General features: G+C 36.7%; 59 protein-coding genes and 1 pseudogene (1 of these 60 running past the window's edge). 50 read left to right on the top strand and 10 right to left on the bottom strand.

The features are described 5' to 3' along the window. The 9 genes from EDD66_RS13960 to EDD66_RS13920 all read left to right on the top strand — a co-directional run. Window positions 1–278, top strand: partial view of an ArsR/SmtB family transcription factor gene (locus EDD66_RS13960; RefSeq protein WP_207667795.1) — the 3' portion only. The gene continues 61 nt to the left of window position 1, outside the view; 278 of the gene's 339 nt are visible here — the last part of the coding sequence; its start codon lies beyond the left edge, outside the window; the stop codon is at window positions 276–278. Between the two features lie 108 nt (window positions 279–386). Further along, window positions 387–743 carry a 4Fe-4S dicluster domain-containing protein gene (locus EDD66_RS13955; RefSeq protein ID WP_123610212.1) on the top strand — a complete coding sequence of 119 codons (357 nt, stop codon included), beginning with the start codon at window positions 387–389 and terminating at the stop codon, window positions 741–743. Between the two features lie 46 nt (window positions 744–789). Further along, window positions 790–1497, top strand: a complete 708-nt coding sequence (locus EDD66_RS13950) for a nitroreductase family protein (RefSeq protein WP_123610259.1) — start codon at window positions 790–792, stop codon at window positions 1495–1497. A gap of 409 nt (window positions 1498–1906) precedes the next feature. Next, window positions 1907–2065 carry a hypothetical protein gene (locus EDD66_RS13945; protein ID WP_207667794.1) on the top strand — a complete coding sequence of 53 codons (159 nt, stop codon included), beginning with the start codon at window positions 1907–1909 and terminating at the stop codon, window positions 2063–2065. 111 nt (window positions 2066–2176) lie between these two features. Beyond that, the gene (locus EDD66_RS13940) at window positions 2177–2734 is read left to right on the top strand and encodes a DUF3795 domain-containing protein (protein ID WP_123610211.1); all 558 of its coding nucleotides are present in this window, start codon (window positions 2177–2179) and stop codon (window positions 2732–2734) included. A 44-nt stretch (window positions 2735–2778) separates the two neighbouring features. Continuing rightward, the gene (locus EDD66_RS13935; protein WP_123610210.1) at window positions 2779–3450 is read left to right on the top strand and encodes a response regulator transcription factor; all 672 of its coding nucleotides are present in this window, start codon (window positions 2779–2781) and stop codon (window positions 3448–3450) included. Next, window positions 3447–4628, top strand: coding sequence for a sensor histidine kinase (locus EDD66_RS13930; protein WP_123610209.1), 1182 nt, complete (start codon window positions 3447–3449; stop codon window positions 4626–4628). Before EDD66_RS13935 ends, EDD66_RS13930 begins: the two co-directional genes overlap by 4 nt. A 69-nt stretch (window positions 4629–4697) precedes the next feature. Continuing rightward, complete coding sequence (locus EDD66_RS13925; protein ID WP_123610208.1) at window positions 4698–5378, top strand: ABC transporter ATP-binding protein; 681 nt, start codon at window positions 4698–4700, stop codon at window positions 5376–5378. 7 nt (window positions 5379–5385) lie between these two features. Continuing rightward, the gene (locus tag EDD66_RS13920) at window positions 5386–7590 is read left to right on the top strand and encodes an ABC transporter permease (protein WP_123610207.1); all 2205 of its coding nucleotides are present in this window, start codon (window positions 5386–5388) and stop codon (window positions 7588–7590) included. A gap of 337 nt (window positions 7591–7927) precedes the next feature. On the opposite strand, the gene EDD66_RS13910 is transcribed toward EDD66_RS13920, so the two are convergent. Beyond that, window positions 7928–8428, bottom strand: coding sequence for a hypothetical protein (locus tag EDD66_RS13910; protein WP_123610206.1), 501 nt, complete (start codon window positions 8426–8428; stop codon window positions 7928–7930). A 421-nt stretch (window positions 8429–8849) separates the two neighbouring features. Between EDD66_RS13910 and nagZ the strand changes: the two genes are divergently transcribed. From nagZ to EDD66_RS13875, 7 genes are all read left to right on the top strand, one after another. Further along, a complete protein-coding gene (gene nagZ / locus EDD66_RS13905) occupies window positions 8850–10592 on the top strand; it encodes a beta-N-acetylhexosaminidase (protein WP_123610205.1) in 1743 nt (580 codons plus the stop codon). Window positions 10593–10898: 306 nt separating this feature from the next. Continuing rightward, window positions 10899–11222: a PadR family transcriptional regulator gene (locus EDD66_RS13900; RefSeq protein ID WP_123610204.1), complete on the top strand. Its 324-nt coding sequence runs from the start codon at window positions 10899–10901 to the stop codon at window positions 11220–11222. Further along, entirely contained in the window at window positions 11222–11569 is a 348-nt protein-coding gene (locus tag EDD66_RS13895; RefSeq protein ID WP_123610203.1) for a DUF1048 domain-containing protein, read from the top strand. The genes EDD66_RS13900 and EDD66_RS13895 overlap by 1 nt, the downstream gene beginning before the upstream one ends. Window positions 11570–11578: 9 nt before the next feature. Then, entirely contained in the window at window positions 11579–11929 is a 351-nt protein-coding gene (locus tag EDD66_RS13890) for a DUF1048 domain-containing protein (protein ID WP_123610202.1), read from the top strand. A gap of 12 nt (window positions 11930–11941) precedes the next feature. Beyond that, window positions 11942–12130, top strand: coding sequence for a cysteine-rich KTR domain-containing protein (locus tag EDD66_RS13885; protein WP_123610201.1), 189 nt, complete (start codon window positions 11942–11944; stop codon window positions 12128–12130). A gap of 122 nt (window positions 12131–12252) precedes the next feature. Next, the gene (locus EDD66_RS13880; protein ID WP_123610200.1) at window positions 12253–13014 is read left to right on the top strand and encodes an ABC transporter ATP-binding protein; all 762 of its coding nucleotides are present in this window, start codon (window positions 12253–12255) and stop codon (window positions 13012–13014) included. Next, complete coding sequence (locus tag EDD66_RS13875; RefSeq protein WP_123610199.1) at window positions 13015–13779, top strand: ABC transporter permease; 765 nt, start codon at window positions 13015–13017, stop codon at window positions 13777–13779. Between the two features lie 694 nt (window positions 13780–14473). On the opposite strand, the gene EDD66_RS18495 is transcribed toward EDD66_RS13875, so the two are convergent. The 3 genes from EDD66_RS18495 to EDD66_RS13865 all read right to left on the bottom strand — a co-directional run bounded on the left by EDD66_RS18495 (window position 14474) and on the right by EDD66_RS13865 (window position 17089). Then, window positions 14474–14647, bottom strand: a complete 174-nt coding sequence (locus EDD66_RS18495) for a hypothetical protein (RefSeq protein ID WP_170164364.1) — start codon at window positions 14645–14647, stop codon at window positions 14474–14476. A 46-nt stretch (window positions 14648–14693) separates the two neighbouring features. After that, window positions 14694–16376, bottom strand: coding sequence for an ABC transporter ATP-binding protein (locus EDD66_RS13870; protein ID WP_170164363.1), 1683 nt, complete (start codon window positions 16374–16376; stop codon window positions 14694–14696). Between the two features lie 68 nt (window positions 16377–16444). Beyond that, window positions 16445–17089: a TetR/AcrR family transcriptional regulator gene (locus EDD66_RS13865; protein ID WP_123610197.1), complete on the bottom strand. Its 645-nt coding sequence runs from the start codon at window positions 17087–17089 to the stop codon at window positions 16445–16447. 559 nt (window positions 17090–17648) lie between these two features. Between EDD66_RS13865 and EDD66_RS13860 the strand changes: the two genes are divergently transcribed. From EDD66_RS13860 to EDD66_RS13825, 8 genes are all read left to right on the top strand, one after another. Next, window positions 17649–17834 carry a hypothetical protein gene (locus EDD66_RS13860; protein WP_123610196.1) on the top strand — a complete coding sequence of 62 codons (186 nt, stop codon included), beginning with the start codon at window positions 17649–17651 and terminating at the stop codon, window positions 17832–17834. A gap of 43 nt (window positions 17835–17877) precedes the next feature. Further along, window positions 17878–20451, top strand: coding sequence for a PEP/pyruvate-binding domain-containing protein (locus tag EDD66_RS13855; RefSeq protein WP_123610195.1), 2574 nt, complete (start codon window positions 17878–17880; stop codon window positions 20449–20451). Between the two features lie 229 nt (window positions 20452–20680). Beyond that, window positions 20681–21313 (top strand): manganese efflux pump MntP, encoded by a 633-nt coding sequence (locus tag EDD66_RS13850; protein ID WP_123610194.1) that lies wholly within the window; start codon window positions 20681–20683, stop codon window positions 21311–21313. Window positions 21314–21469: 156 nt separating this feature from the next. Continuing rightward, window positions 21470–21745, top strand: a complete 276-nt coding sequence (locus tag EDD66_RS13845) for a metal-sensing transcriptional repressor (RefSeq protein ID WP_123610193.1) — start codon at window positions 21470–21472, stop codon at window positions 21743–21745. 118 nt (window positions 21746–21863) lie between these two features. Then, window positions 21864–23723: a heavy metal translocating P-type ATPase gene (locus EDD66_RS13840; RefSeq protein ID WP_123610192.1), complete on the top strand. Its 1860-nt coding sequence runs from the start codon at window positions 21864–21866 to the stop codon at window positions 23721–23723. Continuing rightward, on the top strand, window positions 23720–23899 hold the full coding sequence (locus tag EDD66_RS13835; protein ID WP_123610191.1) for a hypothetical protein: 180 nt from the start codon (window positions 23720–23722) through the stop codon (window positions 23897–23899). The genes EDD66_RS13840 and EDD66_RS13835 overlap by 4 nt, the downstream gene beginning before the upstream one ends. 231 nt (window positions 23900–24130) lie before the next feature. Next, complete coding sequence (locus EDD66_RS18310) at window positions 24131–24505, top strand: hypothetical protein (protein WP_148053949.1); 375 nt, start codon at window positions 24131–24133, stop codon at window positions 24503–24505. 108 nt (window positions 24506–24613) lie between these two features. Beyond that, window positions 24614–25084, top strand: coding sequence for a sensor histidine kinase (locus tag EDD66_RS13825; protein WP_170164362.1), 471 nt, complete (start codon window positions 24614–24616; stop codon window positions 25082–25084). A 120-nt stretch (window positions 25085–25204) separates the two neighbouring features. On the opposite strand, the gene EDD66_RS13820 is transcribed toward EDD66_RS13825, so the two are convergent. Then, window positions 25205–25696 carry a GNAT family N-acetyltransferase gene (locus EDD66_RS13820; protein ID WP_123610189.1) on the bottom strand — a complete coding sequence of 164 codons (492 nt, stop codon included), beginning with the start codon at window positions 25694–25696 and terminating at the stop codon, window positions 25205–25207. Window positions 25697–25968: 272 nt separating this feature from the next. On the opposite strand from EDD66_RS13820, the gene EDD66_RS13815 reads away from it, so the two are divergent. Next, window positions 25969–26583, top strand: coding sequence for a DUF6518 family protein (locus tag EDD66_RS13815; protein ID WP_123610188.1), 615 nt, complete (start codon window positions 25969–25971; stop codon window positions 26581–26583). 63 nt (window positions 26584–26646) lie between these two features. Continuing rightward, the gene (locus EDD66_RS13810; protein ID WP_123610187.1) at window positions 26647–27999 is read left to right on the top strand and encodes an MATE family efflux transporter; all 1353 of its coding nucleotides are present in this window, start codon (window positions 26647–26649) and stop codon (window positions 27997–27999) included. A gap of 34 nt (window positions 28000–28033) precedes the next feature. On the opposite strand, the pseudogene EDD66_RS18965 reads toward EDD66_RS13810, so the two are convergent. Further along, window positions 28034–28977 (bottom strand): annotated as a pseudogene (locus EDD66_RS18965) (MFS transporter). 183 nt (window positions 28978–29160) lie between these two features. On the opposite strand from EDD66_RS18965, the gene EDD66_RS13800 reads away from it, so the two are divergent. The 13 genes from EDD66_RS13800 to ligD all read left to right on the top strand — a co-directional run bounded on the left by EDD66_RS13800 (window position 29161) and on the right by ligD (window position 42232). Then, window positions 29161–29697, top strand: a complete 537-nt coding sequence (locus EDD66_RS13800) for a VanZ family protein (RefSeq protein WP_123610186.1) — start codon at window positions 29161–29163, stop codon at window positions 29695–29697. Window positions 29698–29942: 245 nt separating this feature from the next. Next, window positions 29943–31004: an NERD domain-containing protein gene (locus EDD66_RS13795; RefSeq protein ID WP_123610185.1), complete on the top strand. Its 1062-nt coding sequence runs from the start codon at window positions 29943–29945 to the stop codon at window positions 31002–31004. Window positions 31005–31052: 48 nt separating this feature from the next. Continuing rightward, window positions 31053–31898 carry a nicotinamide riboside transporter PnuC gene (gene pnuC / locus EDD66_RS13790; protein ID WP_123610184.1) on the top strand — a complete coding sequence of 282 codons (846 nt, stop codon included), beginning with the start codon at window positions 31053–31055 and terminating at the stop codon, window positions 31896–31898. After that, the gene (locus EDD66_RS13785; RefSeq protein WP_123610183.1) at window positions 31888–32922 is read left to right on the top strand and encodes an AAA family ATPase; all 1035 of its coding nucleotides are present in this window, start codon (window positions 31888–31890) and stop codon (window positions 32920–32922) included. The genes pnuC and EDD66_RS13785 overlap by 11 nt, the downstream gene beginning before the upstream one ends. A 287-nt stretch (window positions 32923–33209) precedes the next feature. After that, window positions 33210–34130, top strand: a complete 921-nt coding sequence (locus EDD66_RS13780) for an ABC transporter ATP-binding protein (RefSeq protein ID WP_123610182.1) — start codon at window positions 33210–33212, stop codon at window positions 34128–34130. 1 nt (window position 34131) lies between these two features. Next, window positions 34132–34968 (top strand): ABC transporter permease, encoded by an 837-nt coding sequence (locus tag EDD66_RS13775; protein ID WP_123610181.1) that lies wholly within the window; start codon window positions 34132–34134, stop codon window positions 34966–34968. Window positions 34969–35063: 95 nt separating this feature from the next. Then, on the top strand, window positions 35064–35225 hold the full coding sequence (locus tag EDD66_RS18490) for a hypothetical protein (RefSeq protein ID WP_170164361.1): 162 nt from the start codon (window positions 35064–35066) through the stop codon (window positions 35223–35225). 18 nt (window positions 35226–35243) lie between these two features. Continuing rightward, window positions 35244–35426 (top strand): DUF4491 family protein, encoded by a 183-nt coding sequence (locus EDD66_RS18960; RefSeq protein ID WP_123610258.1) that lies wholly within the window; start codon window positions 35244–35246, stop codon window positions 35424–35426. Next, on the top strand, window positions 35419–35580 hold the full coding sequence (locus tag EDD66_RS13765; RefSeq protein ID WP_243115368.1) for a hypothetical protein: 162 nt from the start codon (window positions 35419–35421) through the stop codon (window positions 35578–35580). The genes EDD66_RS18960 and EDD66_RS13765 overlap by 8 nt, the downstream gene beginning before the upstream one ends. Window positions 35581–35876: 296 nt before the next feature. Beyond that, window positions 35877–38027: a HelD family protein gene (locus EDD66_RS13760; RefSeq protein ID WP_123610180.1), complete on the top strand. Its 2151-nt coding sequence runs from the start codon at window positions 35877–35879 to the stop codon at window positions 38025–38027. A 127-nt stretch (window positions 38028–38154) separates the two neighbouring features. Beyond that, a complete protein-coding gene (locus EDD66_RS13755; protein WP_123610179.1) occupies window positions 38155–38721 on the top strand; it encodes a DUF4256 domain-containing protein in 567 nt (188 codons plus the stop codon). A gap of 291 nt (window positions 38722–39012) precedes the next feature. Then, window positions 39013–39786, top strand: a complete 774-nt coding sequence (gene ku / locus EDD66_RS13750) for a non-homologous end joining protein Ku (RefSeq protein ID WP_123610178.1) — start codon at window positions 39013–39015, stop codon at window positions 39784–39786. A gap of 4 nt (window positions 39787–39790) precedes the next feature. Beyond that, on the top strand, window positions 39791–42232 hold the full coding sequence (ligD, locus tag EDD66_RS13745) for a DNA ligase D (RefSeq protein ID WP_123610177.1): 2442 nt from the start codon (window positions 39791–39793) through the stop codon (window positions 42230–42232). 115 nt (window positions 42233–42347) lie between these two features. Here ligD and EDD66_RS13740 read toward each other — a convergent pair whose 3' ends face one another. Beyond that, window positions 42348–43271 carry an AEC family transporter gene (locus EDD66_RS13740; RefSeq protein ID WP_123610176.1) on the bottom strand — a complete coding sequence of 308 codons (924 nt, stop codon included), beginning with the start codon at window positions 43269–43271 and terminating at the stop codon, window positions 42348–42350. Window positions 43272–43373: 102 nt separating this feature from the next. Then, the gene (locus tag EDD66_RS13735; protein WP_123610175.1) at window positions 43374–44279 is read right to left on the bottom strand and encodes a DMT family transporter; all 906 of its coding nucleotides are present in this window, start codon (window positions 44277–44279) and stop codon (window positions 43374–43376) included. Window positions 44280–44381: 102 nt separating this feature from the next. Between EDD66_RS13735 and EDD66_RS13730 the strand changes: the two genes are divergently transcribed. Further along, window positions 44382–45041, top strand: a complete 660-nt coding sequence (locus tag EDD66_RS13730) for a cyclic nucleotide-binding domain-containing protein (protein WP_123610174.1) — start codon at window positions 44382–44384, stop codon at window positions 45039–45041. Window positions 45042–45203: 162 nt separating this feature from the next. Here EDD66_RS13730 and EDD66_RS18720 read toward each other — a convergent pair whose 3' ends face one another. Both EDD66_RS18720 and EDD66_RS13720 read right to left on the bottom strand, forming a co-directional pair. Next, complete coding sequence (locus EDD66_RS18720) at window positions 45204–45683, bottom strand: peptidoglycan-binding domain-containing protein (RefSeq protein ID WP_243115367.1); 480 nt, start codon at window positions 45681–45683, stop codon at window positions 45204–45206. Window positions 45684–45793: 110 nt separating this feature from the next. Further along, window positions 45794–46681, bottom strand: a complete 888-nt coding sequence (locus EDD66_RS13720) for a helix-turn-helix domain-containing protein (RefSeq protein ID WP_123610173.1) — start codon at window positions 46679–46681, stop codon at window positions 45794–45796. 167 nt (window positions 46682–46848) lie between these two features. Here EDD66_RS13720 and EDD66_RS13715 point away from each other — a divergent pair, with 167 nt between their 5' ends. The 10 genes from EDD66_RS13715 (at window position 46849) to EDD66_RS13670 (ending at window position 57296) form a co-directional block, all read left to right on the top strand. Next, window positions 46849–48402 carry an FAD-dependent oxidoreductase gene (locus EDD66_RS13715; protein ID WP_123610172.1) on the top strand — a complete coding sequence of 518 codons (1554 nt, stop codon included), beginning with the start codon at window positions 46849–46851 and terminating at the stop codon, window positions 48400–48402. Window positions 48403–48747: 345 nt separating this feature from the next. Continuing rightward, a complete protein-coding gene (locus EDD66_RS13710) occupies window positions 48748–48984 on the top strand; it encodes an AbrB/MazE/SpoVT family DNA-binding domain-containing protein (RefSeq protein WP_123610171.1) in 237 nt (78 codons plus the stop codon). A 47-nt stretch (window positions 48985–49031) separates the two neighbouring features. Beyond that, window positions 49032–50207 carry a macrolide family glycosyltransferase gene (locus EDD66_RS13705; RefSeq protein WP_123610170.1) on the top strand — a complete coding sequence of 392 codons (1176 nt, stop codon included), beginning with the start codon at window positions 49032–49034 and terminating at the stop codon, window positions 50205–50207. Window positions 50208–50321: 114 nt separating this feature from the next. Beyond that, window positions 50322–51017, top strand: a complete 696-nt coding sequence (locus EDD66_RS13700) for a response regulator transcription factor (protein ID WP_123610169.1) — start codon at window positions 50322–50324, stop codon at window positions 51015–51017. Next, window positions 51007–52464: a sensor histidine kinase gene (locus EDD66_RS13695; RefSeq protein ID WP_123610168.1), complete on the top strand. Its 1458-nt coding sequence runs from the start codon at window positions 51007–51009 to the stop codon at window positions 52462–52464. Before EDD66_RS13700 ends, EDD66_RS13695 begins: the two co-directional genes overlap by 11 nt. Window positions 52465–52637: 173 nt before the next feature. Then, window positions 52638–53753: a TolB family protein gene (locus EDD66_RS13690; protein WP_123610167.1), complete on the top strand. Its 1116-nt coding sequence runs from the start codon at window positions 52638–52640 to the stop codon at window positions 53751–53753. Window positions 53754–53846: 93 nt separating this feature from the next. Further along, the gene (locus EDD66_RS13685) at window positions 53847–54425 is read left to right on the top strand and encodes a GNAT family N-acetyltransferase (protein WP_330511266.1); all 579 of its coding nucleotides are present in this window, start codon (window positions 53847–53849) and stop codon (window positions 54423–54425) included. A gap of 160 nt (window positions 54426–54585) precedes the next feature. Beyond that, complete coding sequence (locus EDD66_RS13680; protein WP_123610165.1) at window positions 54586–55650, top strand: Gfo/Idh/MocA family oxidoreductase; 1065 nt, start codon at window positions 54586–54588, stop codon at window positions 55648–55650. After that, window positions 55647–56021 carry a heme-degrading domain-containing protein gene (locus EDD66_RS13675; RefSeq protein WP_123610164.1) on the top strand — a complete coding sequence of 125 codons (375 nt, stop codon included), beginning with the start codon at window positions 55647–55649 and terminating at the stop codon, window positions 56019–56021. The genes EDD66_RS13680 and EDD66_RS13675 overlap by 4 nt, the downstream gene beginning before the upstream one ends. Before the next feature lie 201 nt (window positions 56022–56222). Further along, window positions 56223–57296 (top strand): hypothetical protein, encoded by a 1074-nt coding sequence (locus tag EDD66_RS13670; RefSeq protein WP_123610163.1) that lies wholly within the window; start codon window positions 56223–56225, stop codon window positions 57294–57296. Window positions 57297–57671 lie beyond the last annotated feature (375 nt).

The raw sequence follows: 57671 nt of genomic DNA, 5'->3' as shown, positions 1-57671 counted from the left end.
TGACAGCAATTGGAGATGAAACGCGCCAGATCATACTTCTAGTTTTAATGGAGTCCGATTGCAAAAGCGGAATGCGTGTTGGAGAAATCACGGCAAAAACACACCTTTCGCGACCTGCTGTATCACATCAATTGAAAATATTGAAGGACATAGGAATTGTAAGAATGAGAAAAGAAGGAGCTAAAAACTACTATTATATTAATGTTTCTACAAAATTAAATATATTAAAAAAACTGGTTTTAGATATTGAACATTTGATTAAAGAATTTTATGTGTGAAACTAAAAATGATTTTTCAGGAGTGGACGCAAAGATTGGTGCAAAAGTTACCATTTTAAAGAAGGTGATGAAATGAACCATGTGAATGAGAATGTTGAGGTGTGAGTAATGAATAGTACTGTAAAAATTGATATAGAAAAATGTATTGGATGTGGGCTATGTTGTAAAGACTGTCCTCACCATGTGCTTGTACTGCAAAACGGGAAAGTCACAATGCTGGCTGAAAAATGCCTTGAATGCGGTCATTGCGTTGCTATATGTCCAAAAGATGCTTTTACTATGAGCGGGTATGATATGGATGAAGTCAAAACATATGATAAAAATATCTTCGGTATTAAAAGGATCAGAAAAAAGCTTGGTCTTGCCAAAAAAGAAAATGTGGTAACCTGCCTTGCAATAGGATATCCCGATGTTAAATATATGCGGACGGTTCCCAGAAGGAAAGCTGAGATTGAATGGAGATAAAAGCAAATATAAAGGCAAATATATACGAATAATTGGAGGTAATTTTATGGGCAGTGCAATAGAAAATAGAGTTTCACGGAGAAAGTTTGAAAAGGAACCGATTACAGATTGGGAAAAAGAAAATATTATTTCTCTCATTAATCAATTAAATGAAGCATCCGGTTTAGCAATGGAATTTCTGGAGGATGGAAGCGGTGCTTTTGGGAAGTTAAGAAAAAGTTATGGGTTATTTACCAATGTACGTTCTCTTATATTGATGAAAGGCAAGAAAGATGATAAAGATTTGAAGGAAAAGATCGGATATTACGGAGAAGATTTGGTTCTTGCCATAACTGATTTAGGCCTGGGAACATGTTGGGTTGGAGGCACCTTCGATAAGGATGAAATATCTATTGATAGTGGCGAGGAACTGGCTTGTGTTGTAGTAGCAGGTAAAGTGGCGGCCCCCTCACTAACAGAAAAAATGGTGCGGTCGGCTACACATAGAAAAGTAAAGAGTATGGAAGAACGAATCATAAGCGATCAGCCTTTGCCTCAATGGGTGCAAAACGGAATGAAAGCTGTACTACTTGCTCCAAGTGCTAAAAACACACAAAAAGTAATGTTTAAGTATGAGAACAATATCTTAAGCGCTCAAATTGCGGATGACTATTCAATGGATCTGATTGATTTAGGTATTGCAAAGAAACATTTCGAGATAGGAACAATAGGAAAGTTTGAATTTGGGAATGGAGGTATCTTTCATTTAAAATAGATAATAACAGATGTTAAGCACTCAGAAAACGATAGCAACAGGAAGGTGTAAGATTAAAAAATCAATATTGCTACCTTAAACGAATAGGCTCAATTGACATCAATTCAATCAACTCGAGCCATGTGGAATCATAGTCCTATTGCAACGGAAAAACAGTTGAATTATAGAGAAAAATGAAACTCTGGAAACCCCTCGGTATGTGTTTGTGGGAACATATCGAGGGGTAAATTTTTTGAGGTGGGCTGGCGTTGACGGGATTATATTATATAATGGCTATTTTGGAAAAGTTGAATGAGACAGGATGGATGATATAAAAGAATGTAGATTAAAAGGCTGGTAAATTAAGATTAATTCGTAAAGAATTAGCATTTCTGTTATACTGGGATTAACAGGAACAGGAGGGAGTCATATGGCAAATCAGAAGTGTCAGAATGAGTACATACGAAGAATTCATAAAGTTCAGGAACATAGCAGATGCAACCAGTATAAGCTGTCGTATGGTTACCCGTGGTGGATCATTAATGATAAAGAATATATATACCATATGCGAAGGATAGAATCAAATTGATTAAAGAGTATATTGAACCAGTATTTGAAAATCGTGTATAATGAATCCCATTTTTTCTATATCAGTATATTTATCAACATAATTTCTATATCCCATATAAGGAGGATAAGTATGAAAAACTTTCAAAGAAAAGACCTAATGTTTTCGTTATGTGGTTTAAATTGCGAACTTTGTACTATGAAATTGGATAATTACTGCCCCGGTTGTGGTGGAGGTGGAGGTAATCAAGGCTGTTCTATTGCCAAGTGCAGTTTACAGCACGGAGACATTGAATACTGTTATCTATGCAATGAATATCCTTGTGCAAAATACAAAGATATAGATGAATTTGACTCTTTTATTACCCACCGCAATCAGATTAAAGATATGAAAAAAGCCCAGAAAATAGGTACAGAACAATACAATTCTGAATTAATAGAAAAAGCCGAGATACTAAAACATCTGCTCGCAAACTATAATGATGGACGCCGAAAAAGCTTTTTTAGTCTGGCTGTAAACCTTTTAGATTTGAATGACTTGAAAAATATTATAGAACAAATCAATTCTAAGACTGCATATGTGAACTTAACACTAAAAGAAAAAGCAAGTGTTGCAGTAACAGTTTTTCAAACTGCTGCAGAACCGAAAAATATTGTTTTAAAGCTTAATAAAAAGCATGCAAAGAAGTAATATATTTCGGTGAAAATATAATGTTTTTAACGGAGGTGGTCAAAGTGATTGAGATTTACTATATTGAGGATGATGAGAATATAGCGCAAGTTGTCAAAGAGTATTTGGAAGGCAAGAATTGTAGTGTTTCTATATTGCCAACGATTGCAGATGCCAAGGACGCTTTACAGAAACACGTACCAGGGATAGTTTTGGTGGATTGGAATATGCCCGATGGACAGGGAAATATGCTTTGCAAATGGATACGTTCCAAGTGGAGAGAGTTACCAATCGTTTTTCTGACAGTTCGGGATGATACCCGTGATATTGTTTTAGGCTTCCAGAATGGTGCGGATGATTATATAGTAAAACCATTTGAACTTGAAGTTTTATACTCGCGTATTCAGGCATTGCTCCGCAGGGCAGGAAATGTGTCAGAAAAATACCTTTCTTGTGGTAGTATCTCTCTTGATCAGAGTCGCATGATGGTTTTTTGCGGTGGGAAAGAAATCAATTTAAGTCAGGCGGAATATCAGCTTCTTTTGCTTTTGATGATAAACAAAGGGAAAACAGTCACAAGAGAGAGACTTCTAGAACAGATATGGGATAATAATGGAAATTATGTGAATAACAATACGCTGACTGTTACGATGAAGCGTATACGGGAAAAATTAAATCAACCCTCCTGTTTGAAAACGATACGAAGTTTTGGTTATCGTATGGAGGATTCAGTATGAACGGGAAAAAGAATATAAGAATGACAATGCTGTTTGTGCTGGCTGCCAGTTTGCTTTCAGCTTCTCTTACAGCAGTACTCCTGACAAACTATTATGGTCATGCACAATTTCAGATATTGGGAAGTGCCTGCCAGGAAATTGTGCAGAAACAGCCAGAGGCAACGGAGACCGTATTGAACACTATAAAAGAATACAAAAATTCATCAGCAGTACAATCGGGGGAAAATATCCTATTGTCTTATGGGTATCAGCAATCGGATTTTTTAGAGCCGTTACAAAGAAATATCATTTACTTCATCGGAATTGGTTTCGTTATAGGTGCCTTTCTCGTTATGGGTGCCTTTTGGTATTGGCACAGAAAAGAAATTTCTCGTATAGAGGCTTTGACCAATTATCTGGAAAAAGTAAATACCGGAGGTCCTGGTTTGCTTCTGGAGGTCTCCGAAGACGATTTTTCCAGACTAGAGGATGAGATGTACAAAACAGTAACCACCCTATACCAGACAAGAGATGCTGCGTTGGAAGCAAAAAACAATTTTGCGGATAATCTCTCTAATATTGCTCATCAACTCAAAACACCGATTACTGCAATTTCTCTTTCTACCCAAATGATGAAAGAACGTCCTTCCCAGGAATACCTGGTGCAAATACAAAAACAGTTAAATAGGCTTACACATCTTGAAGAAGCATTGCTGTTATTATCACGTATTGATGCAGGGACACTTACGTTAGAATGGGAGAAAGTCGATGTGTTCACTGTTCTTACGCTGGCTGCCGATAATTTGCAGGAACTGTTTACACAGGCAGGGGTTTCAGTTGACATTCCAGAAATGGGTGAAGCTGAGATTATTGCAGATTTGGATTGGACAATGGAAGCAATTATGAACCTTTTGAAAAACTGTATGGAGCATACTCCAACGGGAACTACGGTCCACTGTGCCTATGAGAAAAATCCTCTGTATTTACAAATACGAATATGGGATGAAGGACAGGGATTTACAAGAGAGGATATCCCTCATATTTTTGAACGTTTCTATCGTGGGAAGAATACAAAAGATGGTATTGGAATAGGGCTTCCTCTTGCAAAGGCAATTATTGAAATGCAGAATGGCATGATTAGTGCCATAAACTTGCCCAATGGAGGTGCTTGCTTTGAAATTCGTATTTATAGTCACTAAGATGTCACTTTATTATGCTATGATGAAATCGTTCAAATATGAATAGAAAAATATCATAGGAGGTTTGGAATGGAAATACTGAAATGTAGTGATATAGAAAAAGTATTTGGAAAAGGCAGCAATCAGGTTGCCGCACTGAATGGTATTGACCTTTCTGTTGAGAAGGGGGAATTTGTGGCTGTCATTGGAGCATCGGGTTCCGGCAAATCAACCCTTCTGCATATTTTGGGCAGTGTTGATAAGGCGACAAAAGGGAAGGTAATTGTAGATGGCGTTGATATTGGAAAGCTGAATGCTACCGATTCTGCTATTTTTAGAAGAAGAAAGGTTGGATTAGTTTATCAATTTTATAATTTAATTCCTACTTTGACGGTAAGAAAGAATATTCTTATACCCATGCTTCTGGATAAAAGAAAGCCGGACAAAGAGTATTTTGAGAATATTATAGGCATTTTAGGGATTGGTGATAAACTGGAGGCTTTGCCACACCAGCTTTCTGGAGGACAGCAGCAGCGTGTTGCGATTGCCCGTTCTTTGATTTATCGTCCTGCACTTTTACTTGCTGACGAGCCGACTGGAAACCTTGATCAGAAAAATTCCAAGGAGATTATTGACCTTTTAAAACTGTCCAACCGTAACCTGAAACAGACAATCTTACTAATCACCCATGATGAAAAGATTGCATTGGAGGCAGATCGTATTGTAACCATCGAGGATGGGCAGATTATCAGCGACCAGAAGCGGAGGTGAGAGCGATATGTGGAAGGATTATTCAGCAAATTATATTAAGAACAATCGTGCATCCAGCGTATCAATTATGGTAGCCGCTCTTATCTCTACTCTGTTTCTGTCTTTTCTGTGTAGTGTGTTTTACAATTCCTGGACATATGAAGTCGAACAGATTATTTTAGAGGAAGGGGATTGGCAGGGACGAATTATGGGAGACATAGGCGAGGAAGAGTTAGACGTAATTCGGAATTTTGCTAATGTGGAAAAGATTGTTGCCAATGAAAAATTGTCCCGAGAGCAGAAAATAGCAGTTGATGTTTACTTTCATGATATGAGGACAATTTTTCGGGATATGCCTCTGATTGTAGACAAACTGGGATTAGAGGAAGATGCAGTCTCATACCATTTGCTTCTTTTGTCCAGATACTTAATTCATGATCCTCAGGATAAGGAACCGCCATTGTTGATGACATTTTATCTGGCAGTGTTGGCTATAGTTTCGTTTTCCCTGGTTTTAATCATTCGAAATTCCTTTGCAGTGTCTATGCGTGCAAGAATTCATCAATTCGGTATTTTTTCCAGTATCGGAGCTACACCGAAACAAATTCGGACTTGTCTGATGCAGGAAGCTGCCGTACTGTGTACCGTGCCGATTTTACTTGGCAGTTTTCTGGGGATTATTTCTAGTGCTGGTGCGATGTGGGCGGCAAATCTTATCGCAGAGGATGTTGTTGAACGGCATGAGGCTGTTTTTCAATATCATCCACTTATATTTATGATTACTATTTCGGTCTCTGTATTGACGGTACTCTTTTCTGCATGGATGCCGGCGAGAAAATTAAGCAGACTAACGCCCCTTGAAGCCATTCGAGGTACAGATGTATTATCACTGAAAAGAAAAAGAAATCCCCAAATACTGTTCCGATTGTTCGGAATGGAAGGGGAATTGGCAGGAAATGCATTGAAAGCACAGCGAAAGGCATTACGTACCGCTTCATTATCTCTGACACTTTCTTTTTTAGGCTTTACAATGATGCTATGCTTTTTTGCTCTTACAGATATTAGTACAAGACATACTTATTTTGAAAAATATCAGGATGTATGGGATGAGATGGTGACCATAAAGGATACAAAGATAGAGGATTTTTACCTGACAGAGAAGTTGCGTGAACTGGAAGGAGTGCAGGATGTAATTGTGTATCAAAAGGCGGCATCTGCAATTTCTGTTTCAGAGGAATGGCAAAGTGATGAGTTATCTGCGCTCGGCGGTTTGGGGGCGGTTGCAGGGTCTTTTGTGTCTAAGAGTAATGATGGTCCATGGCTGGTAAAGGCTCCTGTCGTTATAATGGATGATGAGGCGTTTAAAGAGTATTGTGAACAAATCGGCATAGCATCCCGGCTGGATGGAACGGTTATTTTGAACCAAATATGGGACAGTATAAACAGCAATTTCCGGTATAAAAAATACATTCCCTATGTGAAGGAAAACAGGGAAACAATTATCTTACAGAAGACAGAAAAGGAGCAAGGAGCAGTAGAAATCCCTGTGTTTGCCTTTACCCGGCAAGTTCCGGTTTTGCGGGAGGAATACGATAATTACACATTGGTACAGTTTATTCCATTGTCTTTATGGGAAAAAATATCGGGACAGGTAGAAGGTACTGAAACTGATATCTATGTTCGAATACTGGCCAGAGATGGGGTTACACTTGCAGAATTGAATGAATTGGAAGAAAACATATCCCAGCTCGTTGGAGAAACATATGAAATAGAAAGCGAGAATCGGATTCAGGAGAAAATTACTAATAATAAAATGATAAATGGTTATAAACTGATTCTTGGTTCATTTTGTTTCTTGCTCGCACTTATTGGAATTGCCAATGTGTTTTCCAATACGCTTGGTTTCCTGCATCAGAGGAAACGGGAATTTGCCCAGTATATGTCCGTTGGACTGACGCCGGCGGGTATGCGTAAAATGTTTTCTGTTGAAGCACTGGTTATCGCAGGACGTCCACTTCTGATCACACTTCCCCTTATTGGGGCATTTGAAGTATTTGCAACTAAGGCGAGTCATTTAAAATTGATGGAAGTTCTACCAGAGTTTCCGGTGGTATCGATTTTAAGTTTCAGTCTGGTCATTTTTGGCTTTATTGCGCTGGCTTATTATATTGGAGGGAAGCGTCTTCTGCAGTGCGATTTAAGTGAGGCATTGCAAAATGACACCATGGCTTAATGCAGATATGATATCTGGGTTGCCCTTGCCTGGTGTATAGCAATAATAGTTGTTGCTTATATCTTTGCAATGAGAATCTATAAAAAATTATAACCCGTCCTTATGCTATTACCCATGTGGAGATGGTAATATTGATGTCACAAATTGAAAAATAGAAGAATAGAAAAACTGAAAAATAAAGGGATTTCAAGCCTTGATGCCTTTCAAATAAATATGAGGGGGAGTTTGGTGTTGGGAATCCCTTATTTTATAGAGATTTTTGCACACACCCTTCGTGACATGCCTGGCATTTACATAGATTGTGAGGCAGTCTCTGACAAAATGCTTATTATGCTTGTTAAGGAGTATATTGTTCTGATATACTAATTACCTCATCTCCCTCTGACACAATCCAAAATGGTGGTGTATAGTCAATAAATGAGTCTAAATGAGTAATAAAATCATCCAAACTAACCTTAGTAGGTTTTCCGTAATCACTATTGTTCCAATCAATAATCTCATACACTGCATTATCCCTAATACTATAATTTCTTGTGTCTGTTTCGGGATTGTTTATATAAAAACCATTCGTCAAATCAGTATCTATGTCAAGTTTAAGATCTTTGATCCGGTCTGGATTATCTACTGTTATCCATTCAATTGAGTCAAAATCAAAATTCATATCTTTCGTATTAAAGTTATAAATATAACCTATTTCCTTAATTGCTACATTATCAGATTCGCCTTGATTATCCTGAATCTCTGTGCTGTCATGCTTATTTTGATTTTGACAGCCACTTAGTATAAACAGAACAAAGGCAAGTGAGAGGATTAAAGTTAAACTTTTTCTGGATCCCATAGTTCATAACTCCTTTCATATTTTTGTTTCTATGAGCATTATTTGATGAGACGAAACATAGAATTTTCGCCTGACAACAGAGTATAGTCATTATTTTATATTGTATGCTCCCTAATTTAGTATAGCACACATATGCATGGAGATAAATGGAAGTGCCCATGAGGGAATAGATTTGCACATGGTTGGGCTCTGGTTCTTGTAGGCGCAGATCATTTTTCCTATAGCTTTTTTCGGATGATTTGTCTACAATATTTGAAGGAATCAATTTTCTCCTCATATCAGCTCGAGGGGGCAGTTTTTGGTTTCACAAACGCAAATGATTATAAGAGTGCCATGGAAACATTTTATCAAAAGAATGAAAAGATGATAAATACTAAATACTAGAAATATTAAATACAGTATCATAAAATGGAGAAAGAAAATGAGTAAACAAAGAGCTTTTCGATTTAAAGTATTAATTTTTACAATATTACTTCTAATTTTAGCCTTGATCATTGGTGCCTATGTTATTAAAGAAAAAGGTGGGGAAAAGACGCCAGTGAAAGAGGAGCCCAATATTACTGATCCAGTTAGTAGTGAACCATTAGAACCGGAGAATAACCAGAGTTTAAAACGTGAGGAATTAATCAAGCATACATTTTCATTAGCGAAGGAAGGTAAGGTTCCTGGAATATCCTTTATTCTTGATAATACAGAATGGAAGGAAGTTAATAAAGAGTGGGGAGAATCAAATAATATTTCCAAAACAGCGAAGGGTAGATATGAGGAGTATGAGGATCACCATGTCACCATTGGTTATGCCAATCAGATTGTTAATGATATCAGGACTTATAATCCTGAAATACGATCCATTTCTTTAGATGAAATTAAGAAAATTGGTGGAGAACCTGATACTATTCGATATTATAAGGATTCAACTTATGACCAAATCATACTTGTCTATCATGCAACTGCTTCCATTGATTTATTATGGGTTTTGCCTAAACCAACAGATAAAAACCCAAACCCTAAAGTAGATCATACATCACTCTATGCACAGATTGAAAAAGAACCAAATCAACAAGACAATCAATCTATTTCGGAAGTGATTTCAAAAATGGACTTAGAAGAAAAAATTGGGCAGATGATCCTTGCTGGGATTTCTGGAACTACAATGGATACGGATGCAAAAAAATTAATAAATCAATCCCATGTTGGAGGAATTATTTTTTATAAATATAATCTCGAAAACTCTGTACAAACAGTTCAACTTGTCAATCAAATGAAAGCTGAAAATAGTTCAAATCTACCGTTATTTCTAGGTGTTGACCAAGAGGGAGGACGTGTGACAAGGTTACCGGGCAAACTGGTTAATTTCCCTTCAAACAAGCAGATTGGAGAAATAAATAACCCAGAATTTTCATATAAAATTGGAACACTTTTAGGTATGGAATTAAAAGAATTCGGCTTAAATCTTGATTTTGCACCTGTTCTTGATATTAATAGCAATCCTAATAATCCTGTGATTGGTGATAGATCTTTTGGGAACAATACGGATATAGTAAGCGAACTGGGGACTCAAACAATGAGAGGGATACAGTCTCAAAATATAATTCCTACAATTAAACATTTTCCCGGGCATGGAGATACGTCAGTCGACTCACATCTGGAACTCCCAATTGTAAATAAAAAACTGAAAGAACTTATGAAGCTAGAGTTAATTCCGTTTGAACGTGCAATTGATCAAGGAGCAGATGTTGTTATGGTAGCTCATATCTTAATACCTGAGTTAGACAAAAATAATCCGGCTTCCATGTCAAAGATTGTGATTACAGATATTCTTAGAGAGCAACTTGATTTTACTGGGGTAATCATAACGGATGACATGACAATGGGCGCTATTGTAGAGCATTTTGATATTGGTAAAGCGGCAGTAGAATCAGTAAAGTCAGGGAGCGATATTATTTTAGTAGGGCATGACTATACTAATGTTGTAAAAATTCTCGCTTCTCTAAAAAAAGCAATTCAAGAAGGAGAAATCTCAGAGCAAAGAATTAATGAAAGTGTGGAAAGAATTATTAAATTAAAAAGAAAGTATGGTATAAAGGATGAGGAAGTTGACAGTGCAGACATAGAGAATATAAATCAATTGATCACTGATCTTCTGAATAAATATATACAATAGTTATGGCAACAGGAGGCTCGCTCCATAGCTAAATTTTAGCTATGGAGCGAGCCTCCTGTTGTTTTGCAGTTTTTTAGATTCCAAACGTTCCTTCCACCTGGATGGAATGATTCATTAATATCAGTATTTCTATTTGCCATCCCCAATATCTATAAGCTGACTGCTTTCTTCTTTTATATTATTTAAATTTAATTTACAAAATAAGCATAAATAGTATATTGACAACATTACTACTACGTGATACTATATAGTAGTAGTAAGTAATACTGAATATCGGTAATACTAGATACTAGAGAGGTGGTTAAATTGGAAAATATCACAGAAATGTTAAAGGGTGTATTGGAAGGCTGTGTCCTTGAAATCATCAGCCATGAGGAAATCTACGGTTACGAAATCACCAGGCGGTTGAATGCCCTGGGATTTTCGGACGTTGTAGATGGGACAGTTTACACCATTTTGGTGCGGCTTGAGAAGAATAAGCTCGTGGACATAGAAAAAAAACCATCCGATATGGGACCGCCGCGAAAGTTTTTCACACTCAACGATGCAGGGCGTGAGGAGCTTGGGAGGTTCTGGGATAGATGGGAGTTCGTATCATCAAAAATTAATGAGTTAAAGGAGAAAAAATAATGAATTTTTGGGAAAGAATCACAGGGAGCGACATGACTAAAGAAATGAAAGCTTTTGAATCCCGGGTAAAAAAGCTGCCGTCTGATTATCAGACTGCCTGGGAAAAAATCAATGCTAATCTATGGTCGTACTCAGATTTCACTGGCCGCAACCTTATGCCAATTCTTGACGGTGTCCTTGGTCTGCTGGAAGAAACGGCGGCGGATGGTCAGAGTGCCCAGGAGGTTTTGGGTGATGATATCAAGGGCTTCTGTTCGGCCCTGGTCGGTGAAGAAGGGGCAAAGTCTTTTCGCGACAAGTGGCGCCAGCAGCTTAACAATAATATCGCTAAAAAATTAGGTAAATAGGAGGATAAAATGAGAATACAAGATATCATCGAAGGCAAAAAAGAGTGGAGGGCCCACATGGCGCGTGTCAAAGCACTCCCACAGGATTATCAGATTGTTTATAAAGAGATTCAAAAATATCTCTTTAAGGTCGGCCCTGTAGAGCTAACTGACGGGACGGGTTTACTCTCGGGGATTATCGACCTTTTTGAAGAGGGCGCGGCCTTGGGAAAAGGCGTGTTGGAAGTGACTGGCAGTGACGTAGCGGCTTTCTGCGACGATCTAATCAAAGATTCAAAAACTTACGCTGACATCTATCAGGAATCTGTTAACCTGGAAGTTAACAAGGCCGTGAAAAAGGTCACGGATAAAACAAAGTAAAGGGATGGTAGAGTGAGTAAATACGAGTGGCTATTATGCCCGGTCTGTGGCAATAAAACAAGGGTCAAAGTACGTGAAGATACGGTACTTGAAAACTTCCCATTATTTTGCCCCAAGTGTAAACAGGAAAAGATAATCAATGTAAAACAAATGAATATATCAGTTATGAAAGAGCCAGACGCTAAGACGCAGAGCCGATAACATGTGAGTAAAATCATAGTTGTCGGCTCTTTTTTATCTGATGACTACCAGGTGTAACACTACCATTTCTAAAGTGGGAGATAACAGCTGCTACTATATTATAATTAGAGGAGGAAAAGAAAATGAAAAAAAATATCATACAAATTAAAGCTGTAAAGAAAGCTTACAAAGAGGTAGAAGTACTTAAAGGAGTAGATTTTGAAGTAGAGCAGGGAAGTATCTTTGCATTACTAGGTTCCAATGGAGCAGGAAAAACAACAATGATCAGAATTATGGCGACGTTACTGAAAGCAGATGCCAGAAGTGTTGTGATCCATGGTTATGATATTGAAAAAAAGCCAGGTGATATTAGAGGTTGTATCAGTCTTACTGGTCAGTTTGCTGCTATTGATGAAATTTTGACCGGCCGTGAAAATCTTCAGATGATAGCAAAACTTAGACATCTTAAAAATCCAAATCAAGCAGCAGATGAGTTAATTAGCCGTTTTGGCATGTCAGAGGCAGCAGACCGCAGAGTAGGTACTTACTCCGGGGGTATGAAAAGAAGAATTGATATAGCAATGAGTCTTGTGGGAAACCCAAAGATTATTTTTCTCGATGAGCCAACAACAGGCCTTGATCCCGAAGCACGTTTAGAGGTCTGGAAGATTGTAAAAGAGTTATCAGCTACAGGAACTACAGTATTCTTAACGACTCAGTATTTAGAGGAAGCAGAACAACTTGCAGATAAAATCGCTATTCTTCATGGAGGAAAAATCATTGCTCTGGATACACTGGAGGGATTGAAAAAATTATTTCCGCCTGCAAGGGTTGAATATGTGGAGAAACAACCTACATTAGAAGAAATATTCCTAACAGTCATTGGTAAAAAGGAGGAGAAATAAATGGGGTCTATGAATAAATATTTTTTCAAAGATATGAGTGTTATGTTTGGACGTTCTATGCGTCATATTTTTAGAAGTATGGATACTATTATTACTGTTAGTATCACACCAATTGCCATTATGTTGTTATTCGTTTATGTATTTGGGGGTGCAATTGAGACAGGTACAGAAAATTATATTGATTACCTTTTGCCAGGTATATTGTTAATGACTATTGGCAGTGGGATCGCATATGTAGCTTACCGCTTGTTTACAGATAAAGAACGTGGCATCTTTGAACGTTTTCACTCTATGCCTATCGCTCGTTCTACAGTATTATGGGGGCATGTATTGACTTCATTAATTTCTAATGGGATTTCTGTAGTAGTGATTATACTTGTTGCATTATTAATGGGGTTACGTCCTGCAGCAGGAATTTTAGAATGGTTAGGGGTATTTGGAATCCTGGGAATATTTACACTTGCTTTAACCTGGATTGCTGTCATTGCTGGGCTTGCTGCAAAAACACCCGATGGTGCAGGCGCATTCTCTTATCCAATCATCTTTTTACCGTTTATCAGTTCCGCCTTTGTGCCAACAGATACTATGCCTTCAGTAGTACGTGCTTTTGCAGAAAATCAGCCTGTAACACCTATCGTAGAAGCTATTCGAAATTTATTGGCAAACCAGCCGGTAGGAAATGATATCTGGGTTGCCCTTGCCTGGTGTATGGCAATTATAGTTGTTGCTTATATCTTGGCAATGAGGATCTATAAAAAATTATAACGTGTCTTTATGCTAAGTAACAGTTATCCACCCACGTGGAGATGTGCGTACTTTTGTCCCACAAAAACCCACAAACATCTCCACCGTCTTTATAAACAGGAAAATTGTCTTTAAAGGTAATTCAGCCTCATCATTTCCAAGGTAATTGCATCTTGCTCTACCGCTTTTCGGCTCTGCGTCTAGCGTCTGGCTCTTTGATAACGGTTATATTCATTTTTTGCACATTGATTAATGAATCCATTCTGTTTTTATCATTGTAACACCTCAAGCTTCTCTATACTAAAAACGAATTTTTCTATTTCAAGAGCAATGTTTTGCGGCTGATAGTAGTGAATGTAATGCCCACAATCTAAGGCGATATATTTTCCGTTCTGTAAATGTGAAATTCTTTGCCATCTGAAATGAACGATAAGTATGGAGTTGATTTTGGATAGCCTAAGTTTGCAACTTCTTTTGCATTCTTTCGACAGAACTTTACTTCATCAGGCATATTTTTTGTGAAACTATTTCGGATAAACATATATTTGTATATGCTTATTTCCTTTTCAGAAAACTGTCCGCAAGCTCTAATCGATTTCTCCGCAACTTTTGTTGTGAGCCGAAGTAGTCCAGCGTGAACCAATCGAAAGAATACGATATAAAAAAGTCATCGTAACTGCTTTCATAGGAGTGAGTTGGTCATATAAAATTGTGTCTATATCTCTTGATACTTTGGCAGTTTCACTCCAACCGTACCGCCGCCTGCCATAAATACAAGAATATCCGTTCCTTCACCTTGTTTATAAATGTGCATTTTGTGATTATTTACCGTCACCATTGTGCCCGGATATTTCACCTTTCCGTTTTCGAGTTTCCATTCCAACTCCATATGCTAATCCCTCCTATAGTGCTTGCAATAGATGCAACTTTAATAGTTAATTTTTCAAGCTAAAGAAATCGAAAAATGCTCCTTTATTTTCCATCAATTTGCCAAAGGAACCTGTTTCTGAAATCGTTCCATTCTTCATAAATATCACTTGGTCATAGTTTTCTAATAGCTCTGGATTAAGTGAGTGTGTAATGGTAATAACCGTTAATTCACTGATTTTGAGTAATTGGCTTTCGATGTCATAGGCAGTCTGCATATCCACTGCTGAAGTACCCTCGTCTAAAATCAAGATGGGCTTTCCTTGCACCAATGCACGGGCTACGGCAACTCTTTGACGCTGACCACCCGAAAGGTTATTTCCGTTTTCACCCACGGATGTGTCCAATGTTTTTTCATCACCTAAAAACATTGTTACACCACTCATATCAAGGGCTTTTTGCAAAGCAGTTGGTGCAATTTGCTTGTGCAAGCAGATATTGTTCTGAATAGATTCATCAAACATATAAACATTTTGGTGAATAACAGAGGACATTTCATTCAATTTCTCAATATCCAGGTTTCGTATATCAACACCATCATACGAAACCTCTCCGTCAAACTTTGCATAGTAGCCGCTCAGTAAATTGATGAGAGTGGTTTTTCCGCATCCGCTTTTTCCTACAACCGCATATTTTTTTCCTTTTTGAAAAGAGAAGTCAATTCCTTGTATAATTTTCCGTTCTTGCTCATAACCAAACTGCAAATCTTTTACTGCAATGTCAGTTTCAAATGTAGGACACACAGTTCCGATAAAGGCATCGTCTTTGTAATTCACTAAACTATCTAGTCGTTCAATGATAGGTTTGCTACCTTGAATTTGTGGAATACTTTGTGACAAAACTTGAATTGGAGCAACAATGGTTCCTGATACCTGTACAAGCCCCACCAATGTACCAGCGGTAATCTTGCCTGTAATAATGAGATAAGCTGATATAAATAAAATGCTACACTGCACCATAACTCCAAGTATAGTAGATAAGGCTTCCACTGCTGAAACCATCTTATCAAGTGCATATTTGGCTGTGTATACGGTATCATTTTTTTCACCAAACGCTTTTACTGTATAGCTATTCATTCGGTAAGAGCGTATCACCTCAAAGCCCGATAAAAAATCCTTGATAGCTACAGTGAAGTTAGACTGCTTTTTTGAAAAGCTATCCTGCCGATTTTGAATTGCTTTTTGAAACAAGCCTGGCAAAACAATAAGCAAAAGCATTGCCATAAATAAGCACAGCATTACCAGTGGGCTTAGGTAAAGCATCACAGCAAATGAAGTGATGAAAACAATGATATTTTGTAGACAGAGTAGTAGAGGAACAAAATAATTTTCCTCTACATTCTTTACATCATTCGTAAGTGCGGACAGGTAATCTGCAGAGTTAACTGCCCTAAAATCAGATATATTTTTCTTAAATATTCCGACAAATACAGCACTTCGCAGCATCTTTGTTACTCTGCAAATAAATTTTTTGCTAAAGATTGCGAACAACCAATAGCATATTCCTAATCCCACAAGATAAACGGTAGTTTGCAAAACGATAGAAGTAAATCGGTTCATGTCTTGAGATATGGCAACATCAATTACATCTTTTAGGATAAGTGCAACCAATGTTGAACCAACTGAAAATATAGTGCCAAATAAAATGGCGATAGCGAGTAACCCTTTTTGTTTCAAGATATATTTTTTCATTGAAATCCCCCTTTTATTCATTCTGTATGTATGTATTTGTTGAAAAATAAAACTGCCGGTTGGCAATTTTATTCTATATCTATTTCTGCCGCATTTTCAATAATTGATGAAACTATTTCATCATCTAAAATAGGAACACCCAACTTGTCGGTAATCTCCTTAATAAATACAAGCCTTTCTATACTTTCTTCTTCGGATGATGGATATATCGTTGGCAATGTCCAAAAATTCGTTAAGAAGGCAAGAAGTTGCGAAAGTAGTTTAGGATGCGTTGTTTGAATTGAGCCATCCTTCACTCCCTCCTCAATGATTTCTTGATATGATGGTGCAATTATATCTCGATTATCTTCAATAAATTTCTTTAGAAAAGCAGGGCTTTGAAGTGCCTGCACCGACATAATACTAATTTTGCGGCTGTCAGTATCCTCACTGGATTGCTGCATAAAATATTTAAGCTTTTCAAGCCCTGTTAGGTCAGTCTGCTGTTTTAGTTTTTCAAAGGGATTATTGTCTAAAAACAGTTTATCGCCTAACGCATCTAACACCTCTTCTTTGGATTTGAAATGATGGTAGAACGCTCCACGGGTCATCCCACCCATATTTTCTACAATATCCAAAATAGTGGTTTGCTCATATCCTTTTTCCAAAAATAAATGTAGTGCTGCATCTAGTATTTTTTGCACTGTTTCTTCGGGATATTTGTTTCGTGGCATAAATGCACCTCTTTTCATACATTGTGTATGTTTATAGTATAGTAGAGAAAAAACGTTTTGTCAACAGATAAATACAAAGTGTATGTAACAATCATTTCCTTAATCTGTGCTTTTACGATGTTCCTGAAGCCTACCATTTTAATCATATCAAAGGAAATTACGGCGTAAAACATATTTTGATGTCGCACTCATAGAAACTGATGTATTCGCCCTCGTTTGTCTTGTCTGGATTTTTCGCATAATCGGTACGGTCAGCAAGACAATTGGCAATGGAGTTGCCTTTATTTTGGTGTATGGAAATGAGCCTTGTGGTAGCCAAGATAATGCCTCTGCTTTTTCAACTTTACTATTAAGAGGAATCATTCCAATGCTATTTCCGAAGTCTACAGTTACGTGGATATAACTGTCTAGAGTTTTGTGGGTCTTTGGTAATACCGTTGAGACGTGTTATCTGCTATATAAGGTGAAGTGAGAATTGAATAGATATATTCCCAATTTGTATATAATTTGATAAAATGGTTATAAGTCTATCCATACTTAATATTAGGAAGGTGAATCCATGGGACATATTACAAGTAAAGATGCCTATAAGAATTTAGAGGAAAGAATCAATTGGTTTACACAAGGGACTCCGCCATCGGACAGTCTATATAAACTAGCAGAGAGAAATCCATTTGCACGGTTAAATTCCTGGTTTGAACACCAATGTAAAATAAGAGTATTTGTCCATAGGATGCATAATTAAGTTGAAATGATTCAATATAGATAAGGTTGGAATGAGGTGTGCTATGAATTTACATGATAAAGTAAGTACCGGACTAGAAGGTTTGGATCAGGTAATTGACAACCTTCGACTTGGAGATAATGTAGTTTGGCAGACGGATTCAGTTTCGGATTATAAGAAAATGGCTGACTATTTTGCAAGGAAGGCTAAGATGGATAATATGAGGCTGGTTTATATCCGCTTTGCCAGCCATGAACAGATACTGGGTGACAGCCAGGATATTAAGATTTACCATGTTGATGCAAGTAAAGGGTTTGAAAGTTTTGCTACAGAAATATACAGCCTGATTAAAAAAGAAGGCAAAAGGGTTATGTATGTTTTTGATTGTCTGACTGATTTATTAAAATACTGGCATTCGGATTTAATGATCGGTAATTTTTTCAAGGCCACCTGTCCATACCTGTATGAATTGGATACGGTAGCATATTTTGCTATCATACGAAACTTTCATACTTATAGCACAATTGCAGGTATCCGTGAAACGACCCAGCTTTTACTTGATATATATCAGGTAAATAATAAAACATATATTCATCCCCTCAAAGTATGGCAGCGTTATTCACCTACCATGTTTTTCCCCCATTTAATTCAAGATCGGGAGGCTATCTGCATCACGGCCAGTTCTGACGCCTCTGAGTTATTTACCAATATTCACCGGGGTGAAAACCGGCTTGATTATTGGAATGTCATTTTTAACAAAGCTAAAAAAGTAATGAACTTTTCACTTAAGCAGCAGGAAGAAACGAAGAAGCGCTTAATGTATATGCTTATAGGCAGTGATTCCAGAATGTTTCAGTTATGTGACCGATATTTAACTTTAAGAGATATTCTGATGATTGCATCCAGAGAAGTCGGTACCGGCTTTATTGGAGGAAAGAGTGTCGGTATGCTTTTGGCCAGAAAAATTCTGGAGATTGAAGGAAAAGATCGTTTTACATCATTATTGGAACCCCACGATTCGTTCTATATTGGGTCGGATGTTTTTTACACCTATATTGTACAGAATGGCTGGTGGAGGCTTCGTGCAAAGCAAAAGACCCAGGATGGATATTATAAATATGCACCTGAACTTAAAGATAAGCTTTTACATGGGGAGTTTCCTAAAGACATTCAAGAGCAGTTTGTTCAAATGCTGGAATATTTCGGGCAGTCTCCAATTATTATACGTTCCAGCTCCTTACTTGAAGATAATTTTGGGAATGCATTTGCGGGAAAATATGAAAGTGTTTTCTGTGTGAATCAAGGTACTCCCGAGGATCGGTATGAAGCTTTTGAGCAGGCCATTCGTATTGTTTATGCAAGCACAATGAATGAGGATGCACTGGATTACAGGATGAACAGGGGACTCTCCTATCAGGACGAGCAGATGGCCATATTGGTCCAGCGTGTTTCAGGTGATCAGTATGGAGAATACTTTTTCCCACATATTGCCGGGGTGGGAAATTCTTCCAATCTTTATGTTTGGGATGAGAGTATTGATATGAATTCAGGGATGCTTCGTCTGGTATTTGGACTTGGCACAAGGGCAGTCGACAGAACGGATGGTGATTATGCGAAGGTTGTATGTTTGGATAATCCTTTGCGAATTCCTCCGATGGCTTATGAAGATCAGAATAAATTCTCCCAGCATAGATTAGATCTCCTTTCTTTTACGGATAATGTTTTAGTAAGCAGAGACTTGGATGAGATCGTACCACTGGATTTAAAAACAGATAAGAAGTTGTTTATGAGTCCGGACCATATAACAGCAGCCTATATGCGTGAGCTGGGATATAAGGATAGGAAAATTCCTTATATTTTAGACTTCAAAAAATTGTTCACCAATACGGAGATTACCTCCGTAATGAGAGAAATGCTGGCATTATTGTCCAAGGCATATGATTACCCTGTTGATATTGAATTTACAGCTAATTTAAACAAAGACAACCTTTTCAAAATCAATCTCTTGCAATGTCGCCCATTACAAACAAAAGGCTTAGGCAATACAGTAAAAATACCGGAGTTGACAAATGATAAGGATTGCTTTTTCTCTGGAAAAGGAAATTTTATGGGGGGAAGTGTACGGCTGCCGATTGATTTTGTTGTATTTATTCCAGGGAACACATATCTGGAGCTGAATGAGCAGGGGAAATATGCTGTAGCCAGACAGATTGGCTTGATAAACAAAGAAATGAAAGGAAAAAATGTCATGTTGGTAGGTCCGGGCAGATGGGGAAGTACCACACCGTCGCTAGGTGTACCTGTGCATTTTACTGAATTGTGTAATATGACGGTCATTTGTGAGTATTCATCGAGAAAATCAGGATTTATGCCGGAGCTATCTTATGGAAGTCATTTTTTTCAAGATATCGTTGAGACAGGGATTTTTTATGTGGCCATTTTTGATGAACATAAAGATGTAATATTTAACCCTGACCGCGTTCTTAAAGAGGAGAATATGTTAAACTCTTTATTTCCCGGGAGTAAACAGTTTTCAGATGTAATCCATATTACTAAAACTGCTGGGATGGAGATATATTCTGACATTGTGACACAAGTATTCCGATGTTTTTGGCTTGACCTTTATATAAAATCATGATATTCTATTACCAATTGAAAATACCCGTGAGGGAGTAGTTAACGTAAATGTGCGTGGCAAGTCAACATACTGATCGAAAACGATCTGGCTTGTCTTAAAAAACGAGACTCATGTATAACTTTTATGGCTATACATGGTCTTTATTATTATAAAAACCCAGGTATATGCTCGTATGAGTTACACTTGGGTTTTTTCATGTGCAAATCATACTTTTAAAGGAGAATATATTATGAATTTACTGGAACTATTTATTATTGCTATTGGACTTTCTATGGATGCTTTTGCGGTAGCCGTCTGTTCAGGGCTGACCATGCGTAAAGCAACGATTAAAAAATCATTGATTGTCGGCATGTATTTTGGCCTTTTTCAAGCAATTATGCCGCTTATGGGGTATATGCTTGCCACACAGTTTGCCGATAAAATAATCGATTTTGATCACTGGATCGCATTCGTCCTACTCTGCTTTATAGGAGGTAAAATGCTTGTGGGAAGTTTTAAAAAAGAAGGATGTGCAGACAGGGAATGTCCCGCCAAAACATGCACGGACAGAGAATGTCCAGGGGGAGAGCGTCCCAATACTAAGGAAGCTTCCTTAAAACTTGCGGAAATGCTGCCTCTTGCCCTTGCTACAAGTATAGATGCACTGGCGGTAGGTGTATCATTTGCTTTTCTTCAAGTTAGTATTGTTCCGGCAGTTTTATCTATTGGGATTATCACGCTGGCTTTATCCATGCTGGGTGTAAAAATTGGCAATATATTCGGTGCAAAATTTAAATCGAAAGCCGAGCTTGTGGGCGGCATTATATTGGTTTTAATGGGGATAAAGATATTATTTGAACATATGGGAATCATCAACTTTTAATAAAAGCCGATACTTATCTTGAGCAGGAGAAAATTATAATTTCAACGTATATGGAAGGATATGTTACTGTATTTAACTGATGAGAGGATTGTTGACTATATGCTAAAATAATGATATAGTATTTTATACCCCCATGGGTATAAAGGAGGTGTTGTCATGCGACAATGTATGGATTGTGATAATCTGCACAGACGGTTAAATAAGATTATGGGACAAATCAAGGCCATTGATAAAATGGTGGAGGAGGATGTTCCATGTGAGGATGTATTAATCCAAATTAATGCAGCAAAAAGTGCCTTGCACAAAGTTGGACAGATGGTTTTGGAAGGCCATTTGAATCACTGTGTACGAGAAGGGATTGAACACGGCAATGCCGATAAAACAATTGCTGATTTTGCGAAAGCAGTAGAGCATTTTTCAAGAATGAGTTAATGAAATCCGAATTAAAAGCAGTTACTTCTAAAAAAGTAGCTGTTTTTTTATTGACTTACGATACCCCTACGGGTATAATATACGCATACCCCCATGGGTATAGAAAGGAGTGTATTGTTTGCTTAAATTTCTTAAAGATGAGGAAAAGAGAACTCTTCTTTTTTTCGGGATATCTATACCTTCCCTCATCATTAGCTTTTTTAATATTGGATCATTTCCTGTTGATCCTGCATGGATTGCCATTCTTCTCTGTGGTATTCCAATTATAAAAGGTGCCATTGCCGGGTTAGTAACAGAATTCGATATTAAAGCGGATGTTCTTGTTTCCATGGCACTGATTGCTTCCATTTTTATTGGAGAAATTTTTGCTGCCGGTGAAGTAGCTTTCATTATGGCACTTGGTGCCTATCTGGAAGAACGCACTGTAGCAAAGGCCCGTGCAGGAATTGAAAAGCTGGTTCATTTGACCCCCACTACCTCAAGAGTGGTACGAGGCAATGAAGAGCTGATTATTCCGGCAGAACAAATAAAACAGGGAGATATTCTGCGTGTGTTTGCAGGAGAAACCATTGCAGTGGATGGTACCATTCTTAAAGGCCAAACTTCCATTAATCAATCCGTCATGACGGGAGAATCCCTTCCAGTGGATAAAGGGGAGGGCGACGAAGTATTCAGCGGTACCGTCAATCAATTCGGTACCTTTGATATGCTGGCACAAAAGGTTGGAGAGGATAGTTCCTTACAGAGAATGATACGGCTGGTGGAGTCTGCTGATGCCGGGAAAGCGAAAATCGTTGGTATAGCCGATAGGTGGGCTACCTGGATTGTGGTCATTGCGCTGCTTGCAGCCGTTATTACATGGTTTGCTACGGGCGAGATCATTCGTTCTGTTACCATACTGGTTGTGTTCTGCCCCTGTGCTTTAGTGCTTGCTACCCCTACTGCCATCATGGCCGGTATTGGAAATGCATCGAAGTACGGTATCTTGATCAGGGAAGGGGATGCACTGGAAAGATTAGGAGAGGTAAAACGTATTGCCTTTGACAAAACAGGAACCCTTACCTATGGAAAACCTGCTGTGGTACAGGTATATAGTATATCCCCTGAATTGGATGGTGAGGCGTTACTGAAACTGGCTGGGACAGTGGAACTTCGTTCTGAGCATCCTCTTGGGAAAGCGATTGTGACAGAGTATAAGCAACGGTATGGAAAACGGCTGGAGCAGCCGGAGGATTTCAAACTGCTGGCCGGACGGGGCGTGTATGCCTTATATAAGGGAAAGACAGTTTATGCAGGAAACGAATCCCTGTTTGCAGAGCAGAACATTCCCCTCCCCGATGAGTTAATACAATCGGCAGAAAAAGCCAAGGTAGATGGCTGTACCACTATTTATCTTGCGCAAAACAAAAATACAGTGGGAATGATTAACCTGTCAGATACTCTGCGGCCTGATGTTCAGCAGACGGTAGAAGAAATCCATCAGACAGGAATACAGACCATTCTTTTAACTGGGGATGCTCCCCAGGCTGCTACCCATATTGCCCATATGGCAGGAATCAAGGAGACACAGTCTAACTGCCTTCCTGAAACCAAGCTGCAAGCCATTCGTACTTATCAAAAACAGAGCCAACAAGTTTGTATGGTTGGTGACGGTATTAATGATGCGCCTGCCCTAAAAGCGGCACACGTTAGTATTGCCATGGGAGGGATAGGAAGCGATATAGCAATTGATGCCGCAGATATTGTTCTTGTAGGAGATGACATTAAGGAAATCCCACACCTTTTGCAGCTATCAAAAAAGACGATGGGAACGATCCGGGTGAATCTTGCGGCTTCTATGGCGCTTAATTTTATCGCAATTGGACTTGCGGTTACCGGCATCCTGAATCCCGTTGTCGGCGCATTGGTACATAATGTGGGTTCTGTGGCGGTTATTATCAATTCTTCACTATTATTAAATTGGAGGAAATTAAAATGAAAGATTGGATGTTTTTCATACTTTTTATTATTGTTGGATTAGGAATGTTGGGTGTAGGTTTTTATTATATGCATAAGGAAAAAGATGATCCCGAATCTGTAAAGATTTACAGAGTGTTTTCAATTATAGGCGCTGTCCTGACTATAGCAGCTATATTAATGAAGTTTGTATTATAACGAATTGTACCTTGTTTTCCGAGGAATAATGATACTATATTTGATGAGGATAATGACAGTTTTGGGGAGGATACCAAAGGGTAGAAAAGCCAGGAAACAGGATAAAGAAAAGGATGGAAGAACCATAATGGGATTTATTTATAAAATGTTTAGATTTTTTATAGTAAGTGTTTATGTGAGCTTTATATAATTATTTACTATATAGGCTTATTAAACTGAGAGGATAATATTATGAAAACAATAAACCGAATCCTTATATCAAGTGTCTTTTTCGCGCTGATTTCGATTGTATCTATTCTGGGTATAATGAGCATCTTCTTTTTTAGCCTCGTCCCGGAATATGGCAAAGAGATGTTAGACCAAGACGTTTTCAAGGCTGAGGAAATATTAAGGGGCTTCGATACCGGCGATACTGAATGGAGCGTATTAAATGCCGACCTAAATCTGTACGGATACAATCTTCTGGTTACAAACGGCGATATTATAGTTTTTTTCGATTTGGAAGATTCACAAATCAAAGCAATAGAAAGCCTTAAAGGACTGAATCTTGGGGAAATTTCTTCCCTTTTTCCCAGACGATGCTATTGGCTTTGCAGCAGGAATTAGTAAGATAAGTTTAGGGAAGTTTTTTGTAATAATTCTCATTACAAGGCCTTGGGAGATATTGGCTGCATCAGCGCTGGGATCTTCACGGTTTGAAATGCCCTTATGGGGATGGGGAATGCTGGAGTCGGAGAATGTAACCCCGGAAAAGAAAGGGGAGTATTACAATATAATAAGAGGGCATATTATGATTTCCTGTCAAAAGGAGAAGAGCCAAATATCCATATACCTGCAAAACCAATTTATATCCATGTAGACAAAGATGCTTTAAAAAGAATTTTCCAGAATCTAATAAAGAATTATTTAAATCATGGGACAGGAAGTATATCTATTTCTGTAAAAGAAGAAGGAAACCAGGTCAGTATTAGTTTTAAGAATTATGCACCCGGCATAGATAGAGCAGAGACGGAGAAGCTATTCAAGCGTTTTTATACCGGGGATCAATCCAGAACGAAGAAAACTACAGGTCTGGGTTTATCAATTGTAAAAAATCTGGTTGCTAAAATGAATGGCGAAATTGAAGCGAATGTAGAGGGTTCATTTCTTATTATCAATATAACTTTTCTGATGGTTTACAATTGATTTTGATTAATGAGTTGCCGCGATTCTATGCTTATGCAAAAACAGGGCTCAACAATAAACTTTTTTAGCACTATTTCTTTGTCAGTTCACCAACTGTATATAATATAAGGAATTTGGAAACTATAATGCCCGGTAATGAGGAATAATATCTTCATATGAGCCATCTTTCATCAAAAAGCCGTAAGGAATAATGCCAAGTTTAACAAATCCAAGCCTTTCATACAGGTTAAGCGCTTGAACATTTGATTTAACTACCGCATTAAATTGCAAAATCTTAAAACCAGATTCTTTGGCTTTATTCATACAATGAGTAACAAGTTTTTCACCAATATGCTGACCACGCATACCTTTTTTTACCGCATAACTTGCGTTACATATATGTCCACATCGGCCAATGTTATTAGGATGGAGTATATACAGGCCAACAATTTCTTTGCTGTCTGTATCATAGGCGATACCAGTAAAGGATTGTTGTAAAAAGAATTCGTCTCCACTGCTTTCTGTCAATAAATCCGTTTGTGGAAAGGAAACACCATCTTGAACAACCTCATTCCAGATAGCAATTGCTTCTGTAATATCATTTTTATCGTAGGCTCTTATTTCAATATTCATATCTATCTATTCCTCCTAAAAATAACTTATTGTATAATTCTCATCCAAATAAGTTGCTCCTTACTCTTTTACAAACACATCAAATTTTTATATAACTATATCTAACAAGCTATTAGAAGTCAACCATAAGTTTACTATTTATCAAGTTTGAAACAGCCATAATGACAGAACTTGCTGCTTCAAGATAATTGATATATATTAATCATTGTGATATGCTTTATGATGCAAGGCACAAGAAAATGAGCAGAAATTTATTTGGAGTGATGATACCCATGAATTTAAATAGAAAAAATACTTTCAAAGTAATATATTCCTTTTTACTTGGACTGTTAATAGGTATATTAACGGTGATGGGACAGAAATATCTTCCCGGTTCACTAAATTCATTAGCAAACTCAGGTGCTATTTGGTTAATACCAGCATTCTTCATGGCTTTTTCTGGACAAAAAAAGCTTACGGCAGTTTTACTCTGCACGGAAACATTGCTTGTTTGCGTTATTTCCTATTATTGGATAGAATCTATAGTGAATAAGCATACTTTCGTCTTTGGAGGATACTACTTTTATCTCTGGCTTATCTGCGCTGTAATTGGAGGTATTATTTTTGGTTTAGGAGCTTATTTTCATAGACAAAAGTGTGGGCACTATTATTGGGGCGCAAGCCTGCTACCAGCTGTCTTTCTTGCAGAAGGCTTATCTGAAATAATTCATTTGTCTGGTTATATGCATATGATACCTGCCATTATTGGAAGAATTTTTATAGGACTTGCCCTATATTTTATTATATACAAGAATGACTTTTATAAAAGAAAACCACTAATATCCTTCTGTGTATTTACAGCTTTTGGTGTTGTGGGATATGAACTTCTTTTTCGGTTAACAACATAAAATCAACTCATCTGAGAAAAAGAATATATTTAGCATTATATAAGAAACAGGAGACAAGGGCATATGGAGAATACAACTACTTTAACAGAGGGAAGTATAGTAAAAACATTATTTAAACTGGCTCTTCCAATTATGGGGACCAGTTTTGTACAAATGGCTTATAACTTAATTGATATGATTTGGGTTGGTAAAATAGGGACTGGAGCCGTGGCAGCAGTTGGAACTGCTGGATTTTTAACATGGCTTGCCAATGCATTTATATTGATACCAAAGATAGGGGCAGAAGTAGGTGTAGCTCAATCTACAGGTCAAAATGACATGAAGGAAGTAAAAAAGTATGTAAAACATAGCATTCAGATGGTTATATGTCTTGCATTTATATTTGGATTCATTTTAATTGTTTTTCGAAATGGTATTATTGAATTTTTTAATCTTGGGGAAGAGGAGATTGTTCGGGCTGCAATTCAATATTTGGTTATTGTTTCCTGCGGATTTGTATTTTATTTCATTAATCCAGTATTTACTGCTATATTTAATGGTTACGGTGACAGCAAAACTCCTTTCATTATCAATTCAATTGGGCTTATTACAAATTTAATACTGGATCCTTTGCTGATTATGGGAATTGGGCCTTTTCCAAGATTAGAAGTGGCTGGTGCAGCGATAGCTACTGTAATTTCTCAAGGGATAGTTACATTCATTTTTATCATAAAAGCAAGAAAGACAAAAGTGATTTTTGGAGATATTCATCTATTTCAAAAACCAGATCTATTCCATATTCAGAAGATTACTAAGCTGGGTTTACCAACAGCACTTCAGAGTGGGCTTTTTTCAATCATCGGAATGGTACTGGCAAGAATTATTTCACAGTGGGGACCTACACCTATAGCAGTGCAAAAAGTAGGTTCACAGATTGAAGCAATATCATGGATGACTGCAGGAGGATTTCAGAGTGCAATGAGCGCCTTTGTTGGACAGAATTATGGAGCGCGAAAATGGGATAGGGTCAATAAAGGATATTATACAGGAATGATAATTGTATCCTTCATTGGAATATTTGCAAGTGCTTTATTATTCTTTGGTGCAAGACCTTTGTTTTCTATATTTATTCAAGAGGAAGAAGCCATATACTTCGGAATTCAGTATCTTAAGATATTAGGGATTTCACAGTTATTTATGTGTATTGAAATAACAACAGCAGGTGCCTTTAATGGGCTGGGTAAAACAATTCCTCCATCTATTATAGGAATCTTGTTTAATGTTCTTCGTATACCAAGTGCTCTTCTTCTGGCATCTACAAGTCTTGGACTTAATGGAATCTGGTGGGCTATTAGTATTTCCAGTGTTTTTAAAGGGATTGTATTAATGGCATGGTACATAATTTTACTTAAAAACAGATCGTACAGGTCGTCATAGTATTTATATACCAGAATAATATGGGGCTGAAAAATTAGATGTGTTCATTTTTCGTTCGTTTACCTTTCGTTCGTAATAACTTTATGTCCAGAACAATACTCCTATACAAACCTAATCTCAATAATAAACTAACTGGAAATATTATAGCAAAAAGAATTCCCTTTTTCAGATCTTTATAAAAGGCTTCAGAAACTACCCCAACAACAGTTGGTCCGGCAGAGCATCCAAGGTCTCCTGCTAATGCCAATAATGCAAACATAGCAGTTCCACCTTCAGGTATCCCTTTTGAAGCCAGGCTGAAGGTTCCCGGCCATAATATTCCAACGGATAATCCGGTAACAGCCACCCCTATAAATCCAATCACACTATTTGGAGATAAGGATGCAAGTAAATAGCATGTTATACATAAAATACCACTTATAAACATAAACTTTTCCAAGCTTATTTTTTCGCTAAATTTTGCATAGAATACTCTGGCACATCCCATGAAAATTGCAAATAAGCATGGTCCAGCCAAATCTCCCATCGTTTTGGAGGCTCCGAGCCCTGATTCAGCGAAAGCCGAAGCCCATTTGTTGGACATGCTTCAACAATAGGGCTTATTAATACTTCGATCATACCATCGCCTATGGCATAGCAAATAACCCCCAGAATAATTCCAATATAACCATTTGAGAATAGGCTTGGAAAAATTACAAACCCTATAAGACCGATAACACAAAAAATATGTGCAGCCACTACAGATATTCGGTATCCAATTTTATCTACAAATTTTGCTGCTAAAATATCGGTAAAAAGTTGAACCCCAAAATTTATCGTTATCAAAATTCCGATTTTGTCCAATGAAATTTCATATATATTTTGAAATGTTAAAAATAATAAAGGTACAAAATTGTTGATGATTGCTTGTGCAATATACCCTATATAAGAAGCATAAATTGTATGATTATAGTTTTCGCAGACTCTTATCCGTTTCATATTTCCCATATTCCTTACTAAAGTAATCGTTTTTTCTGAATAGTGACAGGCTGATTATAGCATAGATCATTATGTTATGATATACTATAAGTCGATTGTTCTACTGAAGTACATGTTGAATGTCGGTATAAAAGGTTAAAAAAGATGACAAATCATTTTAATGGAATGCAAGGAGCGAAGAACATGGGTATAAAGAGACAAAATTTATCATCAGGCAGAGTAATATTATTAATAGTTTATACAATTGCTATAATTTATTTTATGTTCTTTGGATTTGGCAGGCCGCAAATAAATGATACCCTTACAGAATATCGTTTTTCAATACTTTTTACTGGAATACCTTTATGGTTTCCCAAAAGTTTATCACTTGTTTTTTCAAAATTGTGGATTTTTAGTTTAGGAAATCTACTGGCGTTTGTACCTTTTGGTATATTAATACCCATGGTATTGAGTACTAAATATTATAAATTTATATTTATTTTTTTGATTTCTATCTTATCATTAGAAATTTTGCAAATGGTAACATATCTTGGAAGCTTTGATATAGAAGATATAATTGTAAACTCGCTGGGAGCTACAATAGGCTATTTCGCATACAAAATAGGCAATAAATCTAAATCAAGATTAAAGAAAATAATGAGTACTATAGTTTTAATTTTGATTTTTTCTTTCATGCTTATTGTTTTTGCAGAAATTTTTAATAAAGTGTTTGACTTCTAAATCCATATAAGAGATATCAAATAAGATTTCGTTGGGTTCAAGGGGGATCTTAATTTAATCAAAGAGATAAGTTTACAGTTGAAAAATCTGTACTTATCTTTTTTTGTTGATGAAAATTCAAAACTGTAATATCTGATAATATTTCTTTTATACATATTTATCTACAATTATTTCAAAATGGTACAAAATGGAATATATACATGGTATAATTCTAATAATAGGGTAAATAAGGGAGGAATAATTATATGGGATTATTTAATAGAATGAAAGAACCTATTTTTCTTAAAGAGAGCAGTAACGCTGAGTTACAATTAGAAAAGCTAAAAGCTTTAGAACCATTACTTAATCCAGATGGGCAAACAATGATAAGACAAGACATAAAATGTCTTGAATATGGAATAGCAGGAGAGAAGAATATAGCATTTGAACTGAAAAACAGCCATATGCCTATGTATATATTACATGACATATATCTGGAGGATGGGGATTTAAACGCACAGATAGATTATCTTGTATTTACGAAAAAAATGTGCTTTGTTATAGAATGTAAAAATCTCTATGGAAATATTGAAATCAATAATACAGGAGATTTTATACGCACCATGGAATTTGGTGGTAAAAAGAAAAAGGAAGGGATATATTCTCCTATCACTCAAAATCAACGCCATTTGGAATTAATGAAAAAGCTAAAAACTGACAGCAAAAATAATATATTCACTAAATTTATGACGGGAAAATATTTTGAAGATTTTAATAAATCAATTGTTGTTCTGGCGAATCCCAAGACGGTTCTTAATGCAAAATTTGCAAAAAAGGAAGTTAAGGAGAAAGTTATCCGGGCTGATCAATTAGTAAAATATATAAAGGATATGTACGAAAAGTCTAAAGAATTAGCGGATTTAGATGAAAGAATGCTAGAATGGGCTAAATCTTATTTGAATTTACATAGGGAAGTTGAAAAAGACTATACTGAAAAATACGAGCAGTATAAAATAACATCAATTAAATCTGAGAATTCTCAAGAGCCAATCATAGTAAAAGAAGGAAAGAGAAGCGCTATTGCAGATGTAGCAGCAGCTGTTGAAGATACTAATATATTTAAAGAATTAAAATTATATCGTTTGAATAAGAGCCGTGAAGAAAATATAAAACCTTATTTTATCTATAACGATAATCAATTAAAATATTTGATTTCAAAAATGCCAAGGAACAAGGAAGAATTGCAGACGGTGGCTGGATTTGGGGCGGCAAAGATAAATAAGTATGGCTATGATATTTTGAAAATCATTGAAAAATATAACAGGTAGAGAAAAGGGACATAGAAAATGATGATTTTATAGGGAGGATAACAGGATATGAAGGATATAGAAAATTACCAGTCAGGGACTGGTAAATTCAGGTTATTCAAACAGTGGAGTTTATTTGAAAGAATTTGGTTCATTTCTTTTCTTGTAATTATAATCACTACTACAGTTTATTTTTCGTTTACAGGTACTGATTATAGCAAGATAGAAAGCATACTTTTGAACTGGGTTATTTCACCAATCAGTGCAATTAGTGGGATTATCTGCGTTATACTGGCGGCAAAAGGGAAGATATCAACCTGGACTTACGGAATTGTTAACAGTATATTATATGGATATTTGGCGTATCGAACAGGCTATTATGGTGATGCCATTATCAATATAGTATATTTCCTGCCAACACAATTCATTGGATTACTATTTTGGAAGACAAGACTAAAAAATAAGAGCAAAGTAGATGTTAAAATGCGTAAGCTGACTGTAAAACAAGCAGTTTGCATCTTTATTCTGGGCCTTTTCATTTCAATTGGATTTGGTGTTTGGCTTCATTCTGTTGATAATTGGTTTACGGAAGTAATGAAACGGAATGTATCAATTTATAGTTACTTTGAGCAAGTATTTGGTTCGAAAGCTATCTTTATCGGACCAATTTTAGATTCTTCTACTGAAGTTACACAAATACTTGCACAATTATTCATGGTGCTGGCTTATGCTGAACAATGGGTATTCTGGATCATCACGAATATAATTACGATTATTATGTGGGCTGTTGTAATTGTAGCAGATCCTTCCAGCATCAGTTGGGCATTGCCGACTTTGTTTATGTGGATTGCATATTTGATCAATAGTATATATGGATGGATCATTTGGAAAAGAGGTGTAGGGCATGACGAATAAAGTTAAGAAAGTTGGGCTCTATCTTGGAAAGTTTTCCATTCTTCACTCCGGCCATCAGTTTGTGATAGATACTGCATTAAAAGAAATGGATAAGCTTATTATCCTTATTTATGATGCTCCAAGTTCGACATCTATTCCTTTAGATATTCGGTCTAAATGGATTGAGGAGATATATGCAAGTTCTCCAATTGAAGTGGTCAAGGGGTGGTGCGGTCCAGAAGATACAGGCTATTCCGATGAAGTCAAAAGGATTCAAAATGAATATATTCTGAAAATGGCCGGTGACAGAGGAATAACACACTTTTATTCCAGTGAGCCGTATGGAGAGCATGTCAGCGAAGCACTTCAATGTATAAACAGGATTGTTGATATAGAACGTAAAACTTTTTCGATAGCCGCTTCTATTATTCAGAAAAATCCATATTTGTACAAAGAATATATTCACCCTTTGGTATATCCCGACTTGATAACAAATGTCGTTTTTGTGGGAGCTCCTTCCACAGGAAAAACTACGATTGCCCAAAAGTTGTCATTGGAATATAGCACTGTATGGATGCCGGAATACGGCAGAGAATACTGGGAAGAACATCAGATTGAGAGAAGGTTGGAACCTTGGCAGCTGACTGAAATCGCAGAAATACATTTAACAAGAGAGCAAGACAAACGAATGGAAGCAAATCAATATTTATTCACGGATACAAATGCTATTACAACTTATATGTTCGCTATGGATTATCATGGATTTGCTGAAGCCAGATTAGTTGAGCTGGCAGAAGCGGCCCAAAGGCGCTATGATTTGGTATTCTTATGCGCCGATGATATTCTCTATGATGATACCTGGGACAGAAGCGGTGATGTCAACCGCCATATCTTTCAGCAGAAAATCAAATCTGACTTACTAAAAAGAAATATTCCATTTATTACTTTACAGGGATCCATTGATGAACGAATAAGAACCGTTAAAAAAGTTTTACATAGATTTAAAAAATGGACCAGTTTTGCAGATGGGCTCTTAGATATTTGAGGAGAATGAATATAACCATAGAGGGGAATAATAGCGATTAATAAAGGTCTTGAGTTAACTTTGAACTGATTATTGACGTATTAGTAACTTGGTGCAGGGGAAAAGAACATATGTTGACATTATAGATGGTAAATGTAATAATGGATTATTCTGTTTTGGAGGGGATTACTAATCAATGTAAATAAAGATGATTTATCTGGAATGCCATTGTATGTAATCATGGTACCTGAGAATGGAATGGGTATAGATCGACAGATAAAATTTAATCTGCAAGGAGATAAAATAGTATGACCCCAATAATTGAAGTTAAAAATTTCACGAAAAGATACGGTGATTTCACGGCTGTAAATGATATATCTTTTAGTGTGGAAGAAGGGACGATTTTTGCCTTTCTAGGGCCCAATGGAGCAGGAAAAAGTACAACGATAAATACATTATGTACGATTTTTGAAAAGACCTCGGGGACACTTTTCATCGATGGAAAAGATGTCACGGATCAAAAAAGTGAAGTTAGAGCAGCAATAGGAGTAGTATTTCAGGATTCAACACTGGATGCAAAAATGACCATCGAAGAAAATCTAAAGATGCACTGTGTTTTTTACCACATACCGAAAAAGGAAGTGGAAGAACGTATACAGTTTGTTTTAAAATTAGTAGATTTGTTAGGTGAAAGAAAGAAACCAGTCGGCGCTTTATCCGGTGGAATGAAACGACGTGTAGAAATTGCCCGCGGGTTAATTCACTATCCCAAAGTGTTATTTCTTGATGAACCCACGACCGGGCTTGATCCTCAAACAAGAGCTCATATATGGGAGTATATCATAAAGCTTCAGAAAGAGAGAAATATTACAATCTTTCTTACGACACATTATATGGAAGAAGCAGAAATATGTAATAAAATAGCAATCATCGATGGTGGTACCATTGTGGCTCATGATACGCCCTATGCTTTGAAAAAGATGTATACAAAAGATAAAGCCTATATCGCTACAAAAGATGAAACAAAGCTGGAACAACTGTTGGTACAATATGATCTTGAGTATGTAAAAAAGGATGGCTATTATAAGGTAGAAGCTGAAAACCTGGATCGTCTGTTACAGGTTCTTAGTATTCACAAAGAAGATATTACAAATATTGAGATTAGAAAAGGTACCTTTAATGATGTTTTTTTGGAGATAACAGGTAAAAAGATTAGGGAGGAGGATTAATATGAATACTGTACTTGCATTGTGGATAAGAGGACTAAAAGCTTTTATCAGAAATAAAACAGGGTTAATTTTTTCTTTAATATTCCCATTTTTCTTTGTTTATGTGTTTGGTGCTATTTTTAAAAATGACTTTATTGAAAATCCAATTGCCTATATGCTATCCGGCGTTATTATAACTACGGTGTTTGAAAGCTCACTTAATTTAGCTTCTTCCACTGTTGATGATATGGTAAGCGGATTTATGAAAGAGGTTCTGGTTTCTCCAGCGAAAAGGATTGCAGTTGCAATGGGACAAATATTATCGGCTGCTACTGTTTCTACCTTACAGGGAATCTTGATTTTAGTGATAGGATTATTTATTGGTATTAAGTTTACTCATTGGACCACACCGTTATATATCCTAATATCAATGATTAGCATTGGGATTGTTTTTTCAGGTGTTGGGTTATTTATGGCAACGAAGGTCCGCAACGGACAAACGTTTCAGATAGTTAAGACGGCAGTAACCATGCCTCTGACTTTCCTTTCTGGTGCCTACATTCCCTTATCAATGTTGCCGGGTACCCTTAGATATGTCGCATATATTAATCCAATGACTTACGCTACTGCATTTTTTCGTATGATTGTTTTAGAAAAAACAAATTTATCAGCAGTAGAACTTGTGAAGGAGGGACTGGCAATTGATATTAATGGATTTATAGTCACTCCGGTTATGTCTTTTGCTCTTATTTTAATCATTGGGCTGGTATTTTTATTGTTATCAACGATTTCATTCGTAAAAACAGATTTTTCCCGTCTGAACAGAAGTGCGACAGATGCCAATGCTTTATGGGGCTGATTATTCATATCATTACAGGAGCCAATTCAGGGCGTGGGTTAGAATGCAAACACATGTAAAAGAATTAAATTACCATTTGAAGGGAGAAATAAAAAATGTCGATGAAAGATATGGAAAGAATGAAAAAACTTTTAGAAGAGAAGAAATCTAAAGGCGGTTTCTTGAAAGACGAGAAAAAAATTGGTGTTGGTAAAGTTGAAAAGATGAATAAAAATATAGGAATTGGATCAACAAGAACGAAAAAAATATCACAATAGATGTGTGTATAGAGTAGTATTATTAGGTATCCTTTAATCTGCATTCAGGAATTTATTATATCTTCCATACTGGCTATTTTTGGATGTACCTGTATTTGGTCAATTATTGAATTAAAGGAACAGCGGGAAAGGGTTAATAGGGGATGGTTTCCCAAGAATCCAAAACGCATAGAAACCAAATGTGATGAAACCAATGCCTGACAATGTAAAATATCGCCATGCGGTACACTGCTATCTGGCTGATACGGAATATGGAGAGCGGATTACGGCAGCCATGGGACTTGAACTTGAAAAAGTAAAAGAATTATCAAAATTGGATAACACTGGACTGATTGAGGCAACATTAAAGCCATAAATTTGAAAAAGAGATTACTTATCATTTTGGGGTTTGCCATTCTTATGGTTGGAGCAATTGACATATTTTTGCGGGTTCTTCGGAATCCGCATTTTTGATTTTTGAGCATAGGAAAGGAGCTTTTGTTCCATAGATTTAGCATCTATTTTGCAAAAACTCCTTCCCTTGCATCTTAATAATATCATATATAACCATCAACAACAAGACTGTTTTTCTGATGAGAGTTGTGCTAGAGTTTAATAACGGTTTTGGAAGATAAACTTCCTGCCGATTTTAGATATGGGGAGGCTTTCGTAATGGGAAATAATCAGTCTGAATTAGAATATGAAATTAAAAGGTTAGAGGAAACTATATCTTTAGCAAAAAAGCAATTGAATCAAGCGAGGCAGAGAAATGAGGAGAATAAGTCAGCGATTCTTTCCGCCAAAAAAGAGTTGCGTGAAAATACAACACACTCTATTTCAGGTCTTTGGTCTTCAGATGGTTTTGAAGCGCTTGCTGAATTAAGTCAATATGTGAATCCAGTTACAGAAAAAATCGCAGACTACGAAGCGGTAGAGAACAAAATCCTACTACTGGAAAACTTAATTAAATCTCCTTATTTTGCTCGAATTGATTTTAAATTTGATGATGAGGATATGTCTGAAAAAATATATATAGGACGGTCTTCCTTAAAGAAAGACAATTCATATGAAATGTATATTTATGACTGGAGGTCACCAATAGCAAGTGTCTTTTACCGCTTTGTAACTGGGCAGGCATTTTATGATTCACCTGGCGGGAGAATAACCGGAGAGGTTGATTTAAAGCGCCAGTATGAAATAAACAACGGAGTATTGGAATATTATTTTGATGCTGACGTTCAAATTGTAGATGAAATTTTGAGAAAGCTATTGTCCCAAAATACTTCTTCCAAAATGAAAACGATTGTAGAATCCATACAGAAGGAACAGGATATTGTGATAAGAGATATGGAAAATGACTTATTGATAGTGCAAGGTGTGGCCGGAAGTGGTAAGACTTCCATAGCCCTTCATAGAGCAGCGTATCTTATGTATCAAGGTCTGTCATCTAAGCTGTCCGCTAATAATATAATAATTATTTCTCCAAACACATTATTTGAACAGTACATTTCTAATGTAATACCCGAACTTGGTGAAGATAATGTTGTATCAGTGATATTCGAAGAAATGCTTGCTTCCATATTGCAAAACGAACGTATACAGTCAAGAAATCAATTTTTAGAAAATTTAATCACAAGCTCTGGGTATCGGGATATTATTAAAAGCAGCATAGAATTCAAGACTTCACATCAATTTATGGAAATATTAAATCTGTTTATTCGGGATATACCTGATAGATGGATAGAGTTTGAGGATATCTATTATGAGGGGCAGTGTATTGTAACCAAAGAAGTGTTAAAGGAGAAAATACTAGGAAGAAATGAAACTCCTTTAGGGGTGAAATTAAAGCAATTAGAGGATTTTATAGTAGAGTCGATATATGAGTCTAAGAAAATCCGTTTAAAGAAATCAGTTAAAAAAGAAATACTGAAATTTACCGAGATTAATGTTTTAACTCTGTATAGAAAGTTATTTAATGATAGAGAATATTTTTATGATTTAGTAAAAGATTTTAAGCTTCCCGATTGTATTGAAGATATTTTAATATACACACAGGAGAATTTAAACACCAAGCTTTTATACTATGATGATGCAACTGCCCTCGCTTATTTGAATTTAAAAATAAATGGAGCCAATGAATATAAAAACATAAAGCAAGTGGTAATCGATGAAGCGCAGGATTATTATCCTCTCCATTATGAAATATTTAATTTACTGTTTGCAAATTCTCAATTTACGATTTTGGGGGATATAAACCAAACCCTTGAAAAAAAAGAAGATTTATCCCTATACGAACAAATTAGTAAAATTTTAAATAGAAAAAAATCATCCCTTGTTACAATGGATAAAAGTTTTCGCTGTACGAATGAAATATTGATGTATAGTTCGAAATTCATTAAGCAAAGTTTGGAAATAAAAAGCTTCAACCGAAAAGGGGATGAGCCGAAAATCTACACAGCATCTGACCAATTATCTCTTAACGATATGATTATTTCAGAAATTAAATTATGTTTGGAAAAAGGATATCAGTCAATCGGACTAATCTGTAAAACTGAAAAAAATGCCATTTCCTTGTTTGGGTTTTTAAAAGATAGAGTTGATGTTCAATTAATAAAAGATGAAAGTACAGCAGATTTACATGGAGTATTTATTATACCTGTATATATGTCAAAAGGGCTTGAATTTGATGCTGTTTTAATTTGCGACACTGATACCACAAATTATCATAGTGAAGATGACAAAAATTTATTATACATTGGGTGCACAAGGGCTCTCCACAGGCTCAATTTGTTCTGTAAGGGAGAGGCCAGTCCGCTGTTATAGAAAGATTTTGTTTACAATTTCCTGGGAAAAATAAAACAAGCCTTAGAGGGAGATAATAACGGTAAAGAAATAAAGGAGCTATGTTATTACAATTGACTATTTTTCTACTATGAGAGGAGATTTTACTATGAAAGATGAAAAAAGAAAATTAACGCCGGAACAACAGGAAGAGATACTTAAAATATTGAAAATCCGTTTTGAGAAAAACATGGATCGCCATAAAGAGCTTGAATGGGGTGAAGTACAAACAAAGCTGGAAAATAATCCCGAAAAGCTGTGGTCCCTTTATGAAATGGAAAGAACCGGCGGTGAGCCGGATGTAATCGTTCATGATAAAAACACTGGTGAATATATTTTTTATGATTGCTCCCCAGAAAGTCCCAAAGGCCGCAGAAGTGTTTGTTATGACCGTGAAGCACTGGAGTCGAGGAAGGAACACAAACCACAAAACAATGCTGTTGATATGGCTTCCGATATGGGTATTGAGCTTTTAACAGAAGAAGAATACCGGGAGATGCAGAAGATTGGGCACTTTGATATGAAAACATCGAGTTGGGTAAAAACACCTGAGAATATTAGAAAACTGGGAGGGGCCATCTTCTGTGATCGTCGTTATGATACGGTCTTTGTATATCACAATGGAGCAGAATCCTACTATGGTGCCAGAGGTTTCCGTGGCCTGCTAAGGGTTTAATTTCAAAGGGGCTTTTGTAAAATATATTTTTCTGGAACTTAGAAGAACTTTATATTTCTCGAAATTTGTGCTCCGTCGCGCGAAAGACAGCGGCATTCTCTATCTTGCCGCTTTTCGCACATACATCGCACAAATTATCTACGAAATATAAAGTTCTTCTTATATACAGAGAATCTTATATTTTTGCAAAAGCCCCTTTTAGAATTACTGATTACTCATTACCGAGTAAAAAAATTATGCTGAATACTTACAATTAGGTTGGAAACAATAATCCTAGGAGGTGTTCACATTATGGTATCACGTAAATCAGTCATAACTTTTGGTATGGTAGCAATCCCAATTGCTATGCATACCACCACCCAGGATAATGATATTCATTTCAATCAGCTGCATAAAGAAGACAACAGCCGCATTCGATATAAGAAGACCTGTGCCCATTGTGGTAAAGAGATCAAGGGGGGAGATATTGTAAAGGGATTCGAGTATGATGAAGACAAATATGTTGTTGTAACAGATGATGAGATTGAAAAGATCAAGACGGAAAAAGAAAAGTCTATTCAGATTCTGCACTTTGCCCAATTGAATCAAATTTCCCCAGTCTACTATGAGAAAACTTATCAGGCCGTACCCGAGGCAGGGGGTGAAAAACCTTTTGAATTGCTTCGTGCCGCGCTGATGGGAGAACAGAAGATAGCCATAGGCAAAACAGTTATGGGAACCAATGACACATTGATGGCAATTATCCCCAGAGAAGAAGGCATCCTAATTTCTACCATGTACTATGCAGATGATATCAAAGAGTTACAAAAACAGTATAATAAGCCTGAAGTATCCGAGCAGGAACTGAATATGGCAAGAACGCTGATCAATTCTATGGATACGCCTTTTGATCCTTCAAAATACAAAGATGAATACCAGACCAGACTCCGTGGCCTCATCGAGACAAAAGTTTCCGGAAAGGAGATTGTTGCTACGGAACCTGACAGTACCGGCAAAGTCATCGACCTCATGGAGGCCTTGAAAGCCAGCGTCGAGAAAGCGAAGAAAGACAAGGAAACTGCATGATTTTATGAATGAAAGACTAAACAAGTACAATCAGAAAAGGAATTTTGAAAAGACTTTAGAACCGGAAGGTAAAACAGAAATTTCTAAAGAAGGTCTGAGATTTGTCGTCCAGCATCATATGGCCCGTAGAGAACACTATGATCTGCGCCTGGAATGGAAAGGAGCTCTTTTAAGTTGGGCGGTGCCTAAGGGTCCTTCCTATGATACCCGTGATAAGAGGCTTGCGGTACGGGTGGAGGACCACCCACTGGAATACAGAAACTTTGAAGGAACAATTACTGAAGGAGAATACGGCGGCGGAGTAATCATGCTCTGGGATGAAGGCTTCTGGGAACCTTCTGGAAATGTGGAAGAAGGACTTCAAAAAGGTGAGCTGAAGCTTGTCCTGAGAGGGAGACGGCTGAAAGGAAAATGGGCTTTGATCCGGTGGAAAGAGAAATCCGGAGAAACGAGGGATAACTGGCTTTTGCTGAAAGAAAAAGATGAGTATGTGAAAACTGACGATGGGATATCTGAACTTATCACCAGTATCAGGACCGGACGTACCATGAAGGAAATCGAAGGAGGGGAAGAGGAAAAAATTATGAGGAACCCCTTTGACAGAGCAGATGTACAGCTTGCCCAATTGGCCAATAAGATTCCTGAGGGAGAGGAATGGCTCTATGAATTGAAATACGACGGTTACAGGATCGTGGCTTTTGTAGAAGGAAACAGTGTCCGGTTAATGACCAGGAACGGCAATGATTATACAAATCGATTTCCTACCGTTGCGTCCTCTCTCATGGATCATGCTGCAGGAAGACCAATGGTGTTAGATGGTGAAATAGCAATTACGGACTCATCGGGTAAGACGGATTTTCAGGCACTGCAAAACTACATGAAAAATCCAAAGGTTCAAAATCCTACCTATATCATCTTTGATCTCCTTGCATTGGATGGTGTGGACCTTCGGAAGGAGACTCTGACCTACAGAAAAGAAAAGCTTGAAATTTTGATGAAAGATGCCCCAAAAGACCTTTACTACAGCCGTTATGTCAAGGGAAATGGGAAAGAAAGTTTTGCTGCCGCCTGTGAGGCAGGTACAGAAGGCATAGTAGGTAAAAAAGCAGATTCCATTTATAGTGGGACAAGGAACGGTGACTGGATCAAACTAAAATGCGATAAAAGACAGGAATTTGTTATTGGAGGATATACCCTTACCGACAAAAAAGTAAGTGGGGTAAGTTCACTCCTTCTTGGTGTTTATGAAGGTGAGGATTTGGTCTACACCGGACGTGCCGGCACCGGTATAAGTAAAGATGACGGGGAGATGCTTGAGAAAAAATTTGAAAACCTAAAAAGGACGGATACCCCTTTCAAACTCTCGCCAAAGCCCAGGGCAAAGGAAAAAATCACATGGCTTGAACCGGAATTGGTGGCAGAAATTAAATTTGCCCAATGGACCAAAGATAATCTATTAAGGCAGGCAAGTTTTAAAGGTATGCGAATAGATAAGGATCCTAAGGATATAAAAAAAGAAAAGGGATCAGAGGAAACACAGACTCTTCCATCCGACGGAGAAATGGAGAAACCAGTGGAAGTGAATGCAAATAGTATCATGATCCAAGGAATAAAGATTACAAACCCCGATAAGGTGATGTTTCATGAACCTGAAATCACAAAGGAAGATGTGATCCGGTATTATGAAAAAGCTGCTGAACACATGCTCCCATATGTGAGTCACAGGATTTTAAGTGCTGTACGCTGTCCCAAGGGAATATCCCAGGCATGCTTTTTTAAGAAACATCCTGGTCCGGATAGCAAAGGTATTATCACAATACCTGTTACCAACGGAAACGGAGAAATGGAGGATTACTTTTATATCGAGAACATATCCGGGCTCATATATGAAGTACAAATGGGTACACTGGAATTTCATATCTGGGGAAGCTGTGTGGACGAACTTGAAAAGCCCGATATGATGGTTTTTGATCTGGATCCCGATGAAGGAATGGAATTAAGCCGTGTGCGCCAGGGAGTGAGAGATATACAGAGTATTCTTGGTGAACTTTCATTGAACTCGTATCTTAAGACCAGCGGTGGTAAAGGATACCATGTGGTCGTTCCTTTAAAGCCCGTTGTGACCTGGAATGTATTTCACGATTTTGCAAAACGGGTTGCCGAAGTTATGGAGCAGAAATGGCCTGACCGTTATACAAGTAATGTAAGAAAAGCTAAGCGTACAGATAAGATATTTATTGACTGGATTCGAAACGGCAGAGGCGCTACAAGCATTGCCCCCTATTCCATAAGAGCGAGAAAAGGAGCAAAAGTATCCATGCCCATCTCATGGGATGAACTTGATACGATTGCTCCTGACGGTATCAATATGGAAGATGCTATTTTAAGGATTAGTGGTAATGACCCTTGGCAGGACTTTTTTAAGAATAATCAAATGCTTCGATGATTTTAGAATATAACTCATTCTGAAAAAACGAGGGTATCCCTGAATAGAATAGGGATTTAACAGTCTTAATCCAAAAAGGGTGGCCATTCCACCCTTTTATCACCCTGACTTTTCATTACAAGATAACCTTCAAAAATAAAGTGACTGTCACTAATGAAAGCAGCGTTGTTACAGATACAATCACAGCAGCGTAATCCTTCTCCTTATTATATTGTTCAGCCAGTATAGAAGTCATAGCTGAGGCAGGCATGGCAGCCATGATAATTACTGTATTTATAGATTTTGATGATTCATCTATCAATATGGAGAAAAAATAAATGATCATAGGTATGATAATTAATTTTGTGACTATCCCGTAATAAATGGTCCAGTCTTTAACATAATTTTTGATTTTGACTTCAGAAAGTATAGTTCCAATAATTAGCATGGATAATGTACCAGTGATAGAGCCGATGTTTCTGACACTGGATAATATTACTCCTGGTAGCTGAATCCCTGATATCATAATCATCAGTCCTAAACATACTGCTATAATTGAAGGGTTTAGAAGAATCTTTCTAATTTCCAACCCAAGCTCTTTTTTATTAAAGTCTCCTTTATATAAAATAATTCCATATGTCCAAACTAAAATAACAAAAAACATATTAAATATAGATCCATATACAATTCCCTCAGATCCATAGATGGAGTTCAGTATAGGAAAGCCAACATACCCTGTATTAACGAAGACATTAGCAAAATGCAGGATTATTTTTTTGTCATTTTTGATTGGCAATAATAATAGATGAGAGGCTGCTACCATAATTATATAAGCAGCAATACTATAGTATAATGTTTTTATAACGTTTGTTTTAATTGACTCATCATATGTAAAGAGAAACGAAGCGAAAATCATAAATGGTAACGCTATCTGGATCAATATATCAATTAATCCTTTATTTATCTGTGCAGTAATGATTTTTTTTCTATTTCCATAAACTCCGACTAATATTATGAAGAATAGTGTAAAAACGCTTTCAGTAATAACAGATAAATTCATATGGCTATCCCCCCATGGAAGTATTAACCATTTTATGTGAGAGGGTTATTATTGTTACAAGGTAGATTATATTTACAATGTAATTTATATTTCATATTAAATTTATGATTTCCCTTTAATCTGCTTCAATAATTTGCTTCGAAGTATCTGTTCATATATGAGATTGAAAGCGATTCCGACTGCAACCAGCACCCCGCCTTTAAAGGTTGCTTCTGTAAATCCACTCTTTGTGAACATATCAATTGCGATTCCGGTAAATACCTGACCAACAAAAGTCAAAAGTGTTAATCGAAATGCCGGTACTCTTGGAACTGTTATGTTACTCAACAATACAGTGGAGACACCAAGTATTCCTCCTAAATATATCCATGGATTGGGTGAAAATGTATTGGCAATGAAAGGGGGATGATTTCTTTCAAATACTACTGTGATTGCAACTGCAATTGGAAGCCCTACAGCATGGTTCATGAATGAACTTTGTAGTTCTCCAATGTATCCTGACAGTCGGGCATTAACTGTACGGGAAAGGACTACTGTGATTCCGGAACAGATAGAGAGGAGTAGTGCGTATAGAGCGGCATCCATTGGATCATTAAGCATTACAAGAATCCCGGCAAAGGAAAAAACAAGTCCGGGAATAGATGACTTTCGAAAAGGATGCTTTTTCATACCAAAAAGACCCAGACAGTCAATCAATAATGAAGCTATAGTCTGCCCAAACAGCCCTAAAGCTACGATACTTGTCAGACTGATTTTCCCATAAGCAAAATTATTAAAAACTGTTGTCAAAACACCAATTGCCCCACCCAGATACAACCAGAGAGGCTGGCCTTTCTTTCGGGAAATTCTTTTCTTTGCTGCCTTGCATAGTAAGAATGCAAATACAACACCTACCACATGAATAATTATAGCTGCGGTAAAATTGCCGTATTGCAGTGTAAGCCTGCCGTTGAGCGCAACCATTATGGCAATGACTAATCCTGTTAATAAAGATAATATATTATACATATTATCACCTCCGTTAAGTCATTATATAACACAAATTGACATCCCCATAGGACATATGTCATACTGGATGCATTATATATTGTATCAGCTGGAGGAAAATAAATGCAAAAAAGTCCTTTAAAAAAAGAACATCTTAATAAATTAACAGAGTATGGCATAAACAACATGGCTCTGGATGCCTGCACATGTTTGCACTTTAAAGCCGGGGAAACCATTTTACAGGAAGGAATGCCAATTACACAACTTATGATTGTTATAACAGGAAAGGCTAAAGTTTGTTCTACCGGGAAAAATGGGAAAGATTTAGTTTTGTGCTACTACATTTCCGATGGAATTATAGGTGATATTGAGTTGATGACAAATACCTATGTTGCTGCAACCAACATGATAGCCATAACTGATTTTGAATGTATTGCATTACCTTATCAAAAATATGTCATAGAATTAAAAAGCAATCTTGCTTTTTTAAACAGAATTGGGAGTGAACTTTCTGCCAAGCTGTTGCGAAGCTCAAAAAATTATGTGTATACTGCTCTGTATTCAGGAGAAGAACGTCTATGTTCATATATTTTACAGACATCACATGATGATATCTTTGATGATATATTGACAGATGTATCCTGTTCAACAGGCATGAGTTACAGGCATATGTTTCGATTGCTGAACCAGCTCTGTAACGACGGACTGCTGAATAAAAGAGACAAGGGGTATCTTATTGTTGATCGGGACGAATTGATTCGCAGGGCCGCAGAGTTTTTATAAAAAGATAATATTATGGTTTTGACATTCTAATATGAGTTTGGAATTCAGAAATAAATTTATAAATAAGGATCGGTATGGTTTAGATAACTAAAAGGGTGGTAACTCCACCCTTTTATTATTTTCTTTTCATTTAAAGTGATTTTCTTAAAGATACCTGTCAATTTACGGCTTACATACAGAACATGGATCATAGTATTTTTTTGCTTCGCTTAAAGAAATGGAGATCTTAGATTGACGTAAATATCTGCAGCTGCCTTTATGATATTTGGAACCGGTTTTTGTTACATAAACGGTTGTTTCTTTCTTTTTCGTATCAGATGCAGTCGAAGTTGAAGCTTTAACTCCAAGGGACTTTAGCAAGGTTTTATTGACTGTTCCGGTAACTTTTAAATCTTTATCTTTTTGATAATCCTTAATGGCAGCTTTCGTTTTTTTGCCCATGATGCCATCAGGGGTACCGCAGTCATAACCTAATTTATTCAGTGCTTTTTGTACATTTTTAATAGTCGCTTTGTTGTAAGTTGCCGCTTGTACTGTAGATACAACGGGTATATTAGCAATAGGTGCAGCAGTAGGTGTAACAATGAAGGATAAACTTATAACGAGCAGTGCTTTCGCTAAAAACTTTTTAATCTTTTGCATTTGCATTCTCCTTACATATTTATATTTTGATTTATAACTATATTATAAATCAAATGGAAAATAATGCAAGTTAATATAGAGATATATTCTATATAACAGTTGTTTAGTTCTTATGAATGTTTATTTCTAAATTCAAAAGGTGTCAGACCCGTGTTTTTTTTGAAAACCAGATTAAAGTAAGTGACATTGTTAAAACCAACTTTATATGCGATTTCAATTATTTTATTATCAGTTTCAATTAATAGTTTCTTTGCTTCTTTCATTCTTATGAAATGAATATATTCAATAAATGTAACTCCCATATTTTTTGAAAAAAGGCGGCTTAAGTATTGAGAATTCACAAAAAACAGATCAGATATATGGGTTAATTTAATATCTGTATTATAAAATTGTTCAATATATTCAACTGTTTGTTGAATGAGCCAATGTCTGTTATTAATATGAGTGGCTGGGCGTTTTCCCTGAAATAAATCTTTGTTTGCATCTAAAATTAAGTGAATGCAGCCACTTATAATATCAGCCATTTTAATATAATCATCTAATCTGCTTATGGATATGTTTTCTAACTCATTAATCAAATCACTTAAATGCGATTTACTGTGTGTTATGCCCGAAGCATATTGTATCTGCCGGATCGTTTTTTCTGTATCTTCTTCAATCAAAATATTACCAATATATACGATGCAAAATAGACTATCATTTATAAATACTGGCGTAACTATCTCTGTAATGCCTAAATAACATTTCCCTATAAATTGGCACTTTTCATTCATAGCTTTGTTTATGGATAGATATTTGTTTCTCATACAAAGTGCCAAGCCTTTTTTGGTCATTTTTGCTTCATTGCAGAATTTACAATAATGTACTTTATTTGCTGGCTGGACAATTAATGCCGGATCTTGCTGATATGTACCTGTTAAATAGTGTATAGAGATATGTATTTTCTTTGAATAGGAAAGTATATCAATTAGATTTTGTAATTCGAATTTATTATTCATATATGAAATCCCCCAGGAACTATTTATATATAAGTTATATGAAAGAGTATAATAAGTCAATATATTAGAAATTAAAGTCAAAATACTTCAAGATTTTACTGGAAGAAAGTGTATATAATTATGCTATATCAAAAATTATTATGTTATATATAAAGGAGAATGATGTGATGCGACATTTAAATGCAGATATTGCAATTATCGGAGGCAGTACAGGTGGAGTAGCAGCGGCTATTGCAGCACTGCGAATGGGATGCAGTGTAATTCTGACAGAAGAAACAGATTGGATTGGGGGTCAGCTTACGAGCCAGGGAGTGCCTCCAGATGAGCATCAATATATTGAAAAAACAGGCTGTACTAAAAGTTATCGTGAGTTTAGGGAAAAAGTCAGAAAATATTATCGAAGCAATTTTGCATTAACTTTGAGTGCAGAAAATGCAGAATATTTTAACCCGGGTAATGCTGCTGTGGGGAAGTTAAGTGTTGATCCAAGGGTAACAGTATCAGTTTTGGAAGAGATGTTAATGCCTTATATCTTTTCTGGTAAACTCCAATTATTAAAAAATTGTTTCTTAATGAAAGCAGATGTTAATGGGGATAAGATTGATAGTGTTTTTCTTGAACATCATTTATCAGGAGAACTTTACTGCCTGACGGCTGACTATTTTCTCGATGGCACGGATTGCGGAGATCTTTTGCACCATTGCCAGGCAGAGCATGTAATGGGATCAGAGTCACAGGCAGATACAGATGAACCCCATGCATTGCCAGGTGAAGCAGATCCATATGATATGCAGTCAGTATCTCATTGTTTTGCAGTGGACTATATTGAAGGTGGCGATTTTACAATCGATAAACCAGAAACGTATGATTACTGGAAAAGATATAAGGCTGATTATTGGCCTGATATGCAGCTGAGTATGACAACCCCTCATCACATAACACATGAACCGTTAAAGTGGTCACTATTTGGAGAAAATGGTGGCCGGGATATGTTCCAGTATAGAAGAATATTGGATAAAACATTATTTTTGCCGGGAACTTATCATAGTGATATTACGATTATCAATGTACCCCAAACTGATTATTTTGAAGGTGTGATTTTCAATGTACCAGATGCGGCCTGGCATTTAAAAGCGGCGAAGCAGCTGAGCTTGTCATTTCTTTATTGGCTTCAGACAGAAGCACCAACTATGACGGGTACTCCTGGCCATAAGGGATTGAGACTTAGGAAAGATGTAATGGGAACGGAAGATGGATTAGCAAAAGCTGTTTATGTAAGAGAATCAAGAAGAATTAAGGCTGAATTCACAATCTTGGAGCAGCATGTTGCTACAGATTCCAGAAAGGATGGAAAGGCTGCACAATTTGAAGATTCTGTTGGAATTGGCCTGTATCGAATTGATTTGCATCCTAGCACAGGTGGCAGAAATTACATTGATATAGGTTGTCTGCCATTTCAAATCCCTCTGGGAGCTTTCATTCCTGTACGTATGGAAAATATGCTTCCTGCATGTAAAAATATAGGAACTACTCATATTACAAACGGCTGTTATCGATTACACCCTGTGGAATGGAATATTGGTGAGGCAGCAGGTGCACTGGCAGCTTTCTGCATTAAAAATAAATATAAACCTCGAGAAGTATATTATACAAGTACAAAAAGAATGGATTTCCAGATGGATTTAAAAAGGCTTGGTATTGATCTGGCATGGAAATTATAAAAAATTACATTAACCGAATCGGTTACAAGTGATAATTAAAGATGGACAAAGAATACGGGTAAATGGGACGGAAGGATATGCAGAAATTCTGTAACAGATAGGATATCCTCATTCTGGAAAAATAAATTAAGTAAGATAGAGAAACTCTGCTGAAATATAGTCAGCAGAGTTTTTATGATGTGCCACATGATTTGAAAGAATTGAAACAGTCCTTTTATACCTAAAAATTTTTTGATTATTATAGACAGTTGAACATTTATATAGTATTATTAGTGCAATAAGTATAACTTGTAATACAAATGTAACTTGATTATAATAGCAATATATAAAAGGAGATATTAAGAAATGAAAGATAACAATATAGGTAAATCGAAAGAAAAGTTAGAAGGAAAATTCATGAGTTCCGTTAAAGTTGGTCCCAAAGGCCAAATTGTTATTCCTAAGGAGGCACGGGAATTATTCAATATTCAGCCTGGAGATACACTTATTCTGCTTGCGGATGTTGAACGTGGCATAGCTATTCAAAGGTTTGAAATGTTTCAAAAATTTTCAGATCAGGTATTTGGCAAGGAAGAAATTTAAGTTTTAACATCATCTAAGTCATGACAAAGAATATTTAGGAGGCTATTATGAGCAAAATAGTATTTTTCTGTATTCCTGCGTATGGTCATACAAATCCAACAATACCAGTGGTTCAGGAATTGACAAAAAGAGGACATGAAGTTTGGTACTACTCTTTTGATATGTTTCGGGAAAGAATTGAGTCTGCCGGAGCAAAGTTTATTCGTTGCGATGAATATTTGCCCGAACTACGTCCTGAAGATGAAAAAAAGGTAGGGAAAGATTTTGCAGCATTAATTGAAATGGTGGCGGATACTACAATTAATTTAGATAAGAAGGTGTGCCAGGAATTACAAGAATTTAAGCCGGATTGCATTGTATCCGATTCTGTATGTTTCTGGGGAAAACTGTTTGCCGGGAAATTAAATGTTCAGTATATATGTTCAACCACAACATTCGCATTTAATCAATATACAGCAAAATTAATGAAGCCTGGTATTGGAGAATTGATTCGAAGTATTGTTGGAATGCCCCGTATCAATAAAAAAATGGAGCTTTTGAAAGCAAGTGGCTATAAAGTCAAGAATTTTATATCTATCATCCAGAATGATAATGAAACAAATACTATAGTATACACATCTAAAGAGTTTCAGCCTATGTCAGAAACATTCTCAGATAAATATGCGTTTGTAGGACCATCTGTAGCGGATACGGAAACGGGCGAACCAAAAGGTGAAAGCAGAACAGTTTATATATCCTTAGGTACTGTACTGAATAAGAATAATGAATTTTATAAAAATTGCATCAAAGCATTAAAGGATTATAATGTAAATGTGATCATGTCCGTGGGTGAAAAAACAGATATTTTTGATTTTGGGGAAATACCTGCTAATTTTCAAATAGAACATAAAGTAGATCAAATTAAAGTACTGAAAAAATCTGATGTGTTCCTTACACATTGTGGTATGAATAGTGTAAACGAAAGTTTGTACAATAGTGTACCTATGGTGTTATTTCCACAACATAGCGAACAGGCACTGGTGGCAGAGAGGACAGCCGAACTGGGTGCGGGACTAATGCTTAAAGGAAATAAACCTAATCATATAAAAAATGCCATTGAGCAGATATTAAATGATGATACCTATAAAGAAAGTGCGAATAAAATATCCATAAGTTTTAAAATTGCCGGAGGCGCAAAAAAGGCAGCAGATACGATTCTAATGGTCATAAATAATAGTGTATAGACAGTACTGCTGCATTTCCAATGATTCATACCTATACTACGCCCCAATTAGTTTCATATATGATAAAATAGAAATAAAAAGATTATATTTCCGACGGAAAGGAGTGGTGATGCAATGAATGAAAAAATTCTGGTGATAGAGGATGAAAAAAAGATAGCAGATGCAATTACTTATGCATTAAAAAGGGAAGGCTATATTGCAGAAGCTGTTTATCATGGAGAAACCGCCATGAAAAAAGTAGAGGAATTTCATCCGGATGCCATTATTTTAGATGTTATGCTTCCCGGTCTGGACGGATATGAAATTCTTAAGAAGCTCCAGGATAAAGGACGGATAGGAGTTATCATGGTAACTGCAAAAGAGGATATTGTCAACAAAATACTGGGACTTGAACTAGGGGCAGATGACTATATAACAAAGCCTTTTGATATGAGAGAGCTGCTTGCCCGGTTAAAATCCCTGCTGCGCAGGATGCAGAAAGCCGAACAGAAGGAGGAGCCTGCTAAGGTTATTCTGGGAGGAATCGTACTTTATATAAGTAAACGAACAGCTTTTGCAGGAAACAGACCACTGGATTTGACACCGAAAGAATATGACCTGCTGGCTCTTTTATTGTCTGATCCTGACCGGGTCTATACAAGGGAGCAGCTTCTTGATCTGATATGGGGAATGGATTATATCGGAGGTACACGCACTGTAGATATTCATGTCCAGCGGATCAGGAAGAAGCTTGGAGAGGAATTTGACAATATAATTCAAACAGTTTACGGGATTGGCTATAAAGCCTCAGGAGGCAGAAGTGAAAATTAGCATAAAAATAAAATTCAGCCTGTTTCTTGCTGTTTTGCTGCTTCTTGTGGTCTCCTTCTTAAGTCTTCTGGTTTTACGAGGTATAAAAAATAACCAGCAAAATCAGTATGAACAGTATTTAGCCGGGCAGGCAAAGACAGCAAATACGTATTTTATTCAGAGCATTTTATCGGAAGAGAACAAGGTACCCCAGACCTTTCTGTCAGTAAAAGGACAGGAATTTGCCAGAGAATTGGAATTGATTACTGGTTTATCCCTGGTTTTATATGACAGACAGGGAGAACTGGTCAGTAAAAAAGTGACGGATACAGAGTCGGACAATATAAAGAAAACGTTGGATTATGCACGAAATAATAAGACTGCGTACCTGACGGAAGGAGATTCCCTATACTATCTGGCTCCCTTAATCATTGGAAATGAGCAGGTAGGTGTCGTACAATTTTACTATTCTCTATCAGGGCATCAGGAATTTTATAACAATATCAGGCGGCTGTTTATCTATATAGGGGCAGGTTTATTTATTTTGAGTTTCTTTCTTGGCAATATATATTATAATTCCTTTGCTGCAGGCATAATAAAGCTTAATGACATGGTGGATAAGATACGGGGAGGTCATTATGAAACCACCGTATTAAAACGAAGGGATGAAATCGGTACGTTAAGTCAGGGAATTCATGAAATGAGCGGGCAGATCATGAGGACCATACAGGGGATGGAAGCCGAACAGAATAAACTTAAGCTCGCCGTTGATAAATTATCGCTTCTTGATAAACAGCAGAAGGAATTTATCGGAAATGTAACCCACGAGTTTAAGACACCATTGACATCAATTAAGGCATATATTGACTTATTGGAAATGTATCCGGACGACGAAGAGCTTTTACAGACTTCCATTGCCAATATTAAAAGTGAAACCGGACGTTTATATGAAATGGTAGATAAGGTACTGCAGTTATCTGCCCTGGAAAAATATGATTTTGAATTAAAATTTGAAAAACTGCCAGTCAAACAGGCAACAGAGTCGGTATTAAACAGCTTAAAAGGCAGGATGGATAAGTTTGGAATCGAACTTAATACTGAGCTGAATGAAGCCTATATAGAAGGGGATAAAGACAGTTTAACGATCGTACTGATCAATCTTTTGGACAATGCCATTAAATATAATAAAACAAATGGAACTATTTTTGTCAGAACCTATATATCGTTTCAACAGGTGTATATTGAAATATCCGATACCGGTATTGGTATTCCGGCAAAACTGATTCATAAAGTATTTGAACCTTTTTATACAGTTGATAAAAACAGGGCAAGAGAGAATGGAGGGGCCGGTTTAGGGTTGTCACTTGCCAGAAAACATGCAGAATTAATGGGAGGCACCATTGCTTTGTTAAATACCGGGATGGAAGGAACCAGTTTCAGAGTCACCTTTCCGGCTGTCCTGAATTAAGCATACAGTATAAGGTCAGGCAGTCCCTATGGCACGAAGTGTCAATATTACAGGCGCTTGTGCATATGATATCATTGTTTACATTTTAGATACAATTGTTTACAGGATATTTATAATTGTATATTATGTGGAAACAAATTCTTGATAATCTATATATCAAGGAGGTGAATTATATGAAGAAGATGCAAATAGCAAAAATATTATGTGTCCTGATCTTATTAATAACTGCTACAGGCTGCAGTGGAGAAAGGGAAAAGGATAAAGTAACCACACAGGAACCTGGAGGTTCCATAACAATCATTGATAAGGCTGGTAATGAAACAGGTGATCCTGGTGTCTCCATAGTCAGGATTGATACCTATGAAAATCTGGAAATCTCTGATTGGATGGATTCGGATACTGTGATTGTTTCAAAGGAAAATGAGTCCCTGGGGAAAATGAGTCTGGAAGAATTATCGGATTCTTACCCAAGAAGCCTGTACCAATATCATCTTGGCACTAAGGAGTATAAGCTGTTAAAAGAAGAGGAAGAACTTAATCTGGGTGGGGCAAAGCTATCACCTGATAAGAAAAACCTGTTATATTATGGTAACAGCCTGGGAGATCCGTCATATTATCTGCTTAATATTGAGAACTTGAAAAGTTTCGGTATTTCAAGTGAATCCATGGGAAATGTAGGGAGTGCAAAATGGGCTGATAAAGATACAGTTATTGGGGCCGGATATATGAATGGCGCCTATTATGCTACTATAGAAGGACAGATCACTTCTTTGGAAGAACTGGACCAAAAGGCTGTATTTATTATTGAGCAGATAAAAGATATGGTTTATTATAACACTACCGACGATACTACTCTTATGGCTCTCAATCTGACTGACAAGAAAATGGCGAGTCTTGGTTTGAACGATGTGTTTGGAGTATATCCTTCTCCCGATGAAAATCAGATGCTGGTTTTACAGTACAAAGGATCAAAACAAGTTCTGTTACTTTGTGACAGAGATGGAAGCAATGCCAAAACCATCGCCGAAGGAATTGAGCTTGGGGGAGTATCCTGGTCTTCTGACCAGCGGATGATTGCTTACAGCATGAAGGGAGAGGGAAGCGGTACTTCCGTTGGCAGTTTGTATGTTTATGATATGTTAACCGGCAAATCCACCCAGATTGCAGTAGATACCGGAAATGTAAATACCTGCTGGAGTCCGTCAGGGGAAGAACTTATCTTTTCCCAGTGGGATGGAAAACAGTATAACAGCAGTATTGTTTATTTAGAATATTCTCTGGAGAAATAGAATATAATTTTTATGCCAAGGGGATGTCCAGGCTCAAACGACATCCTCTTTGGCTTTTCAAGGATTATAGGCCCATTTGTGGCCTGTATATAGATTGGGGGTATTAGTATAAATAAATTTAATAGTATCAAAACCAATAGATTATTCATCCGAACACTTGGGATGCAAGATAGGGATGATTTTTTCAGATATCGTTCCATGCCGGAGATTTTTAAATATCAATCATGGCAGCCGAAGGATATAGGCGAAATTGAAGAGTTCATTAAAGAAAATATAGAGATTTGTCCTAATACAAGTAATACATGGATGCAATTAGCCATATGTCTGGAGGATGGACAACTTATAGGTGATATGGGTATTCATTTTATGGAGGATGACTATCAGGTGGAAATAGGTTATACACTTTCTACTGAATTTCAAGGAAATGGATATGCCAGAGAAGCTGTGAGTGCAATCATTGATTATTTGTTTTATGAACTCAAAAAGCATAGAATTACCGCATCAGTGGATCCTGACAATACAAAATCCATAAAACTTCTTGAAAAAGTTGGTTTTAGAAAAGAAGCACATTTTATTAAAAGCTTCAGGATGAATAATCAGTGGTATGATGATTGTGTATATGCAGTATTGGCTGATGAATGGAATAGTCCTGTTACCAAAAACATGGTATAATTCTATTTAAGAGTTATAAAGAGGATTCTCTTATTAGGGCTAAAATTGGAGCGAAAGAAATTCTAAATAGTTTAATAAATGGAATGAAAGATTCAAAGGGTACTAAAGCTTTAAAGAAACATGAAATGAATACAATCATAAAAGAATAGGAGTGATCAGGTTGAGTCAGACGATTGTAAATGTGGGTCTTATCGGGTATGGTTTCGGTGGTCAGGTTTTTCATGGACCTATATTGACCAGTGTTCCAGGTTTCAATCTTTATATGGTGTATGAAACCAAACATGCAAATATTGAGCTAATTAAAAAAAGACATCCTGATGCAAAAGTGGTTTCGGATGTCAATGAAATTTTTGAAAGTAAGGATATTCATCTTGTTATCGTAGCTACACCCAATATTGTTCATTTTAGTTATGCTAAAAAAGCAATGGAGAACGGCAAAAATGTTTTGGTAGAAAAACCATTCACCTGCACGAGTAAAGAAGCGGATGAGCTGATTGCCATTAGCAGGAAGACAAATAAGCTTTTGACCGTGAACCACAACCGACGCTGGGACAGTGATTTCAGAACGGTAGAAAAGATAATAAAAAATAATTTGTTAGGCGAAATTATTGAATATGAAGCTCATTATGACAGATTCAAACCGGAAACCGGAGATAACTGGAGGTTTCAAAAAGCATCCCCGGCCGGAGGAACTTTGTACGATCTGGGCTCCCATTTAATAGATCAGGCCCAGCATTTATTCGGTCTGCCGGAAGAGATATTTGGTTACGTTGATGTCCAGAGAGAGAAATCTGAGGTCGTGGACAGTTTTGAAGTAATATTAAAATATCAGGATCTTAAAGTTACATTGAAGTCAGGCATGATCGTTCGGGAACCGGCTCCACACTTCTGCCTCAATGGCAGAAAAGGCTCATTTGTAAAGTATGGGATGGATGTTCAGGAAGAAGAACTGATTCTCGGAAAAGTGCCGGATGAATGTGAAGACTGGGGCAGGGAGCCAGAAGCCATTCATGGGAAAATCAATACGGAAATGGGCGGAGTCCATATTACAGGAACAGTAGAAAGTGAAGCCGGTGATTACCGCGAACTCTACCGGAATATATATCAGGCGCTCACAGGTAACGAAGAACTTGCCGTAACGGCACAGCAGGCCCGCAATACCATACGGATCATTGAGCTTGCAGAGCAGAGCAGTAAAGAGAAACGATGGGTGAGATTTGAATAGGTATTATTGAAAAAGCAAAAAAGGATGATCTGGCAATAACAACGGATATTACCCTTAATGGACATCAGTTATTCCATTATGCATTTGATGGTACAAGTCCGGACAACGACCAATGGATCATTCGAAAAAACAGAGTTGTCAATCGGTTCCATAAAAGCTCCTATCACGTGGGAATCGAATTACAGGAATCCGGCAAGACGATGGAGGAAAGCAGTCTGCTAAGTTCTTTTGAATATGCCGCCCATGGGGGAGCATTTCCAATCATCATTAAAAATGTTGGTGTGGTAGGTACTATTACAGTATCCGGTCTTGCACAAGAAGATGATCATGCATTAGTGTTGGCTGTTATCAAGGAATTTTTAGGACTGTAATATTAATTTATTAATAAAGTGATATATTCTCAGACCGTCACAACCGTGGCGGTCATGATTTTATACAATACCACCTTTTATATTGTCGAAAAGTAGTATATATGTTTGACATATGGAAAAAAATCAAATAAAATAGTAATGTGGTTTACCTTTATTTACCTTAATTAGAAAAATATACTTAAAGAAGAAGGAGCTTATTTTATGGAGAGACCAAAGATTAAAATTACACGATTATTAGCATTATTAGCTCTATGCTGTACACTACTGGCAGGAAATCTTTTTATACCAGGTAAGATAGCAGAGGCGGCAGCCAAAAAAACAACTATAAGTGCAACTACAATGACAATACCTGTTGGTAAAATGGGTAATAAGGTTTATTGGAACCAAAATTCCTGGGAACTTAGCAATGCACAGAAGCTTGCTGTAAAAAATCCGGTAAAAGGAGCAACTTATCAATATACATCCAGCAATACGAAGGTTGCTAAAATCGCTAAAAATGGAGGCTATTTAACAGGCCTTAAGGCTGGAAGTGCTACAATAACCTGCACACAGACTTATAAGAATAAAAAGACCACAGTAGGCAAGTGTAAGGTTACTGTAAAAAATGCTGCTTTATCCGTAAGTAGTTATGGTAATCAATTTGCTGTGGGAAATGGTGGATTTAATCTTGCAGACTATTATAGTGCTCTGGATTCTTTATTTACAATAACATATCGTAATCCAAATGCCACTTATACTTTGACATCAAGCAATGCAGATTTTTCTATTAAAGAAGTAAAATATGATGCCTCAAAAGTAAAAGATGTTACAGATAATAAAGAGTATCAGGATGTACTTAAAAGTTTTATCGGAAGCCGTTACCTATATGGATATCAGTTCACAGCTAAAAAGGCTGGTACTTATACGGTTACAGTAAAAGAAACTTATAATAAGAAAACAAAAACTTTGGGCAATTTTAAAGTAGAAATAAAAGATACCAGTATTTCTGAATCTACAAAAGAGTTATATGTAGGTGATTATCTGGGAGCATTTAACCTACTTGATTATGCCAAAGAAAATACAAAGTACTATTTTGATGTAAAGGATACCAGTGTATTAAGCTTGAATCAAGATGGAAGTGACTTAAGCTTTTATGCAAATAAGGCTGGTACTACAGAAGTTACAATAAGGGAAGGATCCGAACAGGGAACTCTTATAGGAACTGTCACTATTACAGTAATTGAGGAGTCTTCTTATGACTATGATGATTTCGACGATTACGATGAATGGATGTAGATAATTTTTTGAAAATATAAATTCCTGGAATACTACAGGTAAACTCACCATTGAGTGTAAAAACCACCAGTGACATGCAAGGATGCGGTTAAATAGCGATAGTATTTCTAATCATGGAATGAAAAAAGTAATTAGGGAGCTGCCCCAAATAATCTGACCCTCGAAAGTCAGATAAAAATATCAACTAAGCAGCTATTAAGGACTGAATCCTGTATTGTGCAGGGTTCAGTCCTTTTAGTTTGCCATCTCAGATTACAAAATGGTATCTCATCTTACAATTAACGTTGAATGAAATCTGAAGTTCCACATCCTGGTATTAGAATTATGTGCACCCCAAAATTCCACAATCCCAGTATTTTCAAGGCTTTATTAAGC

The sequence above is a fragment of the Mobilisporobacter senegalensis genome (assembly GCF_003752155.1).
GTDB lineage: Bacteria > Bacillota > Clostridia > Lachnospirales > Lachnospiraceae > Mobilisporobacter > Mobilisporobacter senegalensis.
The sequence above is the reverse complement of the archived record's forward strand: the minus strand, read 5'-3'. Positions and strand labels throughout refer to the sequence as shown.

What these genes read in the sequence shown, in the direction of transcription:
- EDD66_RS13930 (WP_123610209.1), top strand. Translation starts at nt 3,447, where the DNA reads ATGAACGGGAAAAAGAATATAAGAATGACAATGCTGTTTGTGCTGGCT.
- EDD66_RS13955 (WP_123610212.1), top strand. Translation starts at nt 387, where the DNA reads ATGAATAGTACTGTAAAAATTGATATAGAAAAATGTATTGGATGTGGG.
- pnuC (WP_123610184.1), top strand. Translation starts at nt 31,053, where the DNA reads ATGAAGGATATAGAAAATTACCAGTCAGGGACTGGTAAATTCAGGTTA.
- EDD66_RS13835 (WP_123610191.1), top strand. Translation starts at nt 23,720, where the DNA reads ATGAAAGATTGGATGTTTTTCATACTTTTTATTATTGTTGGATTAGGA.
- EDD66_RS13715 (WP_123610172.1), top strand. Translation starts at nt 46,849, where the DNA reads ATGCGACATTTAAATGCAGATATTGCAATTATCGGAGGCAGTACAGGT.
- nagZ (WP_123610205.1), top strand. Translation starts at nt 8,850, where the DNA reads ATGAGTAAACAAAGAGCTTTTCGATTTAAAGTATTAATTTTTACAATA.
- EDD66_RS13785 (WP_123610183.1), top strand. Translation starts at nt 31,888, where the DNA reads ATGACGAATAAAGTTAAGAAAGTTGGGCTCTATCTTGGAAAGTTTTCC.
- EDD66_RS18490 (WP_170164361.1), top strand. Translation starts at nt 35,064, where the DNA reads ATGTCGATGAAAGATATGGAAAGAATGAAAAAACTTTTAGAAGAGAAG.
- EDD66_RS13710 (WP_123610171.1), top strand. Translation starts at nt 48,748, where the DNA reads ATGAAAGATAACAATATAGGTAAATCGAAAGAAAAGTTAGAAGGAAAA.
- EDD66_RS13800 (WP_123610186.1), top strand. Translation starts at nt 29,161, where the DNA reads ATGGGTATAAAGAGACAAAATTTATCATCAGGCAGAGTAATATTATTA.
- EDD66_RS13720 (WP_123610173.1), bottom strand. Translation starts at nt 46,681, where the DNA reads ATGAATAATAAATTCGAATTACAAAATCTAATTGATATACTTTCCTAT.
- EDD66_RS13740 (WP_123610176.1), bottom strand. Translation starts at nt 43,271, where the DNA reads ATGAATTTATCTGTTATTACTGAAAGCGTTTTTACACTATTCTTCATA.
- EDD66_RS13735 (WP_123610175.1), bottom strand. Translation starts at nt 44,279, where the DNA reads ATGTATAATATATTATCTTTATTAACAGGATTAGTCATTGCCATAATG.
- EDD66_RS13910 (WP_123610206.1), bottom strand. Translation starts at nt 8,428, where the DNA reads ATGGGATCCAGAAAAAGTTTAACTTTAATCCTCTCACTTGCCTTTGTT.
- ligD (WP_123610177.1), top strand. Translation starts at nt 39,791, where the DNA reads ATGAATGAAAGACTAAACAAGTACAATCAGAAAAGGAATTTTGAAAAG.
- EDD66_RS13920 (WP_123610207.1), top strand. Translation starts at nt 5,386, where the DNA reads ATGTGGAAGGATTATTCAGCAAATTATATTAAGAACAATCGTGCATCC.
- EDD66_RS13870 (WP_170164363.1), bottom strand. Translation starts at nt 16,376, where the DNA reads ATGAAAAAATATATCTTGAAACAAAAAGGGTTACTCGCTATCGCCATT.
- EDD66_RS13940 (WP_123610211.1), top strand. Translation starts at nt 2,177, where the DNA reads ATGAAAAACTTTCAAAGAAAAGACCTAATGTTTTCGTTATGTGGTTTA.
- EDD66_RS13810 (WP_123610187.1), top strand. Translation starts at nt 26,647, where the DNA reads ATGGAGAATACAACTACTTTAACAGAGGGAAGTATAGTAAAAACATTA.
- EDD66_RS13775 (WP_123610181.1), top strand. Translation starts at nt 34,132, where the DNA reads ATGAATACTGTACTTGCATTGTGGATAAGAGGACTAAAAGCTTTTATC.
- EDD66_RS13755 (WP_123610179.1), top strand. Translation starts at nt 38,155, where the DNA reads ATGAAAGATGAAAAAAGAAAATTAACGCCGGAACAACAGGAAGAGATA.
- EDD66_RS13670 (WP_123610163.1), top strand. Translation starts at nt 56,223, where the DNA reads ATGGAGAGACCAAAGATTAAAATTACACGATTATTAGCATTATTAGCT.
- EDD66_RS13890 (WP_123610202.1), top strand. Translation starts at nt 11,579, where the DNA reads ATGAGAATACAAGATATCATCGAAGGCAAAAAAGAGTGGAGGGCCCAC.
- EDD66_RS13895 (WP_123610203.1), top strand. Translation starts at nt 11,222, where the DNA reads ATGAATTTTTGGGAAAGAATCACAGGGAGCGACATGACTAAAGAAATG.
- EDD66_RS13850 (WP_123610194.1), top strand. Translation starts at nt 20,681, where the DNA reads ATGAATTTACTGGAACTATTTATTATTGCTATTGGACTTTCTATGGAT.
- EDD66_RS13880 (WP_123610200.1), top strand. Translation starts at nt 12,253, where the DNA reads ATGAAAAAAAATATCATACAAATTAAAGCTGTAAAGAAAGCTTACAAA.
- EDD66_RS18720 (WP_243115367.1), bottom strand. Translation starts at nt 45,683, where the DNA reads ATGCAAAAGATTAAAAAGTTTTTAGCGAAAGCACTGCTCGTTATAAGT.
- EDD66_RS13795 (WP_123610185.1), top strand. Translation starts at nt 29,943, where the DNA reads ATGGGATTATTTAATAGAATGAAAGAACCTATTTTTCTTAAAGAGAGC.
- EDD66_RS13875 (WP_123610199.1), top strand. Translation starts at nt 13,015, where the DNA reads ATGGGGTCTATGAATAAATATTTTTTCAAAGATATGAGTGTTATGTTT.
- EDD66_RS13690 (WP_123610167.1), top strand. Translation starts at nt 52,638, where the DNA reads ATGAAGAAGATGCAAATAGCAAAAATATTATGTGTCCTGATCTTATTA.
- EDD66_RS13760 (WP_123610180.1), top strand. Translation starts at nt 35,877, where the DNA reads ATGGGAAATAATCAGTCTGAATTAGAATATGAAATTAAAAGGTTAGAG.
- EDD66_RS13820 (WP_123610189.1), bottom strand. Translation starts at nt 25,696, where the DNA reads ATGAATATTGAAATAAGAGCCTACGATAAAAATGATATTACAGAAGCA.
- EDD66_RS13845 (WP_123610193.1), top strand. Translation starts at nt 21,470, where the DNA reads ATGCGACAATGTATGGATTGTGATAATCTGCACAGACGGTTAAATAAG.
- EDD66_RS13765 (WP_243115368.1), top strand. Translation starts at nt 35,419, where the DNA reads ATGCCTGACAATGTAAAATATCGCCATGCGGTACACTGCTATCTGGCT.
- ku (WP_123610178.1), top strand. Translation starts at nt 39,013, where the DNA reads ATGGTATCACGTAAATCAGTCATAACTTTTGGTATGGTAGCAATCCCA.
- EDD66_RS13700 (WP_123610169.1), top strand. Translation starts at nt 50,322, where the DNA reads ATGAATGAAAAAATTCTGGTGATAGAGGATGAAAAAAAGATAGCAGAT.
- EDD66_RS13780 (WP_123610182.1), top strand. Translation starts at nt 33,210, where the DNA reads ATGACCCCAATAATTGAAGTTAAAAATTTCACGAAAAGATACGGTGAT.
- EDD66_RS13815 (WP_123610188.1), top strand. Translation starts at nt 25,969, where the DNA reads ATGAATTTAAATAGAAAAAATACTTTCAAAGTAATATATTCCTTTTTA.
- EDD66_RS13705 (WP_123610170.1), top strand. Translation starts at nt 49,032, where the DNA reads ATGAGCAAAATAGTATTTTTCTGTATTCCTGCGTATGGTCATACAAAT.
- EDD66_RS18310 (WP_148053949.1), top strand. Translation starts at nt 24,131, where the DNA reads ATGAAAACAATAAACCGAATCCTTATATCAAGTGTCTTTTTCGCGCTG.
- EDD66_RS13950 (WP_123610259.1), top strand. Translation starts at nt 790, where the DNA reads ATGGGCAGTGCAATAGAAAATAGAGTTTCACGGAGAAAGTTTGAAAAG.
- EDD66_RS13945 (WP_207667794.1), top strand. Translation starts at nt 1,907, where the DNA reads ATGGCAAATCAGAAGTGTCAGAATGAGTACATACGAAGAATTCATAAA.
- EDD66_RS13825 (WP_170164362.1), top strand. Translation starts at nt 24,614, where the DNA reads ATGGGGAATGCTGGAGTCGGAGAATGTAACCCCGGAAAAGAAAGGGGA.
- EDD66_RS13925 (WP_123610208.1), top strand. Translation starts at nt 4,698, where the DNA reads ATGGAAATACTGAAATGTAGTGATATAGAAAAAGTATTTGGAAAAGGC.
- EDD66_RS13730 (WP_123610174.1), top strand. Translation starts at nt 44,382, where the DNA reads ATGCAAAAAAGTCCTTTAAAAAAAGAACATCTTAATAAATTAACAGAG.
- EDD66_RS13865 (WP_123610197.1), bottom strand. Translation starts at nt 17,089, where the DNA reads ATGCCACGAAACAAATATCCCGAAGAAACAGTGCAAAAAATACTAGAT.
- EDD66_RS18495 (WP_170164364.1), bottom strand. Translation starts at nt 14,647, where the DNA reads ATGGAGTTGGAATGGAAACTCGAAAACGGAAAGGTGAAATATCCGGGC.
- EDD66_RS13860 (WP_123610196.1), top strand. Translation starts at nt 17,649, where the DNA reads ATGGGACATATTACAAGTAAAGATGCCTATAAGAATTTAGAGGAAAGA.
- EDD66_RS13855 (WP_123610195.1), top strand. Translation starts at nt 17,878, where the DNA reads ATGAATTTACATGATAAAGTAAGTACCGGACTAGAAGGTTTGGATCAG.